Here is a 57,671-nt window from a genome sequence, read left to right as displayed (position 1 = left end):
GTGACTGAAATGAACCGCTCGTAAAACCGGGTCGCTCGATACCGGGGATCGGTGTCCAAAGCCGAGATCACCGGACGGAAACCGATTTAATCCGGATTAAACGTTCCAAAATCGGCTCGACGGTCGTCCATTTATATCCCCCTCCCCGTCCATTCCTCGAGTGCAATGAATCGAACCGCGACACTGCTGATCGCGATCACGCTCGTCGTCTCGACCGTGGGGGCCGCACCCGCGGCCGCCGCCGGCGTCGGCGGACAGGCGAGCACCGGCGCGAACGCGATGGAACCGCTCGATGGGGATCGACCGCAGGTCTCCACCGATACCAACGAGACGACGGAGACCGAAACGGAAACTGAAACCGACGACGCCGAGAACGACACCGCGGACGACGCCGAGAACGACACCGCGGAGGCCAACGAGTCGGACGACGACGTCAGCCCCGGCGAGCGTCTCTCGGGCGTCGTGGGCGTGCAGGAGGCCGAGATCGACGGCGAGATAGAAACCCGAGCGTTCGGCCTGCGCATCGCCAGCGCGGTCTCGAACGGCTCGAAGGCCGACATCGTGTCGGAGTCCGCCGAGAACACCTCCGAACGGATCGCCGAGCTCGAGGACCGACGGGTCGAACTCGAGGCACAGTACGAGAACGGCACGATCTCCCACGGCGAGTACCGGTCACGAACGGCCCGGATCGCGGCCGAACTCCGCACGCTCGAGCGGATCTCGAACCAGACCGCGAACACGGCTCAGGAGCTCCCGCCCGGACTCCTCGAGGAACGCGGCATCAACGCGTCCGCGATCGAGGAGCTGCGACGCAACGCTAGCCAGCTCCACGGGAACGCCTCGGCCGTCGCTGGTGACATCGCCGGGCCGCCCGAGAACATCGGCCGACCCGCCCACGCAGGTCCGCCGGAGGCTGCCGGTCCTGATGGCGATGCGGGTCCGGATGACGATGCCGGCCGACCGGACGATGCCGGCCAGTCCGATGGCGAAGCCGACTCGGACGAGGCCGCCGAGCAGCCTGACGACGCCGGACGACCGGACGATGCGGGCCGACCGGATGCTGCCGACGGAAATGACACCGACGAAACGGACGACGATTCGATGAGCGGTGATGCGGGGACCGAAACCACGGACGACGGCTCGTCGGCCGATGACGAGTCGGCCGAGGACGGATCAACCGATGACGGGTCGGCAACCGACGACGCCTCCGAGGACGGTTCGGACGACGCCGCTGACGACGGGGCCGGCGCCGGCTCCTCGCAAAGCGGTTCCGCAGGTGGCAGTTCCGCCGGCGGATCCTCCCAGGGCGGCTCCGCACAGGGCGGTCCCGGTGGAAACTGATGACGCAGGCTGATCGACTGACGGGCCGAGACACGCGGACTGACGGACACGATCCCGACCCGGAGGAATACGCTCCCGACCCACGAATGGTCGGGATGAACGGACGCGGGGGGCCGGTCAATGAGTAGCCCGGCCGGCTCTCGATCACGACGTCGACTTCTTGCGGGAGGGCTCACGGTTCTCGTCGTCTGCAGTCTTTTCGTGGGCGCGACGGGGTCCGTCGCGGCGACCAGCCACTCCGACGACGAGCCCGCGTTCACCGTCGCCCTCGAGGACGACGGCGACGCGACGGTGACCGTGCGTCTCACCTACGACCTCGAGGCCGACGATGAACGCGCCGCCTTCGAGGACCTCCGGAACGACTCGACCGCACGAACCGACCTCCGTGACCGGTTCGCCTCACGGATGCGGTCGGTCGCCAACGAGACGGCGACCAACGTCGATCGAGAGATGGCGATCGACGACGGGTCGGTTGATCTCACCACGGTGGACGACACCGGCGTCGTGGAGCTGTCGGTTCACTGGACCGACTTGGCGACGACGACGGACGGATCGATCGTCCTCGCCGAGCCGTTTGCGAGCGGATTCACCCCCGATCGGCAGTTCGTCGTGGTGCCCCCCGAGGGCTACTCGACGACCGCGGCGACTCCCGCCCCGACCGCCGTCGAAGACGGGACCCACGTCTGGGAGCCCGGAACGAGCCTCGACGGATTCGAGATGGTTCTCTCCCCGGATGACGGCCCAGGTGCGACCGGTAGCGCAACCGCCGACGCGGGAGCGACGAGCGATTCCGCGCCCGGGTTCGGCGTCGGGACCGCCATCGCGGCCCTGCTGTCGGCGGCCATCGTGTTCGGCCGCCGAAGCTAACCGGCGACGGGAACCGACTGCCGACTCCGTTCCCGGGGTATTTTGCGTTCAGGGCGTGTAGCCGGACTCCGACGATGTCCAAGAGCGCAGCCCCGAGCGACACGATGGCGGAACGGAGCGCGGGTTCGACCTGGAAGCAGCGGGTACTGCTCGAGGCGGACCGCCGCGCGGTCGCGGCGGGGTTGATGGCGGCCGTGTTCCTCGGGGTCGTGGCCGCCAGCGCCGCGACGCCGACCCCGTTTCGGTCCGTGATGCGGTCCACCGACGTCATCCACACTCTGTTTCAGGGACTGACCACGGCGCTCATCACCGGCGTCACCCTGGTCGTGTCGATCAACTCGCTGGTGCTTTCCCAGGAGCTCGGGGCCGTCGACGACCAGCGCGAACGCCTCGACGGCGCGCTGGAGTTCCGGGAGTCGGTCGCGGACACGATCGACGAGCCGGTGAGTCCCGCGGATCCCGGGTCGTTCATCGCCGCGCTCGTCGGCGCGTGTGCCGACCGCGCGACCGCGTTCCGGGACGCGCTCGACCAGTCCACGACTGACGTCGACGACGCCGACGACGCCGACGAGTCAGATGCCGGCGACGAGTCAGATGCCGGCGACGAGTCAGATGCCGGCGACGCTGACGCTGACGACCTCTTCGAGGACGTCGACGACTTCGTCACGGAACTCACCACCCACGCGGATCGCGTGCGCGCCGACCTCACGGACGCCCAGTTCGGAACCTACGCCGTGATCGGTGCCGCGTTGAACTTCAACTACTCCTGGAAGGTGTTTCAGGCGCGCCGGATCGGAACCGTCCACGCGGACGCGATCCCCGACGCGGCCCGCGACGCGCACGCGGACCTCCTCGATGCCCTCGAGCAGTTCGGGCTCGCCCGCGAGCACTTCAAGACGCTCTACTTCCAGTGGGAGCTGATCGCGCTCTCCAGGGCGATGCTGTACGCCGCCGTTCCCGCCCTGATCGTGACGATCTCGATGTTGCTCTTCTTCAACACTGCAGTCGTCGAGGGGTCGATCCTCGGCGTCGACGTGCTGGTGCTGGCGGTGGCCGCGGCGACGACGGTCGCCGTCACGCCGTTTCTGTTGCTCGTCTCCTTCCTGCTCCGGATCGCGACGATGGCGCGGCGCACGCTCGCGATCGGGCCGTTCGTGCTCCGCCGGGCGAATCGAACGACCGTCCCCGACGGGGACGAGTGAGACGCGAAGCGGTTCGCCGTCGAATCGGCCGGAAACGATTCGTCGTCGAATCGGCCGGGAAATTCGCCGGCGGAGGAGAGAAACAACAGTTTTCGAACGGACCGGAAAAAAACGGTCGGCGGCTCGGTCGGATCGACTGCTGCGGCGGCTCCCGAATCAGGCCGACTCGACGGCCTCGAGTACCGCCTCGTAGTCCGGCTCGTTCGTCGGATCGTCGGCTACCCAGTCGTAGACGACCGTGCCGTCGGCGTCGAGGACGTAGACGGCGCGGTTCGCGATCCCGTGCAGGCCCAGCTCCGCGATGTCGATCTCGAGATCGTACGCGCGGATCGCGTCGCCGGCCATGTCGCTCACGAGGTCGAACTCGATGCCGTGTTCCTCGCGGAACGCCCCCAGCGAGAACGGCGAGTCGGCGCTGAGGCCGAGCACGGTCGCGCCGGCGTCCGCGAAGTCGTCGAGCCGCTCCTGGAAGGCGATCATCTCGTTCGTGCACGGGGGCGTGAACGCGCCCGGGAAGAACGCCAGCACGACCGGGCCGTCCCCGAGCACGTCGTCGAGGTCGAACGGTTCGTGGTCGCTCGTGCCGATCGTCGCCGTGAAACTCGGTGCGGTGTCTCCTGTAGAAACCATCACCCGAGAATACGGCCTCCGGGCTTATAAAGGTCGACGCGACTATATTCCCGCTGGGTTTCCGACCAACGGGCCACGGATCGCTCTACGGGGCCGGCGTCGGCTGCGTGAACGCCGGCCGGTCGCCGCCCTCGAACTCCTTGACGATCCGCTCCTCGGCGCGGTGGAGGATCTCACAGCACGTCGACTTCGCGAGATCGAGCTCGTCGGCGAGCTCGCCCTGGGTACAGCCCCGCGGGGAGTCGTAGTAGCCGAGGTCGATCGCCGTCTCGACGACCTCGCTCTGGCGGTCGGTGAGCACGCGGTCGAACCGGGGACTGTCCCAGACGTGTTCGACGATGAACCGCACCTCCGACTGGTCCAGCTCGTCGGCGAGCGAGGAGAGCCGGTTTCGGGTCGTCGTCAGCTCCCAGTCGACCTCGCCGTCCCTGATCTCGAAGGGCATTTCCACCGGGACGCCGGTCCGGTCGAGGACGCGCAACAGCAGTGGCTCGTCGGTCTCGAACTGGATGAGCGCGCGGTCGGCCCCGCGCTGGAAGACCTCCACCTCGTGAACCGCCTCGTACTCGTGCATCCGATCGAGCACCCGATCGGGGTCGCTCGCGAGCACCTCGACGAACCCGACGCCCACGCCGTCACACGACTGCGCCGACCGAACGCGGAAGGTCGCCTCGGGGAAATCCCGGGAAAGCTCGCCGATCCAGACGCGCTTCGGCACCGACAGGGTGAGTGAAACGGACACCATTTAGGTACTCCTAAAAGACGAACCACAATGAACGCGAGTGCGAACATATTCGGACTGAGCGCCCGTCGCCGGTTCGATCGAGCGTCCGTCGCCGGTTTGCTTGAGCGCCCGTCGCCGGTTCGATCCTCCCCTCGGCGTGGGGATCCGGTCCCGCGGTTACTCCCGCCAGATCGCGGTGACGACGACGCCGTCGTCCGCCTCGATCGTCTCGTAGACGTAGCCCCGGTCCTCGATCTTCGGGTAGAGATGCTGGGGCGCGCGGTCGTTCAACTGGACCAGGACGGTCCGGTCCTCGAGCGCCGCGAGCCGCTCGAGCGTGTCCTTGAGCGGTCGCGGCGGGGGGAGATCCCGGGCGTCCAGCGTCTCCGTCGGTCGGTCGGTCGGCGCGTCCGTCTCCGAGACCGCCGTTGTCGCCTCCATACTCGACGTTCGAGTCCGATGACCCTCCCGATTGCGCCGAAAATGTTCGCCCCGATACCGGGCTCGCCCGGATCGAGCGCGCCCCGGAACCACGTTCGCCCGGGAGCCGCGTTCGCCCGGGAACCGAGTTCGCCCGGAAACCAAGGACGATCGACCCCCGAAATCCTTCCGTCAGGGCCCCGTTTCCCCGCCTATGCAATCCGTCACCCTCACGCGCTGGATCGACGCCGACCCGACGTCCGTCGCCGACGCGATGGCCGACCTGGAGCCGTTTATGGCCGCCGCCGGTTTCGACGAGGTGACGGTCGACGGCGACCGGATCGCGGTCGCGAACCGGGTCGGAATCGCCACGATCGAGCTCACGCTCCAGGTGACCGATGGCCTCGAGGGGGACGACTCCCTCGCGGACGCCGAGCCGCCGTTACCCTCGAATACGTGCAGCAGGAGGGGATCTTCGAGGCGATGACCACCTCCTACACCGTCACGGCCGCCGACGGCGGCAGCGAGGTCACCGCCACGACGGAGTTCGCGCTCGACGTGGCGATCGTCGGGGACGTCCTGGACGCGACGGTCATCAAACGCCAGCGACGCCGCGAACTCGAGGCGCAGTTCGACTGGCTCGAGGCGCAAACCGCCGAGCCGCGAACCGACTGACGGCTCCGGCCGTAGTCGGTGAGGGAACATATTCGGCTCGGGGTTCTTCCGTACGTGGGACCACTCTCGAGGTGAATGACGAACACCACTCACGACCACGACGATCACGATCACGCCGACCACGATCACGCCGAACACGACGACCCCGACGACCACGACCACGCCGACCACGACCACGATCACGACGCGCAGCCGGTGACGGACCACGTCCACCACAACTCCTGGTCGGCCAACCTCGAGCGGATGGAACACGCCGACTCCCGGGACCTCGTCGTCGAGCAGGCGATCGACGCGATCGAACACACCGCGGCCGACAACCACGTCAACCTGGTCACCCACGGCGCGCACGGCCACCCCTCGGAGTACCTCTTCGATCACCTCGAGACGGCGTTCGACGACGGGGATCTCGAGTGGGAGTACATCGAACAGTGCGGCTGCGGCGGCCACGTCGTTCGCGTGTACGTGTAGGATGACGGCGCTTGAATCACGATGACTGACACGCCGCCCGAACCGGACCCCGTCGCCCCGTCCGACAGCGATGCGACCGCCGACCTCGTCTCGCACCCGGTCCCGGACGCGGTCAGCGAGGCGCTCGGCGGGGCGGGCCAGTCGGCCGCCGATCCGACCGCGGAGTGGACGCTCCGGATCACGACACCCGCGACCGACGTCGATTCCGGCCGGGACTCCGACCCTTCCGACCGAACCACCGACGCCGAGTCCGTGACCGTCACGTACGACGACCTGGCGGCACTTCCCCACGAGACCTTCTCGGGCGACTTCTCGTGTCTCGAGGGATGGACCGCGACCGACCTGACCTGGCGCGGCGTCCGGATCGGCCGGCTCCTGGCGGCGACCGTCGGCGGGACTCACGAGGCCGGCCACGCGCTCGTCCGCGCGATGGACGGCGAGTACGCCTGCGCGTTCCCGCTCGACCGGCTGTCCGAGTCGGTGCTCGCGCTCGAACTCGAGGGCGAACCCCTGCCCGTCGAACACGGCGGCCCCGCACGCCTGGTTCCGCCCGGCGAGGACGCCGACTGCTGGCGCAGCGTCAAGTGGGTCGCCGCGATCGAGGTGACCGCGGAGCCGCCGACCGAGGCCGACACCGCCAGGGAGATCGCGCTCTCGCGTGTCGACGATTAACGCGGGCGGGCCGAACACCGGCTGTAGCGACGTCCGGCGGATCGATCGTTCGATCGGGCAGACCCATCGTTTGACCGGGCAGACCCATCGTTCGACCGATCGTTCGACCCACCAGCGAGCCGGGCGAACATATCCGGGAGCAGCCATAGGGCCGACGCGTGCCGATCGACGCGTATGGCCGGTTTCCCCTCACCCTTCGGCGGCGATGACGACGATCTCTTCGACGACGAGGACGCGTTCGTGCCCGACCACATCCCGAGACCGGGACGATTCCTTCAGGGACACGACGTGTTGACCGGCGAGGACCACGTCGCGTTCCATCGGATCACCCACGACTGCTTCGAGGAGCGCAAGGTGTACGACATGACCTTCAACTACAACCTCGCGCGGCTGAACCTCGACACCCGCCACCCGGGCGCGGGCTACCGCTACGCGGAAGAGGCCGACGACCCCGACGTACTGCGGGCGGAGTTCACCCCGACGACGCCGTTCTGCCCGCAGACCCACACCCTGACGATGGGCTCGTTCCGCGCCTGGAACGGGCTGAGCGACCGCCACGAGTACGACCTCGTGCGCGTGCGCGCCGACCGGATGCACCACCAGAGCGAGGCGATCAACGAACAGCTCGAGGAGCTCGAGGAGCGCTACCTCGAGACGGGCGACGAGACCGTGGTTCCCGAGGACGCCGATGACATCGGCTCGAACCCGATGGAGCGGTCGATGCAGCAGGAGGGCCCGAGCCGCGGGTCGGCCGGTAATTCCGAGGCACCCTTTTAAGCGGAACTGACGACGCTCCGAAGAATGGAACCGTGTCAGCGCGAGCGAGTCGGGCGAGGTCGTCGACTGACGTCCCCGGAAGCTGCTGCTCCCCGTGACGGCAATCCGACCACATCGGGTCACCGCCGTCACTATTGAGGGACATTCATAAATCGAGCCGGGTCGAACGTCGACTCGACGACGATGTCGGTCCGTGGCCGACGACGATACCCACACATCCCCGGACACGTATCCACCACACCCGATGCACACCTATCCGTCCGTTCCCCACGTCGAGAACGCTCCCGACGGCCTCCTCGAGGAGGGTCACCTCTGGCTTCTCGAGCACGTCGACGGCGCACACCTCCGGTTCCAGCTGCGCGACTCCGGCGCCATCCGGTTCGGCGACCGGAACCGGGTGTATCAGGATCCGGCCGACATCCCCGCGCCCTACCGCCACGCCGTCCGGCACGTTCGGGAGCGGCTCGACCGGGACGCGCTTCGCGAGGCGGTCGGGAACGTCGAGGACGTGACCGTCTTCGGCGAGGCGACCCACCGACACGCGATCGACTACGACTGGGAGCGGACCCCCTCGTTTCTCGGGTTCGACGTCCGGTCGGCGTCCGCCGGGTTCCTCCCGCCGGACGCGGTCGAGCGCGTCCTCGAGGCGCTCGACCTGGTCCCCGTCCACGCCGTCGACCGGGAGGTCCGGGCACGCGATTTCGACCCCGACTCCTATCCGATCCCCGAGTCGGCATACTACGACGGTCCCGCCGCGGGGGTCGTGATACGCGACAAGGCGGGTCGCCGGGCCGTTCTCCCCCATCCCGAGTTCAGCGGCGACGCCGAACCGCCGTTCGCGGCCGCATCCGAGTCCGGGTCCACTCCCACCGAGTCCGGAGCTGCGTCCACATCCGTCCCCGTCGATGCCCACGCGGCGGCGGACCGCTACGCGACTCGGGCCCGGTTCGAGCGCGTCGCGACACGTCTCGAGGAGGCCGGACGACCGGTCACCTTCGACGCGCTGTACGACCGCGTTCTCGAGGCCATCGCCCGCGAGCACCACGACCGACTCCACGACGGCAGGCAGGCGATCGATATGGACGACTTCCGCGCCGCCGTCGCCGCACGGACGCGCCGGTTCCTCGACGACCGCTGATCGTGCGGGCGCCGGACGCGAATCGGTTCGCCGCCTCCACGACCGCCTGCCGTCACTCCACGACCGCCTCGACCGCGTCCATCACGCGGTCCACCTTCTCGACGTCGGCGTTGTATCCCATATGACCGATCCGGAGGATCTCGCTCGACAGATCGCCGAGCCCCGTGGCGAGAACGACGTCGTGGTCAGCCTCCACCCGATCGCGGATCGATTCCGCCTCGCCCGGCAGGTGGAAGGCGGTCACGGTCGGCGAGGCGCGTTCGGGGTCGGGATAGATCTCGATGCCGATCTCGCGGCCGCGCTCGCGACAGCGCCGGGCGGCGCGCTCGTGGCGGTCGAAGACCGACTCGAGCCCCTCCTCGAGCAGGAGGTCGAGCGCGGCATCGAGCGCGGCGACGTTCGCGCTCAGGTGGGTGTACGGGAACCCCTCCGAGACGTCCCGCCAGGGCAGGAAGTTCGTGTACAGGGAGGCGGGATCGCGCTCCGTCATCCGGTCCCAGGCACGGTCGCTGATCGCGGCGGTCGTGAGCCCCGGCGGAGCGCTGAAGCACTTCTGGGACGCCCCGAGACAGACGTCGATCCGATCGGTCGGGACCGGCGTCCCGCCGAGCGCGGAGACCGCGTCGACGACGCTCACCACGTCGTGATCCTCGAGCCGGTCGAGCACCGGACCGATGTCGTTGAGCGTTCCCGTCGGCGTCTCGCAGTGGACCAGCGTGGCCACCTCGATCGGGGACCCCTCCGCCGCGGCCGTCTCGAGCGCGTCGTCGACCGCCGCCAGGTCGTAGCCCTCGTCGTAGGGAGCCGAGACGACGGTCGCCTCGCCGCCGTACGATTCGACGAAGTCGGCGAACCCGTCGCCATAGAGCCCGTTCGAGACGCAGAGCACGCGGTCGCCCGGCGCCACGAGCGACGCGATCGCGGCCTCGAGTCCGAGGATCCCCTCGCCGCCCGGCACCACGACGTCGTGGTCGGTCCCGTAGACCGTCGCGAGTTTCCCACACACCGCCTCGTACCGTTCGGCGAACGCCGCCTCGACGTCCGGGTTCGGCTGTTCGGCCGCCATCGCCTCCCGCACGGCTTCCGGGACCTCCGTGGGCCCCGGAGTGAATCTCGTTCGCATACCACACTCTGCGGTCGGCATCCACATCCCGATTACGATCGGGAGCGCGTCGCACCACCTCGACTGCTGATCGGACCGGTCTCACGACCGATCCGGGGCGACGTCGGTCCCCGAATCGGCGTGGTTCGGTTCGGCCCCCGAACCGGCGTGGTCGCGATCCGTCCCCGCATCGACACGATCACCGTCGGTCCCCGAACCGGCGTGATCACGATTCGTCCCGTCTCCGGGCCGTGCGCCGAACAGGATCTCCCGAACCGAGTACGGGCTGTGGGTCCGGAGCACGAACACGACGTTCCCGCAGAACACGGCGATCCCGACGAGCACCGCCACGCCGCCCGCGATGGCACCGATCGTGACCATCCCATCGAATGAGAGGATCGTTCCGGCCGGAGCCGCCGGCTCGACCGCCGCGAGGAGGACGGGCGACTTCAGCAGGTCGACCGCGACGAGCAGCACCGTCCCGACGAGAAAGCAGCCGAAATCGACCCGCGCCAGCCGGTCGCTGTAGAGGTCGTCGATCATCGGGACGTCCTCGAACCCGAGCAGGTCGCTGTACCGGTGGACCCAGACGATGAACGGGACGATGTGGTAGACGGTCCCCAACACCACGAACCCGATCACGCCGAGCGTCAGGAGGTGGACCGTCCCGGGGGCGCCGAAGGTCGTCCCGTCCGCGAGTGGGTCACGCAGCCAGCTCGGCAGGGTCACGAGCCCCCACAGCGCCAGCGCCGGCGCGAGCACGGCGTACCGCGAGAGCATCGGCGTCCAGGGGACCCGCGTCTCCAGGAGTCGACGGGCGAGAACGACGCTCATCGCGAGCAAGCCCGCGATCACGAGCACGCCCCCGCCGACGCCGAGCACGCGGCTTCCGGGCTCCCCTGCCCCCAGAAGCCGTCCGGTCGCGAGCGCCAGTACGCCGACCGGATAGCCGACCTCCTCGATCCGTTTCAGGGGGGCGTCGATCCCGTGGAGTTCGGTCTGGGTGAACATCGTCGCGAGCTGGTAGAGCGCCCCGAGAACCGTCGTGAGGATCGCCCCGAAGACCGCGAGGGTCGCGTGCGCGCGGACGAGATCTGGCCGGTCGATCGGAGTCCCGCCGAGGACCGGCCGAACGAGATCGACCGCCAGTACGACCCCGAGAAGCGTGAGGAGCACGAAGAATCCCAACGCGAGCAGGAAGTGTCGCTCGGTAACGTCGAGGTCCCGCAGGGGACCGACCGCCCGCAGCGTCCGGGCGATGTTGTACGCGAAGACCCAGAACCCGGCCACCATCACCGCGCCGAAGACCGGAACCAGCGCCAGCCGGCCGGTTAGCAGCCCGGTCGCGAACCCGAGCAGTCCCACGGTGACGAGCTGCAGCTGCCGGGTCGCCAGCGCTCTGGAGTACAACTGGACGCCCGACCAGACGGGAACGAACTGCGTCATCGCGCCCATGATCGTCACGCAGACCCATCCCGCCAACAGCAGGTGCACGTGCGCGAGCGACGACCAGCCGGGCGGCGGACCGACGACCGTTCCGCCCGCCGCGGTGGCGAGCCCGAGGAGTCCCCCGGCGACCAGAAATCCCAGCGCGAGGAGAAAATGTCGCAGCGGGACCGTCATCGGCGGCTGCTGGTCCGTCTCGACGTTCCCGGGAACGACGCTCATATCGATCGATGGTACGATGTCGTCCGTCCTCCGGCTGTTCGCGAATATGTTCGCGTCCGTTGTCCGGACACAGCACTCAAGACGGTATGGAACGTATCGGGACGCATGAACCGAAACGTCGGCGAGATCGATCGGGCAGTCCGCATCGGAGCCGGTGCGGTGGCTGGACTCGTCTCGCTGGCCATCCTCGCGGACCGAATCGCCGCGCCGGACGTGCTGGCGCTCCTGGCGGGGATCGCGGCGGTCGTTCTGCTGGCGACCGGCTACCTCTCGACCTGCGGACTCTACGCCGTCCTCGGGGTCGACACGCGGTAGCGGACCGATCCGCTCGCGAACCCGACCGATTTTTTACGCCGTGCGATAAACGAAACGGGTATGTCCGAACGGATCCGGGTCCTCCACGTCGACGATCAGCCCGAGTTCGGGGAGCTGGTCGCCACGTTCCTCCAGCGAGTGGACGACCGGATCACGGTCGTCACCGAATCGAGCGTCGCGGACGGCCGCGACCGGTTGGACGCCGAGACGAACCGGATCGACTGCGTCGTGAGCGACTACGATATGCCCGGGATGAACGGCATCTCGTTTCTCGAGGACGTCCGCGAGGAGCACCCGACCCTTCCGTTCATCCTCTTCACCGGGAAGGGCTCCGAGGAGGTCGCGAGCGAGGCGATCGCCGCCGGCGCGACCGATTACCTCCAGAAGCGGGGCGGCACCGAACAGTACGAACTCCTCGCGAACCGGATCGGCAACGCCGTCGAACAGTACCGATACGAGACCGAGCGAAACAGGGTCTACCGGGCCCTCGAAACCGCCACGCAGGCGATCGGTCTCATCGACGAGGACGGTCACTACGTCTACCTGAACGAGGCGTACGCGAACCTCTACGGATACGAACCGGACGATCTCGTCGGCGAGCACTGGGAGGTGCTGTATCCCGAGGACGAAACGGAACGATTCAACGAGGAGATCCTCCCCCAGCTCGAGCGGGAGGGCCGCTGGACCGGACAGAGCCGGGGGATACACGCCGATGGGACGCCGATCCCCGAGCGGCTCTCGCTCGCACAGCTCGACACCGGCGGCCACGTCTGCGTGGTTCAGGACGTCTCCGAGGAACGACGACGCCGGCGCCGTCAAAAGCGGCAACGGGACGCGCTCCTGGAGCTGTTGACCCACGAGGCGGTGATCTCGGGGTCGTTCGACCGCGCGGTCCGGGAGATAACCGAGACCGCGACCGAGGTGCTCGACGTGCCGTCGGCGAACGTGTGGCTGTTCGACGGGGACGGAACGACGCTGTCCTGCGTCGACCGCTACGACCGCGAGGCCGACGCCCACGAGAGCGGACCGGATCTCGACGTCGAGGAGCAGCCGGCATACGTGGACGCCATCGAGGAGAACCGAGCGATCGCGGTCACGGACGTCCAAGCCGACCCGCGAACCGCCGGGCTGACCGACGACTACCTCGAGCCGAACGACGTCGCCGCGCTGCTGGATGCCACCCTGCACTCGGAGGGCGAGGTGATCGGCGTCGTCTGCCACGAGGAGCACGCTGGCCCCCGGGAGTGGACCGACGACGAGATCCAGTTCGCAACGGACGTCGCCGACATCGTTCATCGGGCGCTCCGCAACCGCGACCGTCGCGAGCAGCAAGCGACGCTCGAGTTCCAGCGCTCGCTGCTTCGCGCCCAGCAGGACGCCATCCTCGACGGGATGATCGTCGTCGACGACGACCGCCGGATCGTCTCGTACAACGAGCGGTTCGCCGACCTCTGGGACGTTCCGGTCGACGTCCTGGAGGCGGGCGACGACGCCGTCGTGCTCGACCACGTCGCGCGACGGGTCGCCGACCCGGAGGCGTTTCGATCCCTCGTCGACCGGTTGTACGACGACCCGGAGACGACGAGCCGCGACGAGGTCGAACTCGCCGACGGCCGGGTCTACGATCGCTACACGACCCCCGTCACCGGCGCCGACGGGGCCCATTACGGCCGGCTCTGGATGTTCCGGGACGTCACCGAGCGGAAGCACCGCGAGCGCCGGCTCGAGCGCCAGGCGGAACAGTTCGACGAACTCGCCAGCGTGGTCTCCCACGACCTGCAAACGCCGCTCGCAACGGTTCGTGGACGGTTGGAGCTCGCGCTCGAGGCCGACGACGCGGACCACATCGAGGCCGCGATGCGTGCGCTCGACCGTGCCGACGAGCTTCGCGAGGACCTCGTGTCGGTGCTCCGGAGCCGTGACGTCGTCTCCGAAACCGGGACGGTCGACCTCGCGACGCTGGTCGAGACCGTCATCGAGTCGATCGAGCGGATCGAGGACGACCGCGTCACGGTCGTCGACGCGCCGTTGCCCGTCGAGGGCGACGAGAACGCGATCCGCCGGCTCCTTCAGAACCTGATCGGCAACTCGGTCGAACACGGCGGCCCGGACGTTCGCGTCCGGATCGGCGCGCTGGACGGTGCCCCTCCGGCAGGCACTCCCGACGACGTGCTCTCGGAGTCCGACCCCGCCGTCGGCGGATTCTTCCTCGAGGATTCCGGTCCCGGGATCCCGCCCGAACGGCGCGACGACGTCTTCGAGCCCGGATTCACGACCAAGGAAACCGCGACCGGGACCGGGATGGGGATGGCAAGCGTCGACCAGATCGTCGACGCCCACGGATGGACGATCACGATCGACGACGCCACGACCCTCGACGGCGTCCGGTTCGAGATCCGGACCGACGGGTGAGTCGAAAGCGCACCGGCCTCAGTCCGCGCCGATGCGGTGCCGAAGCAGGGAGACGTACTCGCCGAACTCCGGGTCGCCCCGGTCGCGCGGCCGATCGAGGTCGATCCGCACGACGTCCTGGAGGTGTCCCGGCTCCGAGCCCAACACGAGCACGCGGTCGGCGAGGATGACCGCCTCCGCGACGTCGTGGGTGATGAACAGGGCCGTCTTGCCGGTCTCGCTCCAGACCTCGAGCAGCTCGCGCTGGAGCATCTCCTTCGTCTGCGCGTCGACCGCGCCGAAGGGCTCGTCCAGCAACAGGAGGTCCGGATCGACGGCGAGCGCGCGGGCGAGCGCAACACGCTGTTTCATCCCGCCGCTCAGCTCCTTCGGATAGCTCTCCTCGAACCCGGAGAGCCCGACGAGGTCGATCATCCGCTGGACGCGGTCCCGTCGCTCGGACGCACTCGTGTCCGCGTGTTCGAGCCCAAATCGGACGTTTCCGGCGACGGTCCGCCACGGGAACAGGTGGTACTCCTGAAAGACGACCCCCATATCTGGGCCCGGGCCGGTGACCCGGTCGCCGCCGAGGTACACCGCCCCGTCGCTCGGCGCCTCGAGTCCGGCGATCAGCCGGAACAGCGTCGTTTTGCCGCTCCCCGAGGGACCGATGACGCAGACGAACTCGCCGTCGGCGACCTCGAAGGAGACGTCCTCGAGCGCGCGCACCACTCCGTTCGGCGTGTCATAGCGTTTGCTCAGCCCGCGGGCCTCGACGCGGGGCTCGCCCGGTACGGACGCGGCGTCCGCGGTCAGCGATCCCTCGTCGAGCGGGGTGCCCGATTTCTCGCCGGTCGGTACCACGGACTCCTCGTCGAGCGGCGTTCCCGAATCCTCGTCGGAAGGCGAACCGGTCATCGCGCCTCACCCCGCCAGACCAGAAGGCGACGTTGTACCGCCCGGAAAGTGGCATCGACGAGCAGGAACAGCAGACTCAACACGAGGATGTAGGCGATGACCACGTCGACCTGGAGGTTGTTCGACGCGCGGAGGATCCGGCGACCGATTCCCGGAACGCCGAAGATCTCGGCCGCGACGACGAGCATCCAGCAGCGGCCGATCCCGGTGCGGATCCCGGTGAGGATCTCGGGGGAGGCAGCGGGAATGACGATATGCCGAAGGAGCTCGCGGTCGCCGGAGATGCCGAGCGACCGACCGACGTCGAGCAAGTCCTCGGAGACGCCCTCGACCCCGCCGTAGGCCGCGTAGAAGTTGATCCAGAACGCGCCGATCGCGATGATGAACGCCGCCCCGGCGTGGTTGATCCCGAACCAGGCGATCGCGAAGCCGATGAGCGCCAGCGGCGGCACCGGGCGCAGCAGCCGAACCACCGGGGAGGTGAGGTCGTCGGCGGTCCGACTCCAGCCGGCGATCACCCCGGCAGCCACGCCGAGGGTCGTCCCGGCGATGGTGCCCGGTATCCAGTGGAGCACGCTCTGTCCGATCGCGACCGTGAGCCCGCCGGACGCCGCCTCCTCGATGAACGTCGCACCCACCGCGGCCGGCGTGGGGAGGACGTACGACGGCTGCGTCAGCGAAACGAGGTGCCAGATCGCGACGAACGCCGCGAGCCCGACCGCACCGTAGCCCGCGCGTCGCGACGCGACTGATTCCGCGATCGACTCCCGGATCGAGCCCGGAATCGTTTCCGGATCCGACTCCGGATTCGACGCGTCCGGGTCGCTCGTGATCTCCGATCCGGCGACCGCCGGCGTGTCGTCGGTACCCATCCCCGTCAGCCCTCCTTACAGTCCCTCGTAGACGCCGTAGTCGAATATCTCGTCGGTCGTACGCCGCTCGTCGGTCTGTCCGTTCGCGTCGGCGAACCGCGCGAACACCTCGGTTCCGCTCTCGATCTCGCGCGGGTCGGTGATGAAGTTCGACAGCGGCGAGTCCAGCGCCGTTCGCGCGCGGTCCTCCGGCATTCCGATCCCCGCCTCGACGTGGACGGCGGTCTCGTCGGGGTTCTCCCGGATGAACTCGGTCGCCCGCACGTGCGCGGAGAGGAACTGTCCCGCCAGGTCGCTGTTCCGGACCGCGTCGGTCATCGTCACGACCGCGCCCGGCTGGCCGGGCATGATCTCGGCGGCGGTCTTGAAAAGCGAGACGTCGGAGCCCTCCTCGCTCGCGATCGTCGGCACCGGCTCCATGATCGAGGTGCCGTCGACCTCGCCGTTGGCGATCGCCTGCCAGACCGCGTTCGCGCCGTTGATCTCGGTGATCGTCACGTCCGACTCCGGATCGAGCCCGAGCCCGTCCGAGAGCCAGTAGCGCAGGAAGACGTCCGGCGTCGACCCCTGCGGGAACGTGCCGAACTCGAAGGGGCTGCCAGTCCGCTCCTCCCAGACGGCGAAGGCGTCCGCGCCGTGCTCGTCCCACAGCGACTGGAACTCCTCGTCGGCCATGATCCCCAGCATCTCCTGGATGTTCGCGGCCGTCACCTTCACCGGGAGTCCCCGGTCGATCGCGATGATCGACGGGACGATGCCGAACATCGCGACGTCGATGTCGCCCCCGCCGAGCGCCTGAATGATGGCCGGCCCGTCGGTGAACTCCTGGCCCACGATCTCGGCGTCCACGTCCGCGAGGTATCCCTCGCCCTCCATCACGTACCACTGGAGGTCCGGGTAGATCGGCATATGCGCGACCGTCAACTCGTCGAGACCGCTCCCCGACCCGCCGAGACAGCCGGCGAGCCCGACCGTCGCTGCTCCGCCGGCGGCGGCGAGGAACCCCCGCCGCGTCGACGTCGTCGTTCCGTGCATACCCCCGGTTCGGGGGCCGCACGGATTCGGTCGTCGTCGCCGGCGATTCTCGCGGCTATACTGACGAAACCAACCGCGGTTTAAAAGCCATTTTGGCGACGATCAGGCCGTGGGGACGCCGATGTGCTGTATTTAAATCGTCAGAGATGGCGGTAACATATTCCTTCTGTGGGCAGCGATCGTCACCGATCGACGACGCGCACATCGTCCCCGACCCGGATCGATCCGCCGCGGTCGGCCTCGGGGATCCGACTGATGATCATCAGCGTGTAGTGGTGGTCGAACGCGTCCGGGTCCGCCCACTCGGGAAACGTCTCGCGACGCTTCTCGATGAACCGCGTGCGGAACTCGGGAAGGGGCTCGCCGGTGTCCGGATCGCGGCTCGGAACGACGCAGCGTGCACACGGGGTGACGCCCTCGAACCGGACGTCGCCGACCGTGAACGCGGGCGCCTCGTCCCCGACGAACCGGTCCTCCCAGAAGGGCTCGACCCCGGATATCTCCACGTTCGCCCGCAGGCGGCGACGGGCTCCCTCGACGGTCAGGTCGTCGAACCACGAGGCGACCGCTTCGAGCGTCCCCGTGCTGATGACCGACGGTCCCATGTCGGGCCGGTCGACGAACCCGACCGACGAGTTCCGTTCCAGGGTCAAGTCCGCGTCGAAGACATCGCTGAACCAGTCCCCGGCACGCGACCGCTCGCCGGCCTCGTCGAGCGCGAACCGCCGCGAGTCCCCGTCGGGCGTCTCGACGCGGAGCTCGCCCGTGTCGGGGTCGAAGTCGGTCCGCAGCTCGTGTATCCGCTCGAAGTCCTTTCCGTTCACGACCTCGCCGTCGTCGCCGACGAGCCCGAACTCGCGGTCGTACGCCAGCGTTCCGCCCTCCCGGATCGCCGAGGTCTCCACGTCGATCCCGTCCAACCCTTTCACCGGAAACACCCGGATCCGTTCGAGCCGTGCCATTACCCTCGAGATGCGCGCCGCGGGCAATAGCGTTTCGCCGAACGCGACTCGTCCCCAGCCGCCGGTTCTCCATCGTTCCGTCGATTCACCCGTCGGTCGGCTCTCGCAACCGTTTTGGCCCGTCCCCGCCGAGCATCCGAAACCGCACGCGGCCGGTCGGGACCGCCCGATCGAGCCGATCCACAACGATGTCACGAACCTCTCCATCCCGTTCGTTCGGTCCGCCGGCGATCGCCGTCGCTGCCGGATCGACGGTCGAACAGTCCGTCATCGGCCAGTCCAGTACGGGTCGGCCGGTCACGCTCCGCTCCGGCACCCTCGCTCGGGCCCTCGCTCGGGCGGTGATCCCCGAATGACCGACCGGCGAACGCCCGACGTCGACGTCGGGACCGACCGCACCGACGCGGTCGCCGAATCCGTGATCCGGGAGATGACCCGCGAGGCGCTGGCCCACGACTCGATCAACCTCTCGCAGGGCATCCCCGACGAGGACGAGACGCCGCCCGCGATCAAGGCCGCCGCGAGGGAGGCGGTCGACTCCGACAGCCAGTACACGATCACGTGGGGGCTTCCCGAACTCCGCGAGACCGTCTCCGAGCGGTACGCCGACTGGAAGGGCGTCCGGTACGACCCCGAAACCGAGGTGACGATCACCACCGGAACCAGCGAGGCGCTGATGTCGACGCTCCTCTCGCTCGTGGACGGCGACGACGCCGTGATCTACTTCGAGCCGGTCTACGAGAGTTACATCCCGGCGAGCCAGTTCGCCGGCGCCGAGGCGATCCCGCTCGACATCACCGACGATCTCACGGTCGATTTCGACGCGCTCGCGGCCGCCGCCGAGCGCGCGACCGTCCTCGTTTTAAATACTCCGATGAACCCGACGGGGAAGGTCTTCTCCCGGACCGAGCTCGAGCGGATCGAGGAGATCGTCTTCGAGCACGACCTGATCGTTCTCACCGACGAGATCTACGAACACATCGTCTACACCGACGACTACGTCAGTCCGGTCGAGGTCGGCGACCTGGCGGACCGCACCGTCGTCTGCACCGGAATGTCGAAGACGTTCAGCGTCACGGGCTGGCGCGTCGGCTTCTGTCTTGCGCCCGAGTATCTCTCCGCGGAGCTGCGGAAGGTCCACGACTACACGACCATCTGCGCGCCGACTCCCTTCCAGCGCGCCGGCGTCGAGGCGCTGTCGCTCCCGGACGACTACTACACCGATCTCTCCGACTCCTACGAACGCCGCCGGGACCTGTTGTGTGACGGCCTCGAGCGCGCCGGGCTCGATCCCGTCCGTCCCGACGGCGCCTACTACGTGATGGCCAGGTATCCGACCGGGGAATCCGACGTCGAGTTCTGTCACCGCCTGATCCGCGAGGCCGGCGTCGCGGCGGTCCCCGGCGGCAGCTTCTACACCGACCCCGACGCCGAGGCCGACTGGATCCGGTTCACCTTCTCCCGGAACGAGCCGACGCTCCGGGAGGCGATCGACCGACTCGTCGAAAACCGATGGTGGTGAGGGCGGACGCCTCGGCGCTTCGGCGACGACCCGCGCTGCGGATGCCGCCGATGGACATCGCAGTCGGCCGTTGCCGACCGCACGATGACCGTCACGCTCGCCGTGATGACGCCCGATCGCCGTGATGACGCTCGATCGTCGTGATGACCCCCGATCGCCGTGATGACGCCCGATCGGTTACGATCGCTCGCATCAACGCGTGATCGGTTTCCGTTCGATATGCAGACCGTATACTCGATGACGGTTTTCCGTTCCTCGTGATCGGCGAGTGCTTTTAAGTCACCCTCGAGCCATCGTTCAAATATGGTATCACGAGAGGTCACGCTCGAAAGCACGATCGGCGGATTCACCGCCGAAGGGCAGTTACACACGCTGAGCGTCTGGTTCATCCTGGCGCTCCGACTGATGATGGGGCTCGCGTTCCTTCAGAGCGGCGTCGACAAGGTGCTCTCCGGCAGCTTCAGCGCTGCCGGCTACCTGCAGAACGCGCCGCCGTCGAACGGGAGCCCGGTCGCGGACCTGTTCGTCGCCATGGGGAACACGCCGTGGTTCGTTGACTTCGTGAACGTCGCCGTCCCGTGGGGTGAGGTCCTGATCGGGCTCGGCCTGATCGTGGGCTTCCTGACCCGGCTGGCCGCCTTCTGGGGGGCGTTTATGATGCTCCTGTTCTACCTCGGGAACTGGGAGATCTCCCACGGCTACATCAACGGCGACTTCGCGTACATGCTCGTGTTCCTCTCGGTCGCCGCCTTCGGCGCCGGCCGGATCCTCGGGCTCGACGCATACGTCGAAAACTACGACCTCGGCGGCGAGACGCTGGTCGAGCGCTACCCGTGGATGCGATACCTCCTCGGCTGAGCGACCCCCGCCGGCAGACGTTTCTTCGTGCGAACCGTACTCATTGATATGGCATACCGATTCGTGCGCGCACGGCCGAACCGCGACCGGCTTCCCGAGCTCCGCGAGCGGCTCGAGAACGGCGACGTCGAATCGATGGAGCCGTTCGGCCGCGCGCTGACCGCCGCCCTCGAGCGGGCGAAGTTCGACCCCGAAACCGGCGAGGCCGTCTGGATCGAGGAGGACTACTGTACGCCGCCGCTCGCGATGGAACGGGAGGCGGTCCTCGACGAGTACTTCGAGGCCATCACCGTCGTCGCGGACGACGTCGACGAGACGGCCGGGTGGAAGCGCCTCGAGGACCTGCCGGGGCTCTGGGAGCAGATCTCGAACGTCCAGTGACCGATCGGCGACGAAACTCGGCCGTCGGCGACGAGAACACGACTGGTCAGGATACGGAAAACAGGAGACGAAAACCGAAAATGCTCCGACTGGGATTCGAACCCAGGTCATCGCCTCGAGAGGCCGACAGGCTCCACACAGACGGCCTCGCTGAGATCCGCGATTGGATCCTTCTATATCGGATTTTGGCCTGCTATAGCGATAGAATTGATCTGGGAGTATATAAAATACCCAGCTGGTTGCCCGGTCGGCAAGTCCGATTCGCAGTATTAGGTAATGAGCCAATCTTAGAAGCTAGCCTCAGTGAGGATATCATAGAACTCTTCTCACACTGTGATCACGGTACTTCCCGGATTGTCTTCGCGTTCGTAGTTGGCAATTACGGTGACGAGGCGAAGGCACAGCGCAAGGAACACCTGCGCTCGTGCACAGACGCGGCCTCGGACGCACACACGCCCGAGGCAGTAGTCCTTGAGTAACCGACCCCACCCTACTTCGCTCACCCTGACGGGTTCGCTCGTTGAGGGCGTCGTCAGAAGCGGAGCTTCTGACTGCTACCCAGAAATCGGAGATTTCTGGTGATGGGGCTTTGATGTGGGACTCGCCGTCAGTTATCGCCCGTATGGAACGACCTTCGGGGTCGGCGTCCCCACCATTCGAGAGCCGGGCTACTGCAGCCCGTGATACCGGCGACTTGTGCGACGTATCACTGAATAATGGTACGGTGGATCCCTGAAAATATATCGGGTGACGAGTCAGTCAGCATCAGCCACGTTACTTGTTTCCCACTATGTCGGCTTTCTCTCCGGCCTACTCGCGTCGTGCTTCCGACTGCGTGTCAGAAGCCCTCGCTCCTTGAGGCCAGAGGCTCCGTCTCGAAACTGCTGAACTGCGTCTCAACACCCCGTCAGAACGTACCGCGTTCTGACTGCTGTCTCGGAGGCGAGCGCGCGGTGTTAACTTAATAAGCATAGTTCCACCAGACGGCGTGGGCTTGTAACCACGTTTCCGCGGTCGGTGGGTCGACGTGGCTGAAACAATTTGAAAACGAAGAGGTTCTGCGTTGTATTTCTCGGAAGACACGTTCAACTGCGTTTCTGAAGCCGTGGATTTCGACGTGGAAGCGAAGATTTTCTCGTCGAAGCGCGCCTTTGAGATCGTTAGCGTCATCGACGAGAAACAGCGCATCCTCGACATCGTGTTTCTCGGCTAACTCGGCTAGGAACTCTCGACCGATCGGGATCGTATACGTCGGAAACAGCTGTGAGTGGAGGATTCTGTTGGTTTCTGGATCGACCGCAGCATACAGCCAGTACTGCTCGTTGTTGATCCGGATCGCCTTCTGATCGACAGCAACGCGATCCGGGCTTTTCCCGCCAGCTGGCTGTAGGTCAGCCTTCTGAACCCAGTTATGAATCGCAGTTCGACTCCGTTCGACACCCAACTCCTCAAGTAACACAACTGTATTCGAAAGTGATAGTCCCGCAAGGTGGTGGCGAATACCCTTTTCAATGATCTCACGGGGTGTCCGCTCTCGCTCCACAAACTCCAAGTCGATCCACTCGGTAGATCCGGTGAGGCGGTCGGTTTCGGCCATAGGACTCTGAAACTTCGACCGCCTCGTCCTTAACTTAACACCGCGGAGGCGAGTCACCCACCGTTCATAAAGGTGGAGACGTCACCTTGAGTAGCGGCGGGCGAGTAGTGCACTGCTGAGCAGTGCGAGAACCGCAATTACACTGGTGAAGCCAGGGATCCCTTCCTCAGTTTGCTCCGGACTCACCTCAGTCTCGGTCGGCGACGGCTCCGTTTGCTCCGGTGTCTCAATGGCGTTGACCGTAATCGATGTCGTGGTAGTATCCGTTTCGCCAGCATCGTTCGTCACAGTCAGTTCGACATCGTACTCACCTGGTTCATCGAACGTCGTTGAGACCGTTTCTCCGGTCAGTGTTTCTCCAGCAACGGACCACTCGTAGGAGACCACTTCTCCGTATCGGTCGTCGGATCCGCTGGCGTCAAGGTCGATGGATTCTCCGACGTCGATCGTCGTTGCGGATGGCTCGATGGATGCAGTTGGTTCAGAGACGGCACTTACGGAGAAGTACGAGAATCCAGGTGTTTCTGCCCGAAGGATGATACTATCTTCAGTCTGATCGACGACTTCAGTAGTGAGACCTTGCCATTCCCCGTCCGCGAATCGATTCATACGGAGATCTTCAGGTTCAGCGTTGACGGCTTCGACTCTCGACTGCGGTACGCTGGCGCGGATCGTTCCAGGTGTATTTGCGGCCTCATCCGGAACCGTAATCTGAGTGACTAAGACGGAGGCACCGGGTGACGGACCGGTTTCGTCTGGTTCACTCTCGAGGTCCGTAACGGTGATGTCACCCTCAACTTGATCGCTTTGAATCCGAATTTCTTGGACAGACGTTTCTTGGGTGGTTGCGACGGTTTCACCAGTCTCTTCATCAACTTCGACTTGCGCTCTCTCTGAGGCAACGACTCCAACATCATCAGGTACGGTTTCCGGTACTTCTTCCTCATCGCCGAATGAGGGAGCACCGCCGCCACCGCCGCCCCCACCGCCGCCACCGCCGCCACCACCGCCTGCAGCAGTGATCTCGATTTGTTGGGTCACGGTGGTATTATCGCTTTGAACGCTAATATTATCGGTAGCAGCGTCGCCGTCTTCGGTATTCCATTCGAGTGTTACTTCTGAACTCTCCCCAGCTCCAAGTGTCAATTCTGGGTCAGTAATTGAGTCAACGGTTTCCCCATCGAAGTTGTTTAATTGGATCTGCTGGGTATCTTCGCTCCCACCCGTATTGGTGATCGTGGCATTGACGGAGAGGGTTTCGCCTTCCTCGATTGGTGCGTTCGTATCCGTGATCGCAACGTCAAAGTATGGAGCAGGTTCTTGGATACTGAACGTTCCACTGTCCGTACTGATCGCGTTTTTGTCGTTTTCGAGCGTACTAAGGTAGACGTACTGGTAGGTGCCTTGCTCCCAACTATCGTTCGTCTCGATTGTTAGCGTGTGATCGCCCGATTCGGCAACATCCGCATCAATCGATGCATTGAGCGTTGAATTCGGCGAGACACTTCTCGTATTCGGCGGATCTTGCTGTAATTCTTCCGAGATGAAATCAATTACTGCTCCAGATCCAACTGCACGCGAGACACGCCCGTCAGCGAGCTCAACACCATTAATAGTCGCTCCCTCTTCGACATCGCCTACCCCACTGACAGTGGCTATCGAATGCTCAAATGTACTGTCCTTCTGAATGTCAAAGTCCCTATCTAGTTCATTCGGATCAACGATAACTGTATGTCTTGATTCGGTTAACTGGTCCTGCTTATAGACTGCTAAGACGTGTGTGACACCAGTACTCCCGAGTTGATTAGTAACATCTACATCGAATGTAATATCGTCTCCTGGTGCCGGACTATCTGTGGTTCGGGTTACCTCGGATGGTTCTCCGCGCTGTACGGGAACTGCATCAGTACCAACCACAGTAATCTCATCGGTAACTTCGATCTCCCCGGAGTCAATATTCACCGCATCATTCCCGTTACTAGTAATAGCGAAAAACAGGTAGTGGCCGGGCTGAGATGGCGTGTAACTAAAGGTTTGATATCCATTTGAATTGAGAGACCCGTTTTCGACGAATTCATATGTTGCATTCTGGTTTGCGTTCTCGGTAGTCAACATATCAATAGCATCCGAGAACGTATTCGGGACTTCAGCGTTTCCATCGCCGGTTACTCGTGCCGCGACGATCTGGACATCCTCTCCATCCATTGACCCACTTTGTGCCCGTAGTGAGTCGTATGTGAGTGTTATCTCCGTATTGGGGTTATATACGACTGTATTATCTTTTGCAAGCGATGTTTCGTCGGATCCAGTGTTCGCAAATAAATATGGATTCGAAACGGTTTCTGCAGCATTTCCACCATCTACACGAAGTGGAAATACAGCTCGTTCCCATACATTAACTTGATCTGATGCTTCGAAAACTTGATCGTTCGGTAAGGGATCCGAACTCGCAGCTGACGCGGGTGCGGCGGTTACCACACTTAAAACCACGCACACCACTATGAATATGGTACCCAGTTGACGCATATTACATTGCTATGATATACGCTACTTGTTAAATTTTACTCAAATGATACTCTAGCGCGATCGGGAAGATTTCAAGAAGATCGTCGTCAGGACAAGTAGAACGCCCACGGTGATGAACGAGAATCCAGGGATGGATGTATTCGTATCTGGGGTTGATGTTGAGACTTCATTTGGAGTTACTGCTTCCGTCGTCTCATCGTGAGGTGTGTCGACTGATGATGTGGTCGTGTCCGATTCATCATTTGCGTCGGTAGCTGTGTTGGACGGCGAGTTAGTATCCGTGCTAGGGGCCGAGTCTGTTTCAGTATGAGACGGGGACGAAACGTCAGTTGGCGTTGTCTCTGTCGATTCCGGTGTTTCTACCGCCTCTGTTGCTGTCGGTGTAGCAGAGGCTTCACTCCCACCGCCGCCCCCGCCACCGCCGCTACTACCGTCTCCAGATGACGGTGTAGACGTTTCAGCAGCCTCAAGTTCAACTGAGTGGCCGTTACTGATACCTAGAATCTCTTTCTGGTCAAAGACCACATTTTGTCCGCGAACATTCGCATAGACTTCGTATGAGCCTGTATTCAGATTCTCTGTATTGATCGATATGTCCTGCGTTCCGCTAGTGCCGGTTGAAGTAGATCGGATTTGTTGATTATCGTTTGCAATTACGACTTCAATACTATCTTTAGCGACATCTGATTGCAGTTGTTGGGTAGTAACTTCAACTGTCAGGTTCTCACCGATGGAAGCTGATTCTGGAGCTTGAATTGAAGTGTCGTAGCCCTCAATAACAAGCGGATGTAGTACTTGAGTTGCGCCTCGTTCTTGCACTGCAAATACGTATGTCCCGGCGCTCAGTCCGCTGAGATCGAATGTTGCCGTGCCACTTCCATTCCCACGATTCTGATCAATGATCTGCCGGTCAGCATTATAGAGATAAACGTGATATTCCTGATCCGGCGCTGGTGCTTGAACGTTTACATTGACGGACGATCCTATTGCTGCTTTCCCAATCGCTGAGACTTCATATGTTGCTCCTTCCAGAGCAATTTCACGAGTCGGAGTATCTACGCTACCATCAATTGTAATATCGTACTCTGAATCCGCGCTAGCGGTGTGTGTCACTCCACCGAGAAGGAGGGAAGTGGCAACCAAGCACGTGATCACCAATGCAGGGACTGCCCTATATTCCATACACGGAAACAGATATCTAATTGATAAAAATCCTCTTGTTGCGCTTTGAGTAGTCTGTCCGGCTTCTTCCCAATCACACAATACGATACGATATTCTTGGAATCCCTATGCTTTAGGGGAGGGAGAGTGTCCGGGCAAGTAGATGGCATCGGTGCGTCGAACCGAGCGGTACTGGTGGGTCCTCGGACTGGTGGTCTTTTTTAGCTTGTTGACTCTTGTATTCACAGACGTTCTATTCTTAGTCACGACTGCCGGAATTCTCGGGTGGTTACTGGTTCTCGAGGGGAGTTTTCGCCGCCACGTTCAAACTGTTGAAACTGCAGTCTCCGTTTCATACCAGACACCCCAGACGAAGATTCATCCAGACGAACCCCTTACGGTTTCAGTCGCGGCAGTAACGACACAGCCACTTCCAATCACGGTCGCAATCGATCCGAATTATCCAGACGTGGCTGACGGACAACCTGCTAACGAACAACTATCGCTTCCGCCTACGGTACTGAATGCAGCTACGGAGTGTCAGCTTCGGTTCCCATTTGCAGGTAATTATGATATTGGCCCGGCGACAGCAACAGTCACCAGTCCGTATGGTTTTTTCGAAATGACAATCCCGTTTCAAGCAGGTACAACGGTCACGGTGACGCCGCGTGATACAGATTCGATCCACGTAGGTCAAGCCGGAGAACAATTCACGGTCACATACGGTGAGTATGGATCTGGAGATACTGGGTCAGGGATCGTGCCTGCAGGGATGCGTGCGTATACCCCGGGCGATCCGGTGTCACGGATTAACTGGAAAGTAACGGCACGGCTTGCTGAGGTATACGTTCGAGAATTTGAGCTTGAAACAACACGCCCATTGATGATTTTCTTTGATGGCAGGGTTGCTACTAGCAGTGCCGAGGGTGTCGAATCACAGCTGGGGTACTTGCGTCACGTTGCTGCTCTTCTCGTTGCGGATGCTGAGACCCACGGTGATCCAGTCGGGTTGTACCATATCACTGCGGATGGTGTTGATGCATCTTCACGGGTAAGTGCTGATCCAGAACAGTATCTCAGGATCCGCGATCGACTCAACCGTATTGAATCAGGAATGACCTCGAACGGTACGACTGAAAGCACATCCTATCGTTCGCGTTCAGTAGCGACGTCGACAGTATCTGCTGAACGACTGCAGTCTGATACGTCGGTGTTCAGTAAGCAATTATACCCATTTATCACTGCACGGTCGGAACGTTTCCAGCGAATTGAGCACGATCCACTTATGCAGACGGTACAAACGTATCTGAATCAGCACAGCCGTGATGTTCGCGTCGCTATTCTCACGGATGACAGCCGTCGTGAGGAGTTATATGACACGATCAAGTTTGCTGGGCAACAAAGCCCGACAGTACTGTCATTTCTCACACCAAGTGTCCTATTCGAACCCAGTGATCTCACCGATATTGAGACCATTTATAGTCGGTACGCTGAATTTGAACGGTTTCGACAGCAAGTCGAGCAGATTGAACACAGTACCGCCTTTGAAATAGCTCCGGGAGAGAAACTGCAAGCGGTTCTTGCAAGCGAGCGGACACAGGCAGAATGACAGACACACAGCAAGGGGTGGCGGACACTCGTGAACGCGTGGTGGATCGTCTTCGTGCGGGACCGAATAGCGCAATCACTGTCGAACCTGAATGGCAATGGTATGAGCTTGGATGGTGTGTAGTCGTATGTCTCTGGTTTAGTACGACTGGACGGGTTATCGAGTTAATCATTGCTGCGAGCTTGATTTGCTGCTGGGTGTTTGCTCCCGCAATCACTGTCCTGATTGGTGGAAACCTAGCGTTGATCGGTTTCCAGATCACGCCTGAAACGCTGTGGGCACTCGGTGTGACGGAGCTTCTCTTCGCTCTCCCGATCGTGTTTGAAGGCTGGGCGACTATGCAAACGCGTACAGTCTCTGGAATTTCGACTGTGTTTCTTACACTGCTTCTTGCGCTCGCTGTGATTGGCGGTTGGCTCACGTGGCCACCAATTCATATCGTGGCGGGGATCTGTCTCCTGTACCTTGCTGGGGTATTCTGGCAACAGGTATCCGTATCCACACAGGTACGTACAAATACCCACGAACGATGAGCATATGATGAGAAACTATCAATTGACTGGATCCAGGTTACCGTTCAACGGGTTCTATCCCGATACGCTATGAGTACAAACGACACCGGCGCTGTAGGTACCGATGACGAACTAGGGAGTACTGCGACGGATCAGGAAACGACTGACGAGGAAAGTATTGCAGAATTGTATGGAAAACTCGAAATATTGCAAGCGGAGAATCAACGACTCCGAGAAGAGTATACACGGTCACAGCAGACGAACTATCGACGGACTGCTTTTGGCTTGCTAACGGTCGGGGTAATTGCAGTTGCCGGGAGTTTCGCTGTAGCAACGGCACAACAAGTACTCATTGCTCTCGGGGGGACTGCAATTACTGCTGGTGTCCTCACGTATTATCTCACACCTGCTGATTTCGTGACGACGACAACTGGTGATGCGTTATATCGCACGCAACAAACAAACTACACTGAACTCATCTCAGCGCTTGATTTAGCCGGAACCGAGATTTATGTTCCGCGGGAGGAACGAACTCCGTCGGATACTCGACTGTTTCTCCCACAGCATCAAGACTATACGCTACCGGAAGATGCTGATCTCGATGAAATGTTTGTCGTCACCGATGATCCGAGTCAGCGTGGTGTTGCGCTCTATCCAACGGGAGCTGCATTATTTGAGGAATTACAAACAGCAGTCGATCTTACTCCCTCCGAAACGAACTCACCAGAACAACTATTCACCCAGCTAGCCGATGCGCTTGTTGAGCAATTTGAGATTGCGGACCGGATCGTGACATCCGTCGAAGACGATCACCACAGTGTGATTGCAGTAACTGACAGTTCCTACCAATATGTTGATGGAATAGACCACCCGATAGCATCATTCTTTGGAGTTGGAATCGCAACCACACTCGGGACACCGGCACGCATCACAGTGTACGATGCCGATGGCACAGACGTCATTCTCGAATGTCGGTGGGACAACCCCGACAACTCAAAACAGTAGCCTCACGTCGCTGTTCCCAACTTCCTGCTGATCTCACAACAGAGATTTCTTATGCAAAGTGGGGAGTGGTCGAGCGATGGGATGGATGGCGGGGGAACGTAACACCACTCGACTACATCCCCATTTCCGAGTGAACAAAATTGACATCCTCCTCCGCGTGAACGCGGAGGAATCCCACGGCACCGCGCCGCTGGATTGGGATATTACGGTTTGCAGTCTACCACTTGATCCTGCGGTTGGAATCCGCTGGACAAGTCATACAGGTAGACTCCGGGCTGTGCCAACCAGCCGGTACTCCTATCTTCACCCACATTGGTCGAAGACTCAGAGTTACTTTGGGTTATGTCGAGACGGATATTCTCCGCCCCATTCACATCTGCGTTGAACGCAGCGTCGCACCTCTCACACACATACAAACCGCGGTGGACGCGCTGACTCTCGTCGTTCCTCCCGCACACACAACACGTCGTACTCGTGTTGCGCTCTGAAACTTCTAAGACGTCAATACCCTCGACTTTCGCCTTGTATTCGAGGATGGTCGAGAACCTATCGAACGCCCAGCCGTGCAGGTCAAGGTTGCCGTGCGTGCCCCAGTTCTTCGCCTCGCCGGTTTCGTCCTCGCGGACGCCTTCTAAGTCCCCAATGTTGATCTGTCCAACATTTTTCTCGACACACCGCTGGACGATGTGTTTGGCGAGACTGTGGAAAAAGTGGGCACGGCGCTCCGACCACTTGTTGTGTAGACGAGTGGGCCTGTCGCCACTCGAATCGTCGCACTTGGCGATCTCTTTCGGGAAGTAGTAGCCGTCTTGTTTCAGGCGATTTCCGGGGTACAGGTCGGCGTCCTCGGTACTGTACGCAACTGTCGCGAAGTTACAGATGCCGAGGTCAACACCAGCTGACTCGGTTCCGGGAGCGTCGGGAGTCTCAACTTCGTCTTTGCAGACGAGATGCAGTTCCCAGCGTCCCTTCGCGTTGTCGTAGACGGCGCGAACCTGTTGCAGGTTCTCAACCGTGACGCCGGGACGAGTCTCGTATTCGACAAGGATGTATTCCCACGCTTTCGGGTGTTCCTTGTGATTCGCACCCTTCGAGAGCCTGACGCGGTTATTTTTGGTGTCGTGTTTGATGCCGTTCTGCTTCCACGTCACGGTAGAACGAGGGTGTTCTTCGTGGACGCGGCGGCCTTGGGTGTCGTAGTAGTTTTTCTTGCGGTAGCCCGGTGGATTCGCCCGACTGTCAGACTTCCTCTTTTCGTACCACGAGTTGAAGGCTTCAGCGAGTTCCTCCAGAACGCGCTGACTGGACTGCGAATGCAGTCCCTTGTATGTTGGATGCGACTTCAACTCGTCTTTGAGATCGCCGTGATCGGGGATTTTGCCCGTCTCCTCCCAGACTTGCCGGGAGTGGAAGTTGGCGACGTTCCAGAGTTTGCTGGCACCCCACCCGTGCCGGTCAAGCATCTCCTCCACTTGTCCGTGGTTGAGGATTTTGGCTTGGTGAGTGCGGTGGACTTCCAGCATTCTGAACGCCTGTATAATCACTTATACTCGTATTTATTGTAAAGGTTCGTATTGAGAACGTGGAATATCCATCCCCGCCATCGACGGTGGTTTGTGGAGGAGTTGTCAGATTCATCCTGACCCTAAAGGGTCAGGTATTCTCCTTGATTCTGTATAATAGTTTCTGCTATTACGGTGCGAGGCGATTCACCTCTCGGTTTCGATCAGCTCTTCGCTAGGCGCATCAACCGTATCAAGAACGTTCTCAATGACGGTGGACTGAGTGAGATCGCTGAGTTCTGCCTCGGTACTCAAGACGATCCGATGCGCTAAGACCTCAACAGCGAGCTGCTTGACGTCATCAGGCAGAACATAACCACGGCCGGACACTGCAGCAGATGCCTTCGCAGCGCGTTGAAGATCGATTGCTGCTCGTGGTGATGCCCCAACTTCCGTATCTGGGCTCTCACGTGTAGCTTCGGCAAGATTCAAAATATAGTCTTTTATCGGTTCAGCGACGAAAACTGCTTGACAGTCATTGCGTGCGGCAATGATATCGTCTGTATCGATCACTTGCTCGATCGATTCTGGTCCAAGACCCGGGGCGTTATCGAACCGATCGAGAATCGCTTGTTCGTTCTCACGCGATGGGTATCCTAACCGGAGTTTGAACTGGAAGCGATCCCGTTGAGCCTCTGGGAGTTCATACACTCCCTCCATTTCGAGGGGGTTCTGAGTGGCAATCACTATGAATGGGTCTGGAAGTTCCAAAGTGTCAGCTTCAATTGTCACCTGTTGCTCCGCCATCGCTTCTAGCAATGCACTCTGCGTTTTCGGGGTTGCTCTGTTGATCTCGTCAGCAACGACAATGTTCGCAAACACCGGTCCTCGCTGCGTTTCAAATTCACCTGTTGCCTCACGGTAAATCGTTGTACCAGTTATGTCCGCAGGTAAGATGTCCGGTGTCATTTGAATCCGGTTAAACGACAGCCCGCTCGCACGAGCAAATGATTCAGCTGTAACTGTTTTCGAGATTCCAGGCACCCCCTCGAAAAGCACATGCCCACCAGTCAGTAGTGCAAGCGTTAACCGTTCGACGACTTCCTCGTTCCCGACGATCACACGGCCAACTTCCTCTTGGAGGGACTCGTACAACGTTTCGGGCGTCAGTTGAGAGGTCGCGTTATTCATCGTCATCAGATATTGTGTCTGTGTCGAGTTGCTCCATACTCTTTGTGATTCGTTCAACACGAGACGCATCCCAGTCTGGATGCTGATGACGGAGATATTCTGTACGCTCTTCGGCATCAAATGTGACTGCGTCGAGCGAGGTATTTCTTTCAAAGAACTCCTCCCGCACTATAGTAATCACTGACCGAACACGAGGGTGGACTGCCAGTCCAAGCAGAAGCGGTCCGAGACCTGCTAGTACTGCTTGTGCCCAAGGAGTTTGCTTGAGCCATACCCAGAACTGTATCGTGAGAGGAATTTCACCGCCGTGGGACGAATCAAGGACGACTCGATCGTAGGATGATGTTAGTCCGTTAGCCAGGTTACGGTTCCCGGGACGGTCCAGCATTTGATTAATGAAGATACTCGGATCACTCAGCACGAACACACGTCCATTACCTACCTGTTCTGTCGTGAGCACTGGGTACGACTGGAGTGGTTCGGTTTGGTCACGCTGCTCGTTTTCATTTTCATCTAGATAAGAGAAGTCCGAGGAGTACGCTAGTACTGTTGCGTTTCCTGTGGTGAGCGTACTCCCTCGGTTAAACGTGAATTGATCGACGCCCTGCGTGATTGATGTGTTCGATGTGTTTGTTATAATTGGTAGTGCCGGATTTCGATGAAATTGGTTTGGGTCACGGAGCTGCCGGCCATCAATCCGTGTCGAGACACCGAGTTCCGCAAGGAGTTGATTCGTCTCTCCACGCCGATCATCTGCAATAAGGAGGGTCCCACCACGGTCAAGGAAAGCGTGTACCCGGGCTTGTTCCGCAGGCGAGTATGCAGTCTGCGGCGCTAGAAGAATGACAAGTGTTCCACTCCCCTCAAGTTGATCGTATCCCGTTGAATCAATGAGAACCGGCGTGGCACTTGCTGAATCAGCTGCTGAGTTGCGAAGTTCACTTGTCCCATCCCATTCCGCATTATACGCCCCGAAGGCAGTCGTTGATGTCAGTGCTGCAAGAGACAGTGTGACTGCAATAACTATAATAAAACACCATAATATCACACGAGGGATATCCCACTCAGTACCCAATATATTCATAGTCCACCCGTGAGTTACGGTGAGATCATCCCTGTCTACTCATCTCCTCGGCACCTATCTACTCATATCTTTTGAGTGCTCGCTCATAGAACATTCGTCTGTCGAAGCGGTTTTGCCAGTTGACCTGTATCTCAGAGTTAACGAATGGCTGCGACTCGACCTGGACCACTCATTATCTGTCTACTGCTGCTGGTGACTTGCGGGACACCTCTTGTCTCTGCAACACCTGATCAGATGCCGCCAGTCGCAGCCACGACAAGTAGTGAGAACCCGGTATATGCGGCGGCCGAGTCATCAAACGAGACGAACAATTCTACCCGACATATCGGTCCGGAACTCCCCGAATCTGACGAACCACGAACTGTAGTGCTTTCACAATTTGAAGTCGAGATCGGTGCCCGGCTTGAAGCGAGTCTGGAAGCAACCTCAGCTCGACAGTTCGATCTTGCGGAAGCTGAACTCCGTGGAAATATGACACAGCTGGTTAAGCAGTATGAATACCTGGCTGCTAACTCCTCATCTGCGTCTGTTGAAACTGCAGAGAACCTCAATCTCACGGTTCAGCAACAACGAGAACTCGTTGAAGCAGCTCGTAATTCACGTGCTCTCTACAGTCAGTATCAAGCTGCTCGTGCGACTGGAAATGATACTGAAGCTCGCCGACTTGCGAGAGAATTACTCAATCAGACGGCAACCGGGAATCAGACGGCGTCGGAACTCATTGAACAGTACGAGCAGCTTGATAATACAACGGCAATTAACGCGACAGAGGAACTTGAGCAGCTCACCACCGCGCAAACCCGTCTGGCGCAATTAGAAGAAACAGTTCAAAACGATACATTCGTCGAGACAAATCTCACGATCACCTCTGTGTCAACGCACGCCTCACCAGCAGATCCGCTCCAAGTACACGGACAACTTCAGGCGAACGAAACTGGGATTTCAAATCAGTCCATCATTGTGACGCTTGATGGGCAGTCGATCCGGACAGAAACAACAGCAGATGGGAATTTCACAGCGACGTATCGACCGATAACAACCGAGCCAGGAGTTAACACTCTCACTGTAGAGTATCGCCCTGATCCGGTCTCTGCATATGAAGGAGCACAGAACCAAACAGCAGTCTCTATTAACACGTCTACACCTACGGTGACAACGACGGTTAACCGGACACGCGGTCAGTTCAACGATATCGTAACGATTCACGGACAAGTCACCGCAAACGAAACTGGTCTCCACACCGTCCCGGTTGAAACCACGATCGGCACCCAGTCGTTCACGCAAACCCGTACGAACCGTAACGGCGAGTTTAAACACCGTATACGACTCCCTGACACACTCCCACCAGGGACCCGAACGATTGAGATTACCGTTGCAGACGCTACAATGGCTGTTGAGCAAACCACAGTCGAACGACCGATCACAATCACACCGACCGCAACACAACTCACTCTCACTGCGACACAACAGAATCAGTCGACGATCTCCATTACAGGACAATTGCTGACCGAAACCGGAACGGAACTACCCAACCGACTAATCGACGTGTCTGCCGCCGATACACAGTCACAGACAGTTCGAACAAATGATACTGGCGAGTTTACCACGGTCATTCAGGTCCCGCGCGATGAGACGCTGCTTAATCTGCCAAACACAGATCAGCAGCTCTCAATAACCGCCTCTTTCACACCGACCGGGTCCAATCTTCAAAACACCTCGACAACCACGACTCTCGAGTATTCACCGCCGGCCTCTCCCTCGTTGCGGCGCACTGCATACGGTGTCGGCGTAGTACTTCTGATCGGTGGGACAGTTGTCGTCTGGCGACGTCGAGAGACGTTTGCTGGGATCACTCGTACATCTGGCGAGACCACCCAGTCAGACGAAACATCTGCCCCACAGCAGTTGGAAACTACTGCGATTTCGCCTACGGCACTGCTCGACCGGGCACAGGACCACCTCGATCGGAATGACACCGAGGCTGCGATCCGACTCGGGTATGCCGCCCTTCGCTGGAACTACCTTGACTCATACGATCTCTCTTCTGCGCTCACATACTGGGAGCTGTATAACTCGATACACGATGATCTCGACACTAGTGAAGCAGAAATCCTGTTTACGATGACAACAGCCTTTGAGCAAGCAGTCTATACAGACCAAGATGATCTTCCCGCAGATACGGAGCTCGCTGCACTGCTTGAATCAATCGAAACGCTTCTCGAGTAAATCCTCTCTACCTCTCAACCCGGTAGCACCGTCCGTGATGTTTATTTCCTCAATAGTCAGTTCGTCGGCGTTCGACTCCTCTGGCATCCGATTTTGGAATCGTTCGACAGTGGCGCGGGCCTCAGTCAGTTCCACATCGCCTAGCGCCTTCACTAGCGTCAATGCACGTTTGGCCCTCGTGCGCCGCCACGACTCCTCGCGGGACTCGTAGGTCCGGATCGCCCGGAGGAAGTCCACCCGCGAGAACTCTGGCCAGTAGGGCGTGCAGAAGAAGACCGCCGCCTCGTTACCGTTGGCGTACCACGGTAGGAAGTTCGAGGTGCGTTCATCGCCGCCAGACCGGATAATGAGGTCAACGTCCCGCAGCGGGCGATCGTAGAGGCGACTCTCAATCTCCGAGACGTCGATGTTCGTGGGATCCAACTCGTCGCGTTCGACCGCGCGAACCACCTCGCGGGCCGCGCCAAGAAGTTCGTTCCGGCCGCCGTAAGCCAGCGCGATATTGAGCGTGAACTCGTCGTAGTGAGCGGTCCGGTGCTCGGCGTATTCGACCGCTTCGCGGACCCGTTCGGGGAGTCGCTCGATCTCGCCGATGGCACGGATGCAGACCCTGCCGTTGTGGACACGGTCATCGTCGCCGAACTCGTAGAGCTTCTCCTCCAGCAGGTCGAATACTGTCTCCCGTTCGTGGTCGGGCCGATCGAAGTTTTCGGTTGAAAAGGTGTACAGCGTCAGCTCCTCGACGCCCATCTCCTTGCACCAATTTAGAATTTTTTCGGTCGTCTGCGCACCTGCCTGGTAACCGTCGGAAGGCCCCGTGCCCTGTTTGCTCGCGTACCGGCGATTGCCGTCCTGAATGACGGCGACGTGCGCTGGCACGCCGGATATCTCGCGTTTGAGAAGTCGTTCGTAGGCGGCGTGCGCTCGCCGCTGTGCCCACTTGAACATTCGTTACAACTACCGACAGCACTGGGTGTAATCAGTTTTTTGACATCGAAATCCGCGACTATGTACTGTCAATGGCGAATTTCTTGGCTTTGTTGAAATCCTCAGCTACCCCCGGTGAACACGTCCTGCGAACGAGTCACTATCCACAACTCTTTATATAGCATCTTGTCGAATGGTCGAGTGTCCAACTAATGGTTCCTCGGTCGACTATATACCACTCTTCATCATCCACAAACACATCTACTGAGGTAGACCCAGTCGTTACGTGTACCGACGTCTCCCGTCACTTCACACGTGGGAGCAGTCACAGCGGATGGTTCTCTCGATCCTCACAGAGTGCCGAGATAGTCACAGCTCTCTCTAACATCTCGCTGTCAGTAACCCGTGGTGAATTCGTTGGGCTCGCCGGGCCAAGCGGTAGCGGCAAATCAACATTACTGCACCTACTCGCCGCACTCGATACACCTTCAACCGGCAGCGTCACTCTTGCAGGCCGCCAGACGAATACTCTCTCAACGCGCCAACGCACTAAACTCCGACTGGATCACGTCGGGATCGTGTTTCAGCACTTCCATCTGCTCCCATCCCTTTCAGCACGTGCAAACGTGGCTACGCCTCTTATTGAACTCGGCTACTCTCGACGCCAACGGCGACAACGTGCTACGGAGCTCCTCGCAAACGTCGGGCTGGACGATCGTGTTCACCACACACCCGGTGAACTCAGCGGTGGCGAACAACAACGCGTTGCCGTCGCCCGGGCACTCGCCACCGATCCGGACCTCGTCATCGCAGATGAACCAACTGGTGAACTCGATACCACGACAGGGAAGCGCGTACTTGACGTCCTCGCGGCCGTCGCAACTGATCGCGCCGTTATCGTTGCCTCACACGACCCGCAAGTGCTTGACCGCGTTGACCGTGTGATCAGACTGCGCGACGGTCATCGTCAGAAGGTCGATGAAACTACATAATCTTCGTGCCCTCGGTCGACGCACCGTGTCGATTGCGGGACTCGGATTCCGACGGACACTTGGGAAAGCAACCGGCGGTGGCTCCAACAGACTTCTGTTAAGTATTACCGGCGTTGCGGTCGCTATTATGCTGTTAATCACTGTATCAGGCGTTGCACTCGGGATGGCATCACAAAACGCCGTGCAAAGCGACGACGTTGATTACTGGGTCGTTCCAGAAGGCGGGAATTTAAACACGATCGCGGTGTCAACAGGTGGCCCGCAACTCGGAGACACGCACAGGTTGACAGACCGGTTACAGTCTGATACACGGGTTGAGTATGCCACGCCCGTCCTCTTGCAGGTTGTTCCAGTCCAGTCATCCACACGTAACGACCCGGAGTACGTCCTCTTTATCGGCGTTATCGTTCCAGAAACAAGCCAGCCAGTCATTGCCGGGCAACCAACAGATGCCTTGCAAGCCGGTGATCCGTACTTCGCAAACGGCACCTATAACGGGACCTGGACTGGTGAAGCAGTGATCAATCCTGCGGCTGCAGACGTGTTGAACGTATCAGCCGCTGATCCGATCGAACCAGTTGAATCGACACCAGAGTCACTTCACGTCCAGTCTGTCTCCGACGAAGAATTTCAAACTGGTGTCGGCGTCGCCCCGATTGCACTTGTACATCTCAGTGAACTCCAAGCAATGAGCGGTTCCACAACCGATGACGCCGCCGACCAACTTCTTGTGAGCACGAATGATCCCAGCGTCCGCAACGAGTTAGCATCATTGTACCCGAACACGACTGTTGTCACACGAACTGGGATTGCAACCCAACAGGTCTCAACCTCAAGCTTACCCGTCGCAATGGCCGTCGCAGCGCTGGTCATCGCTGTTCTCATTGGCGTACTGTTCACAGCGACGATGATGGGACTCGAAGTCACACACGATCGATCAGCGTTAGCCACGTTGACCGCACTCGGCTACTCTGAACGATCGCTTGCTGTGCTCGTCGTCACGGAAACGATGAGTCTTGCTGTCCTCGGTGGGCTTCTCGGCGTTGGGCTTGGAGTCGCTGGAATCCTCATTACGAACGCTGCCGTCGCCGCCACGCTTGACGTCCCATCACTTGCTGTCCTGCATCCCGCTCTCTTCGGGTATGGATTCGGCGTCGCACTGTGCATCGGGATCGTCGCCGCCCCATACCCGATCTGGCTCTCGCGGCGAGCAGAACCACTTGAGGTGATGCGGCAATGATCCTCGTGAGTCGCCTCACGGCTATTGCTTCGGTTGCCGTCGCCCAGTTACGACACGATCGGACACGTACTCTCCTCGCGGTGATCGGCGTCACACTGGCGATCTTGTCCACGATGCTGCTTGCCGGGACTGGGCTTGGCGTCGTCGAAACCGGGCAAGAGAAGTTTGAGAATGCCGGCCGGGATCTGTGGATTACTGGCGGGTCCGTTCAATTCACGCCGTCACAGGTTGGCGGAGTACAAAACTCGATTTACGATGCCCACACGTTCGCCGATGAGTTACGGCAACGTGATTCAATCCGGACTGTCGGTCCACTCCTATTTCAAACAGTATATGTGAGCTCGGATGGTGAGGAGTTCCAAACGATCGCCTCAATGGGTGTCCCTAGCAGTGCCGGTGTCTCGATTTCCGAAGGACGTGGGTTTCAGGGAGATTCGCATTACGCGAACGGGAGCTATAACGGCCCGATGACTCACGAAATCCTAATCGACGAGCGCACGGCAACACTCCTTGACGTCGACGTTGGTGATCGTATCCACGTCGGGGGCACGATCACATCAGCACGCAATAATGAATTTACGATTGTCGGTGTCTCTAGCACCGGCAATCAGTTCCTCGGTACGCCGACAGTGACGATGCCGCTCAGTGAACTGCAAGAAATAACAGGGAAAACCGGAACCGATCCGGCGACAATTGTTGCAGTCACCACGACAAACGACAGTAATCCACAGGCCGTTGCCCAAGACTTGCAAACTGCATATCCTGAACTGACGATTCGAACAAACCAGGAGCAGTTTCAAGCAACGTTAGAACGACAAGCTGTCGTCCTGGCCGGCGGTGCAAGTCTCATCGTCCTCGCAGTAGTCGCCGGACTCACATTGACACTCAACATACTACTGTCAATGGTCTACCAACAACTTCCCCAATATGCCGCATTAAAAGCACTTGGAAACTCTAGTATCACCGTTACTGGCGTCGTTATTACTCAAGCGATCATCGTCGGAATACTTGGCTGTGTTGTAAGCCTTGGTTTGGTCATACCGATGGCAAACGGCATTGACCACCTCGCTACTACCATCACTGGGTTCGAGAATGTCGTTCGTATTTCCCCTCAAATTTTGCTACTTGGTACCGGCGTCGCTACGACGATGAGTCTCTTAAGCGGACTGATTGCTGGAACACGATTAGTCGGGCTGGATTCCATTCGAATCCTTCGAAATCAGTGAACTTCTCCAGTCTGCTCGGCTGACCCCTCGCTGAGGTGAAAAAACATCATATATGAGAAGACTTCGTGAGAGAAACAATTTTATGTGATAGCTGTATTGTCTATTGTATTGATATGACTTGAGTGGGGCTGATTACACAGATCACTCACCTCCGAAATGATGTGATCATCCGAGAGTGGGGTTGATACGGGACATTCCCGCAGTTGAAAGAAAGGATCGCCTTCGAATAATACCTAACCGCCGCCCGTGGGTGGGGTGGCACATATGGGATCAACGAAAGTTCAAGAACACAGCAAGCCGCGGAGTATAGCGCTATCAACGGATAAACCGATAGAGGATACTGATAGTAGGCCCCACCTCGATGCTGACAGTGACATCTCACCGACAGTCAGCATCGTTATGCCGACGATGAACGAAGAAGCCGGGATTCGAGAATGCATTGAAAGCGTCCGAACCGCGGTGCAAGCATCCGGCTACCACACCGAAGTTATCATCAGCGACGACTCAACTGACCGGACACCCGAGATAGCGCGTGAACTCGGCGCGATCGTCGTCGAACCCGACCAGCCCGGCTACGGCTACGCATACCGGTATGCATTCGAACGCTGCCGCGGCGACTACATCGTCATTGGCGACGCAGACACGACCATAAACTGTATCGTAAGACCAGTGGTAAATGGGGCATTCCACTCACCCCTTGTATCGGTATCTGGAACAGATGGGGAACGTACATTGGGGCTGGTGAATGGACGACCTGCGAGTTAGTACCGACACTGCGGCGCAGCAACACGCCCGCCCAGCGATCGGGCTCAACGTCGTGACAAGCGACGCCGCACCGGACGCCATCATCGACACAGTGGAACGTGTCACCCGCCACGACGCCCCGATTCTTGTCGCCGTCCCGACCGACGCCCCGGCTCTACACCGCCGCCTTGACGACACGCCTGCAACGCTCGTTAAGGTCCCGCCAGGTGATGACCCGACCGGGGCACTAGCGACGGCCGCAAAGGAACGCGGACTCCCCGGTCTCATCCAGCACCCCGACCCCGGAACCGAGGTTGCATTCGACTACGAAGAAAGCCAACGCACGTACACGGCGTCAGCGGATTACATCGTCACAGGTCACACGCACGCTACGCAGGCGAGCAAACGCGTCGCCGCCGTCATCGCCAGCGACTATGATGCGGAGACGCTTGACGCACTCGGTGCGGTTGCAGGGCAAGCCGTCGACGAACTCATACTCATCGACGACCGTGACGACAAGACGATATCTGACACGGCAGCGTTCACCGATACCGTCTCGGTACAGCCCGACGCCAAGAGTCCTGTCGCGACCGCGTTACAGCACCTCACCCAGGACTACGCCGCTGGTGATGCCGTGGTCCTCCTTGGTTCAACCCCGCTTGCCACGCTTGACGCCCTACCGGGCTTACTGGCACCGCTCACAGACGGGGACGCTGACGTCGTGATCGGCCGCGCAATCGAGAGTGATGATGAGACCGACTCAGCGCCGCGTAATCAGCGCCTCGGTGACGTGCTGCGCACCGCATTCGGCGACAGTGAAGACCCCACACGTGCCGGCGCTGAACTCGACGCTGGCCCGCAACTCTTTACCCCAGACGCAGCACGCGAGGTCACGAGATGTCTCGGGAGTTTCCAGGCGCGCGTCGACGTCATCGACACCGCGATCCGTACTGATCTGACCGTTCGGCTGCACGAATTCCCAGCTCAGATTAAAACTGCAACCACAACCAAGCGAAATGGGAATTTAAATTACGACTCTAACGAAGCACCATCCACAAAAGACGCTCTGAGGCAAGAAAGTTCGACCGTCGTCGGAATTCCAGCATATAATGAAGCGGTCGGAATAGGGAGTACGATTCTTGCGGCTCAAGAGTACGCTGATGAAGTTGTTGTCGTTGATGACGGGAGCACGGATCAGACAGCAGCAATTGCTGAAACTGCCGGAGCAACGGTCATTACTCACGACGACAACCAAGGCAAAGGCAAAGCTGTTCAGAGGCTGTTCGCGCACGCACGACAAATGAACTATGATGTGTTAGTCCTCTTGGACGGCGACGGCCAGCACCTACCGGAGGATATCCCCTCTGTTGTTAAGCCAATCGTTGAGGACGAGTGTGATATCGCCATCGGAAGCCGGTATCTCGAACAGGAAGAAACCGAAACACCGTTGCACCGACGGTTCGGCCAGCGCGTGCTTGATCTCCTGACGTTCGGCTCCTCAGGGACAAACGTCACCGACTCCCAGAGTGGCTTCCGGGCCCTGTCACCGGAGGCTGTATCAAACTTACAGATTCGTGCCGAAGGGATGGGCGTCGAGAGTGAGATGATCAGCTCCGGAGTAGAAAACGATCTTGAAATCTCCGAAGTGCCCATCGACGTGCGGTACGAGGAGGTTGACGGCCAGACACACAACCCCTTTCGACACGGACTGCAAGTGGCTATATTCCTGACGCAGCTGATACGAGACCGGCACCCGCTGTTGTTCTTCGGAGTTCCCGCGTTGTTCCTATTGACTGTTGGGGCCGGGGTGATGACGCATAGTGCGTACCTGTACCAGACGACTGGTGCGTTCCACCAGTGGCGCATATTGCTGAGTGGGACAGCGATTATGACCGGTATCTTGAGCCTGTTCTGCGGGCTCGTACTGAGTCAAATCGATAATATGATCAATAGTACAAATGAGTAATCGAGAATCTTCAATGAATCAGATATATTGCGTTCGTACTCGGAACCCGACCTGAGATAATCAAACTCTCGCCGCTGGTAAAAGGGTCTCAAGTATAACTAATACCTTACTAGACGTCATCTTTAGGAGGCTTACGGAAGTACTGAGGCACTTTTTCGAGGGGATGAAGAAATGGAGCGACAAACCGTCCCATCTTACCGTGATATTGCCAGGCTTCATACATATCTGAGACTGCCTCCACCATACTCGCCACGGATTCGTTACTCTGACCGCCTATCTCCATTCGGACCAACACATCGTTTATATAGCTGACAGATATGTCGTGTAAGGCTAACGCTCTCAGCATAAACTCGTAGTCTGCCGCGATTGATAGCTGCTGATTGAAATAGCCGATTTCTTCATAGACCGACCGGTGGACAAAAAATGTCGGATGAGGGGGCATCCAACCAAGATAGAATTTCCACGGCTCGTACTCACCACCCTCCCAGTACCGGACCACAGAATCATCCTCCCCGACATACACGAGATCGCCATAACAGGCACGTGACTCCGTCTCCTTCATCGTTCGATGAACGGATTCTAGCACCGTTTGATTCTGATACCGATCGTCCGAGTTGAGGATACCAATGATATCACCTGTGGCCGCTCTGACGCCCTTATTCATTGCGTCGTATACACCATCGTCGTCTTCACGAATCAGAATATCAATGTCATCTCGGTGAGCGTCGAGAATTTCGACAGTCTGGTCAGTCGAGTTGCTATCGACGATTACGTGCTCGAGTTCAAACTTCCCCTCCTGCTCGTGAATCGATTTGAGACACCTCTCGATACGAGGGTCGTTGTACACCGGCGTGATAAGACTGACTTTCATAAATCGCCGTGAATTCTACCGCTCGTGGAGAAGCGTTTCGAGGTTCTCTTTCACATACTCTCGATCGCGATTTTCGACATACCAGTCGAGAGTATTCCTGATGCCTTCCTCAACCGTATACTCCGGTTCCCAACTGAGCAATTTCTCTGCGCGCGTCGTGTCAGCAGCACGGTGACGGACACCCTGCGGCTTGTCGGTCATATAGTTGATCTCCTCAGGCACCCAATCCATATAGTCGAAGATTATGTCGACGGCCTCGTTCATCGTCACATAGCGGCTAATCCCGGCGTTGACTGGCGTCCCGTCGGTGATGTTCTCGGCGGCGAGTCGCAGTGCACGCGTGATGTCTTTGACGTAAGTGAAGTTCCGGGTCTGTTCGCCGTCACCCCATATCTGGAAGGGATCCTGCCGCGCGTAGGCTTTCGCCATAAACGCGACGATGGCGTGGGTTTCGTTCTCGCGGGGGCCGTAGGCCGTGAAGATTCGGACGACGCTGGTGTCGATGTCGTACTGTTCGTGATACGCCTGCAGCGACCGTTCGCCCATCAGCTTCGCCCAGCCGTAGACCTCGTCGGCGTAGGCCCCACCGCGCTCCTCGAAGCTCACCATATCCTCGTGGAGCCGCTGGCGCTCCTGCTGGATGTCGGTCGGATAGGTGCAGGCGCTTGAGGCGAAACAGATCCGATCAACCCCGTTCTTCGCGGCGGTCTCGTAGACGATGTTGTCCAGCGCCATATTCGTCGCGCAGTTCGCGGGGTACTTCGAGATATAGCCGCGGCCGCCGTGGTCCGCCGCGAGGTGGAAGACCGTATCGATGTCTTCGGTTGCTTCGTCGGCGAAGTCCCAGTGTTTGAGGTTACCACTAACCGTCTCGATCTCGTCTTCGACCGCGGCAAGATTACCCGGTTCGCCGCTAGAGAAGTCGTCTGCAACGCGGACGTTTGCCCCTGCAGTGACGAGGTCCTCAACGAGGTGCGAGCCGATGAACGATGCGCCACCAGTGACGAGGACGTGCTCGCCGTTCCAAGTGCTCATTTGTCGCCTCCGTCTGCGATGGCCGTCTGTTTCGCGTCAGTGAGTTCGGCCTCGGCCCACTCGTAGACGCGTTCGAGGCCCTCATCGAGGCTGACGGAGGGTTCCCAGGCGAGTTCGGCTTCCATTTTAGTTGTGTCGGCGGCGTACTTATCGGTCCCCGTTGGCATCGAGAGGTCGTGTTCGATCGAGAGATCCTTGTCGCTGATAGCGATGATCTTCTCGGCGAGTTCGTTCATACTGACTACCTCCTTTGCATTTCCAAGGTTGATCGGTTCCCCGTCTGATTTCTGTTCCATCGTCTCGATCATCCCTTCGACGAGGTCCGTGACGTAAATGAACCCGCGTTCTTGGGTTCCGTCACCGAAGAGTTCGATCGAGCCGCCATCCTCGGCCTCGATGGCTTTCCGACACAGAGAGGGAATGACGTGGCTGCTGTCTGGATCGAGGTTCTCTCGGGGCCCGTAGGCGTTGAAGATCCGGACGGCGCTGGTGTCGACGTCGCTGTCGGTGTGGTACGCGTCGCAGGCGACCTCGCCTAGGATCTTCGCCCACCCGTACGTGCTGTGGGGGTTTGCGGGGATCGCCTGATCTTCGCTAAATTCGTTGAGGTCGTCGTGTTCCTGGCGATAGATGCAGGCGCTGGAGGCGAAACAGAATCGGTCAATGTCGTTGATGCGGGCGGCCTCCAGCATATGCTGATTCATCAGGACGCTTGGGGTGAGGCCGTTGATGTTCTCCCGTTGGATGTAGTGGATGCCGCCGACGCTCGCGGCAAGGTGGAAGACGTGATCGACACCTTCTGTGGCCTCGATGCAGCCCTTGTGGGTAGTGAGATCGACGGGTAGAATCTCGATCTCGTCGGCAATATGACCGAGTTTGTCGTGCCCCTTCGAGAAGTTGTCCGCGACGACGACGTCGGCGCCGCGGGAATGGAGTTCCTCGGCGAGGAACGAGCCGATGAAACCGGCGCCGCCGGTTATGAGTACGGTCTGTGGATTCCAAGAAACCATCAATAATATTCTAATATCGTTAGGGTATGAATAATTTTTCCATTCGATCTTGTGAAGGAGATTGTTGATCTCGTTCTCTCCTATAGAGTCGAAACAGAGACTGGCCGATTGAGGCCATAATAGCGGGGTTCTCGTCCTGTACAACTCATCGTAAAATCGCCGGACAGCTCTACACCAACAATGTACTACGCATAAGCGAACAATCTTTGTGTTCACCACAAGTTGATGCGGTGGCAAAAGAACGTGAATTACAGCTGGGGAGTGTGCTTACCTGCAAAGATATCGGTAAACTACCGTGAGAAGCGATATTACTCACTTCATTCAGTACTTGCAACTTCCATATAAATGTCTTCGATAGACTTGGAGACCGCATACCAGTTGAACTTCTCCACAACGAGTTCCCGGCCCGTTTTTGCCATATTCGCCCTCACTTGGTCGTCATTCAAAATTTCAGTAATCCCGTCAGCAATCCCGCTCGTGTTTGGTTCAGCAGTTCGGCCGGCTTCAGGTGGAATCCACTCTGCAGCACCACACTTCTCGGTCAGTACAACCGCGGTTTCACATGCCATAGCTTCAATGACTACATTTCCAAACGACTCGTACCGATACTTCGATGGTAAAACGAAAACATCTGCATCGACATAGGCCTCAAGCTTTGCGTCATCGTATAGTGGCCCAACAAAATGTACAATATTATCAAGTCCGAGCGTCGTAGCTTGATTTTCTAGGTCGTCCAAGAGTCCATCGTCAGGACCTACAATAAAGAGTTCAGCGTCGGGGATTTCCTCGTGGACCTCTGTGAAACTATCAATCAATAGGTCAACACCTTTCATATCATCAAGCCGACCGACGAACAACACGACAGGAACGTCGGGCCCGATATCTCTCTTGGCTCGGAACTTGCCGGGCGAAGGAGGGTGCTCGTAGATGTCGAGATCGACCCCGTTTGGCACGTGACGAACTTTATCAGAATTCGTCGATGGGAAGACTTCGTAGTACCGATCCGACTCACTCTCGGACGTGGCTATAATGCGTGCCGCATCTTGGAAGAGGTGTTTGCCGGCCAATTGATCAAATACCCACTTCTGCTTCGGTTTCAGCGTTCGTGGAACTCCACCCCTCGTTTGTAACACGTAGGGAACACCGGCTTTTGAAGCGTAATGGCGCGCGATAGCAGCTTGCGGCGTTCTAAACTCTTGGATGTGAACGATATCGAAATGAGTTATACTTTGGCTTAATTTTCTGGCCATTCCCGGCGCGAGGCAGAGATTATACTCATACGCCATCTTGTTTGAGAGGTTCCGGAAGCGTTCGATGGTCAGATTCCCCTCCGGTATCCCGTGCTTTTCAGGATCATACCGATTCTCCGAATCAAAAGCATCGGTTGTGTAGATATGTACCTCGGTACCTAGATCCGAGAGATTTTTCGAGATTTTATATGAAGAACGGGCTGGGCCTCCGTATGCGTAGGCAGGTGCAAAACTAGAAACTATTTGGAGTACTTTCATTTTGTCTGGTTAATCGGTTGGCCCCGTTCCTCGGAACCGTTCCCAGAAGAGCGTTAGAGTAGTTTTGAGGAAGGCAATACTGCGAACCAGGAGAAATGCCGGGAACAGCAACCACACCGGCTCCCTCTCCTTGACGATCCCTTTTATCATACCCTTCGTCCCAAGAATGATTTGTTCATAGATTAATCGAGATACCGGAAGGCCGGTCACCTCACCACCTGCTCGTGCGAACTTCTCTGTTGCCATAAACTGCTTTCTGGCAAATTCGGTGAAAGAGAGCATAGTATAGTGATGAATTGGCTCTATGATGTAAACCACCTTGTATCCCGCTTCCTGCAGCCGTACCGCCCAATCAAGATCTTCGACATAATGGAGTGAAGCGTCGATACCTCCCACTGCTTCAAGAGCGTCCCTGCGGAAGAGGGCATTACCTCCACCAAATGGCCCTCGATCTGCCTCCATTCGGTCCCGTTCAACCACGTGCCACAGTTCAAAATACAGCCGGGTAGTCGGTGAACTTCCGGGAGGAGCAACGTTTTCCGGCCAAACGGTACTTACAGTCTCGTCATAGTTGAAATACCGAACGGCATTACTCAACCAATCCTCAGTAGGAAAAACGATATCCGAATCAAAAAGACCGAGAATGTTTCCATCGGCTTCTTTGACTGTCCGTTGTCGGACTTTGCCTATTGGACCTTTCTCCACGAATACCTTTTCCGTATACTGCTCGGCAATTTTTCGAGTTTGGTCTGTAGAACCGTTATCCACGACGATTATTTCGATGTTCGGATAATTCTGCGACGAGAAGCTCTCAAGCGTTCGGCCGATGGTATCTTCGTTGTTGTAGGCGGGAATACAAAGAGAAACGAGCGGGGGGTCAGATTGATTAACGATGTCTGAGGTCAGTTCAGAGTCAGGTGGATCCAGTATGATGGTTTTCGACGTCATCGAAGGGAATATCTTAAGCGAACATTCCATTAGTAGAATAAAAAGATTGGCATTTGGTTACTCTGAAATGCGAAACGGTAGGTATTGGTATCACAAATTAATATACCGGATGGAATGATTTATACACAGTGCAAATAATAAGGAGATGTCAATATGTGGGAAAAGGCGCTTTATAAGTTAAAACCACTGTATGATATGTATAGCGGAGCTGCGTTATCTATCACGTCAAGATACCCGCTCGGTACCCACGTTTTTGATCGTGAGTGGGATGTATTAATACTATTAGATACATGTCGGGTTGACGCTCTGAAACAAGTTGCGCCCGAATACGATTTCATAAATGAAGTGACTAGGATGACTTCTATAGGAAGTACTTCTAGTGAGTGGATTGCCCAGACCTTCTCACGAGAGTTCAGAGACGAGATTGGTGGTACAGCATACGTTTCCGGGAATGGCTGGGCAGAAAAGATTCTAGAAGACCGCGTTACACCAGAAAATCATGCTGATGCTTTATTCTCATTTGCTAAATGGGACATCGTAGATCACGAAGATCTCCTCGTCCTCGATCAAGCATGGCGGTATGAACCGGACCCCAGATTTGACCATGGGCTCGGCCACCCAAAGCCAAAGTACGTCACTGACCGAGCGATATCCATAGCACGCGAATACAGGCCGAATAGACTAATTGTCCACTATTCTCAGCCACACTCCCCGTTTACTGCTCGAGCAATCCGGGAAGAACGAGAGTTAAAGGAACACGAAAAAACCCCATTCGAATACTTACGCAATGGAGGAGATCGAAAAATAGTGTGGAACGCATATCTTGATAACCTTCGATACGTCTTGGATGATGTTGAGGTACTTCTTACAAATATTGATGCTGAAACTGTTGCAATTTCTGCAGATCACGGGGAGGCCTTTGGTGAATACGGAATTTACGGCCACGGACCCGCATTACCCCATCCACAGGTGAAATTTGTTCCCTGGGCAGTAACTAGCGCAACGGATGAAGGAAACTACGATGAATTCATTGAATCCGGTGAGAAGAACACATCTTCGGTTGATAATCAGTTAGAGGCACTTGGTTATAAGATATAGAATCATTTCCATTACGTGTGTCAACGTTAAGTGATGGCATTGTGGACTGAGGCGATGGCTTTGGCCCACTGATCGACGAATTTCCAGGAACTATACCACGGGAACCGATTGTTGAAGGGTCTGGTTCGGTATTTGAACAGGCCGAACCAAATTCCAACCAGTGATCGTTCTCCAACGCTTCACGGAGAGATACACAGAGATTGAGGTCATCGACCATTCAATTATACCAAGGACTTGGATCCACGATGATCACTGGTTGATCACGACACCGCTTTGGTATGCTCTATTGAAAATGAAAAACTGCGGCGGGATTACTTCGTAATAGGTTTGAGAAGACGATGCCGAGAAGGCGATTACGGGTGTCGCCTTGCACAATCTCGTTGAAACAGTAGTGTATGTAGCCAAACGAGCTTGAGAAAGCGAGCAGACAGGCCCGACTCGCGCGGGCTTCCCGCGAAGCCAAATCGTCGCACACTGTATGCGCAAGGGAAAAGGGCACAACTATACCGCACTTGTTAATTATAGTAGGATTCAGAAATAATTACTCACTTTTAGGATCGAGAGTTGATCAAGAGCGGTGTCGATCGCTGTTGTAAGCTCGTTGAGTGAGTCGAAGAAACGATTGCTGAGTGCTGCTTGAAGCTGTCTCCAGCATTCCTCGACCGGATTCAACTCCGGCGAATATGATGGAAGAGTCTCAAATGCGAGGTCGTCACGGGCCGCCAGGTCCGTGACGGCCGACGCCTAGAAATACGGTGCTCCATCGAGAACGACGATCAGATCATCTTCAAATTCTGCACATAGTGCTAAAATGAAATGTCTCGCGTGGTCGGCGGTGATGTATTCTGTAAATCGAGAGAAGAAGCGATCACCGTCCTCGGTGATCGCGCCGAGCAAGCACGTCCAGTCCCGCTGCCCGGACAATTCGACCGAAGGCCGCGTGCCGCGCGGAAACCACGCGGCACGCAGCTCGATTTGAACGGATTTCTTGGTCTGATCGATACACACTACTGTGGCGTCCATTTCCCGTCGCTTTTTTTTGATCTCGTCGCGAAACGCTTCTTGGTCGTCTTCGTCGGATTCAGCGGCTGATCGGCGTGGTTTTTGATAACTCAATCCCGCCTCTTTCAGCAACCGCCGACAGCTCGGGATTGAGTATTCGACGCCGTAGGTCTCTTCAAGATATTCTTGTGCGAGCGCCGGCGTCCACGCCGGCGCGTCAAAGTCGATCTCTTGGGGTGAGTCGTGAACGGTTTGTTCGAATTCGTGTTGCTGTTTTTCTGAGAGTTTTCGTTTTCGACCAGATCGATGAGCATCAGTAACAGCTTGTTCAAGTGAGTCGTCAGTATCGAGTCGTTGGAGCCAGCTGTAGATCGTCCGTCGGCCGGTGTCGTGCTACTCGGCAAGTTCAGTCTGCGTGACACCGTTTTTGTACGCGATCGCGGCTAACAACCGTTGTGTCGGCTTGTTTCCGTCGACGTTGAAATGCATCTTGGAGTTCTTCGACAGAGATCTCGTCGAGATGGTCCATTAGACACTATATTCATCTCTGAGCAGAAAATTCTAACGGTTACTATAGATGAATTTTACATCTTACGCCAACGATCTGCGACCGCCTCGACACCCCCCGGACATACCACCTGATCCCAACACGCTCAAACTCTTTCGACCGGTACGCGATGTACACCTGGCGATCGTTGCTGCCTCCGCGCAGCAACACCTACGATCTGGCCACGTTACACTTGACAACACGTTCTTCGAAAGTAAGCAAGCCTCACAGTACTACTTTCAACAATGTGGTAGAAGCATCAAAACGAGCAAATTGATGACTTTGACCGATACAGAGTCATTAGCAGTGCTGGACGTTCACTACTGTATTGAGCGTGAACACGACACGAAGATTGGCCCGCGGATCGTCTGCCTGAACGCGGACGACTTTTGGGCCGTGGTCGCCGACAACGGATTTGGGGACTGGAAAAGAGGGTACGAGATTGCTGTATGGACATTGAGTATCTCGTACATTCCGCGGTTCAATAGCGAAGGCAACCGTGGATAATTTGCTCATCTGGCGAAGCGCTACACACAGCAGTGAATGGAAGAAACGTCCTCTCAACCGTCAAGCGACCCCAGGATTCTTCCCTGCGTATGCAGTCCTTGTATCGTCAGTTCCGTGAGATCGCGGTCAACACCACAAAGAAGCTCGCCAAGATACTTTGATCCCACTCCCATAGCATATTTCATTAGATTCTAACTGACCGGCTTTATGAGTACTAATCCGTACTCGGCAGCATCATTCACCCTACGCTCTTGGGAAAGAGATTGTTGACGGCGAGTGCTGTGACTGAAAGTCGAAGAGGGCAAGGGCACCGCGCCAGCGATGCCCGATATGTTTCCAGTAAGCCGGGTTGTGTCGGAATCGGCTGCAGCGGACCTGCTCCAACAGGTTCGCTGGCGTGACGGCCTTGAGTGCCCTCGCTGCCTTTCTGACCTGACGGTCAGAAACGGCAGCTACTAGGTGTATCAACGGTATTTGTGTAAGAATTGCGGTCGGACATTCAACGACAAGACCGGCACGATCTTCGCCCACTCGAAATCTCGCTGAAAGAGTGGTACTTCACGATTTACGTGTTCTTACGGTTCAACACAAGCATTCGGCAGATTGAGGCCGAACTCGATCTTTCTTACAGAACGGTGCGGCGGCGGGTCGAGCGCTTCGCCAGAGCGCTCGACGCGCCTTCGATTACGTTGTCTGGACCGGTCGAAATCGACGAAGTGTACGTCTCTGCTGGCCTGTCTACGCGTGGGCGCGGAACGTATGGATGGTGACAAACCACCGGTGTTCACGCTGGTTGATCGTGGTTCGAACGAGCGGTACGTCGTGCCCGCGAAATCCGCGGACGAATCGACCGTTCGACTCCTGCTGGCCGACCGCCAGTAGGAGTCGTTAACCGTCTATACCGACGGATTTCGAGCGTACGATTCACTCGATGAGGACGACGAATTCACCCGCAAATATGTCGTCCACAGTGACGGCGAATACGCTGACGGCGATACTCAAATCAACACTTGTGAGAGCCACGCGTCGCTGACGCGACGGTGGCTCTCGCCCCACCGAGGAGTGTCAAAAGACAAGCTAACACCGTATCTCAGAGCCTTTCAGATACGGCAAGCACTCTACAGAAAACTAGGCGAGGAAGCACTCAAACACGCTCTCGATGCTGCGCTCTGAAAATCAACAACGTGCTTCAAAAGATCGTTCACCCTAAGGTTAACACCATCGATAACACATTAAATTGTAAAAACATACAAATACGAATATCTTGGCGATCTTAATATTAAGTTGTTCTAGTCCCAATTGAATTGTATTCTTACATAAAGGGAATTAAATCATCTACGTTACTCAGTACTTGTTCCCGCATTGTAGAAGACGATAACAAGAATGTGAAGTATATGACCGCACCTAAGAATATTGCAAATATCAATTTAATCTGAGAATTAATATATATTATGGTGTTCAGGATTAATAGTAATACACCCATACACGCAGAAGATACCAGAGTAATAATTAGTTGGGTGATATTTATCCGCAAGTCTATGAATGAATTTAGATAGTACGCGGTGAGAGCGGTATTAGCTGAGTAGGAAGTAACTGTAGCAATAGCGGCTCCCGTGATTCCTATGACATTTATTAAAATGATATTCAATGGGATATTTAAGATAATAAATAATCCTGCTGCATACGAAGCCAATTTTGATTCATCAATTGCAAGTAAAAATCGTCCAAGGATTCTATCAATACCTTCAGGTATTTTTCCCAATAATAATATCACTAGAGCCGTGTTAGCAATAGCAAATTCACTTCCGAAAATGAAATGTAGTATCTCTCTTCCATAGATAACACCGCCCACAATAGCCGGAAACACAATTACTAGCGAAGTAATGAGTGTATTTGGTAAAATATTTTGTATGCTTTCTCTGTTTCCCTGAGCATCCCAGTGACTAATTTGGGGAAATATTGTATCGGCGATCGCGCTAGATAACAGCATTATCATACTTGCGACTTTCCAGGCAACTTCATAAGCTGCAACGTGTGACTGCGTAAGAAACAATCCTATTAGTAGAGTATCTAACCAATCATAAACAGATGTATGTACTATGGATGCAATGAAATTGTGGCTACCGAATTTCACTAATGACTTGAGCATAGCTTTAGATGGCATACCTAACTCTGTATCAATCCCAAATACTCCGAAAGTAACTGAGATCAGATTGCTCATAATTATACTATAAACCAACCCTCTGACACCGAAATTAAAGTAAACAAAAGAGGCGCCAATTAGAACAAAAAGTACATTTTGTATTAGAGATACATTAGCTGCCCTCTGAACTTTAAGTTCTCCCTCCAGGGTACGCATTATAATGATCCTCAATTGATTGGGTATTAACGCGATGAGAAGAAAGTGCGAAAGAGGCTGACCTATATAATCGTTAATATTATTACTAAATAATATTATTAATATTGAAATGAAGATGAGAAATGAGGACTTTAGTAACAATGCACTCCCAAGAGTTGCACTATGATTCTGTTCGCTTATCCTCTTTTCAATTGCGTCATCTACTCCAAAGTCAGCCGCCAACGAAAGTAGAGTTAGGCAAGTTTGGAATAGTATAAATACACCTAATTTTTCCGCACCTAGTTCTTGAGCAAAATATACAAGACCAAGAGATTGAAATAACATTGAAATCAATCTCGTGGAAAAGACACCAAAAATAGTTTTTTTAATGTCCATCTTGCATACGACTATTCATAACGGATATATTCACTATTGGTTTATTCTGCTCTGTTGAATAGCGGTGGTTGTGCAGACCGGGTTCATCTGAGTCCCCTTATGAGCGATTGAGAATCGTGGTTTCAAATCAGGTATGGGCTTACTATAGCTTAGAGTCTGCTATTCAACAGAGCCGTTTATTCTTATTGGAAAAGCGTAGTTAGAGAGTGGATGAACCGTGAGTTTTACAGCACCCGAGGTGGAAATTTAAGATACCACCCACCATACCGAAATTCCGCTGTGCTATAGCTATCTTGACGCAGGTTATGATCGCTTGCGTTCAGCTCAGACCTGTGAGTGACCTGTGGATTTGTGACTTGACTGTTTTAACGGAGGTGTCTTGAGAGTGAGAACGCCTCGCGGGTGATTTCGTCAGTGGATCATCTCATCATACCGATCTTGCGTCATAGAGTCTGCAATACAGATTGGTAAGATTGATTGATATAGGAAACATTATGCTATAGTAGAATCTGGAACTCTTTGTGTAGCCAGCTAAAGGAGAGAAGTTCTATCAACGGATTTCCGGGGGTTCTCTGAAAATGTGTGCAGATATTTCTGGAGATTACTATAGCTGTCGCCTATGACCGCCGATTCACCCAGGGCGCGTTGGCAGACATCGCTGATTTGGTGCTTTCGGATTCCGGATAGGGAGTCCCGGATCAATTTACAAAAGACTGAGAACTGACCGTACCAATCGTTAACCAACAGTCCGGTGATTATCATCTCCTCCGTAGGTTAATAAAATTCTGGAAGCCACGCTATTCTGATAAAAACGAACAGTCGTGCATTGACCATACCGGATATCGCATCCGCACCACCGAATGTAGTCGGGGGAGCTACGGTCCAGCTGTTCGTTCGACTCCGTCATCTGAACGGTTGTATTCCTGGAGGATTGGGAGTCGGCGTTGTCAGGAGTGGCGATGCATAGACCAGTAACGCGTGATGAGTGCGAGGAAGGCTGCGAGTACTGCTGGCCAGCGATCATAGCTGAGATAGAGGCCAGGAGTTGGGAGTCGTGTTGCAGTAATCGGCCACCAGACGGCACTTGCGTATCCGGACGGCTTGATGAGGAGCGAGTCCAGGCAGAGATGCGATACAGACCCAACCAGTAATAACAGGAGGACACGCCGACGGTAGCGACGCGGCGTAAAGAGACCGCCAAATCCGGCCATAACAGTCACGCCCCCGAACGTATGAAGTGCCTGCCACGAGAACGGGATACCGATGAACAGTTCAATCTGAACATCGGAGACGACGAGCTGAATTTTTGTGAGATCGGGGAGTATTGCGCCGAGCATAACCACGGTCGTGAACGGTAACTGCCAATCAAACCAAGTGGTGAGGAGTGTTCCGAGAATATACCCGACCAGGACGTGTGTGAGGAGGTCAGGCATCGTCGCCTCCGCGCCACGTAACCCGCGGTGTTTCTCGGGGCTCGACAGTCCAGGTTCGGCGGTTGAATTGCCAGCGATTCAGTAAGCGGCCGAGTACCCAGAGCCCACCGATGACCGACACCGCATACATATACCATTGTTCCCACGGCTCTCTGGTAATTACCCCCCCAGCGTCGATAACGGAGTTCGGACGAACGCGACCGAAGACGACAAGCGACTCATCGGCTGTGACGTCGCGATGCACGCCGCGAACCGTTATGTGGCGTGTGTCGATCTCATTGGAAAGTTCGATGATAACGGGATCCGTCGATACGACGGTGCCGCCGATTTGGGTGCACTGTCCGACATACCTGTCGTAGTCAGTAAGGAGGTCGTCTGTTTCTGGATACCTGTTTTCGGTAGGATCTGGTTTGACTGTGCCAGCCCAGACCAGAAGTCCGCAAAGAAGGGCGAGCAGGACCAAAATACCGATATCACGCCTCATCTGATGTCTCATATATGCCATCTATCTCGGGTTGACGGTAAACGTGTGGGGCTCTCTATTACGGACTCGTCGCTATTGATTGTCGCAAAATGACGCGGATACAAGGGTGTCTCAGATCACTTCCCGCAAGAGTTTGAGTGTTTCATCTGGTGACGAAAAAACCGGCCGATACTTGGGGAAATTACCTTTCCGTTGAGATGCTCCTCTGAGTGAGCAACAGGTCTTATGAAAACGGAGATAGGCGAACGGCCTAATGAGCGTTCCTCAGGTCTGCACGCTCCACACAAAATTAATTCAACGACCTGTTTACTTCTCAATCTGGCTAATCTAGAAAGTGCCTGGAGATGAACAGCAGTTTAAATTTCAGCACCGTGAGATTTGCTCCTGAACCAAGAAAATCTTTCCCTCAGGCTGCTTGGTATATTTTAGATAACTTTTCGGCAAGTCGATTGAAGGAATGATCTCGGGCAAACCGCTCAAGGCCGTCCGAATTATACATCTTTTCCCCACTTTTGACAAACTCTGTGATTGTTTGATTCAGATGAGCGGTTGATTCCGGTTTAAATGTCAGTCCCAGATTGTATTCTTTAGTTTGTCGACCCATCACGCCGAAGTCTGGTGCAATGACTGGTCGATTATGTCCACAGGCCTTTTGAAATACACCGCTAGTCCGGCGGGACCCGAACTCTCGTTTATATGGTAGTATTATTCCATCGGAAGCCTGGAAATAGTACGGCATTTGTGATTCTTCTATATATTCCAGTCTTGAGACGACAGGAATCTGAATGGAATCGATTAGCCTTTCTACTTCAGCCCGTCCAATATCATTGGGGCTTCCAGCGATCACAAGGCGGAACTCAGGCCCACTGTACGTGTTTAAGGAATTGAGTAAGAATTTTATACCTTTATTTCTCCTCAATTCTCCAAAGTACAACAACTGACTACCACCCTTATCTACATCTATTAGATCTCTTGCCTCACTTTTGCTCACATTATGGTCTGCAGATTTCACCGGGTCTGGGATGACAGAAGTTGAGTTACTGTTTATTATATTCAATAAATATTCTTCAGCCTCGTCAGAGTGGACTAGCACTTTATCTACCTTCCCTTCCTTCACTACTCGTTGAATATAATACTCCTTTAGAGCAGTGCCAAAACCCATTCCACGTGGTATAATTGAGGAAATCGGGAGCCCATATCTAAGGATAGATGCATTTATTTCATTTAAGATGAAGTGATTGAAGAAACTACCATTGAGTGTCGCTATCACTGAACCAGGATACAGGTCGTCTATCTCGATCAGATCCATTTCCCCTACTATGTCATCAAGGTATAGAATGTGGACTGCATCGTATTCTCTATCCAACGCTATGTCGAATAGCTTCCTTAGATTCCGCTCTGTATCTCCATTTATGAAAAATATATTCGATTCATCCGTAAATTCAGAAATCCTACTATCTTCTGAGGCCACAATATCGGAATTTATCCCGTATTCTGATAGAGCATTCACCAATCTGCCAGCATATGCTGCGTGATGACCCCCTGTATTTTGATCAAATAGCAGAATTTCCATAGGGAATTTACTCTACCCACGCTTATATGAATTTGGCTAAAGCCAAGGGTGGTGTTTAGTTAATACTCACAGACTCTGTTGAAATCCACAGAGAATTACATTTTCACCCTGTAATTCTACAAAATGAAGGCCCTCCCGAAGTCGCAGATTCTCCGTTTTACTGAGAAGGCGATCCATCTGGCGCGTCGAGCGGTCTCTCGATACTCCTCTAAATTCTCTAAACACCGCTATACACTTCCCTAACACGTTGTTCTGCTGTGTCTCAAAGTTCGGAAGAACACGACCTATCGTGGCCTGCTTGACGAATTAATTGAGATGCCACGCATCCGTCGAACCCTTGGCTTATCCGAACTTCTACGCCATCAACGCTTTGTAAGGCGTTCAACCGGCTTGATATGGCTGTGTGGCGTGTTATATTGACTCTCTCAGCGACGCTACTTCCGACAAGCGGGGTTGTTGGTGTTGATGCGTCAGG

47 protein-coding genes and 6 pseudogenes (1 of these 53 cut by a window edge) are annotated in these 57,671 nt (G+C 57.5%); 25 read left to right on the top strand and 28 right to left on the bottom strand.

The window, feature by feature from the left end; genetic code table 11:
• Window positions 1–165: 165 nt before the first annotated feature.
• The 3 genes from BLV25_RS13690 (at window position 166) to BLV25_RS13680 (ending at window position 3,410) form a co-directional block, all read left to right on the top strand.
• Window positions 166–1,341, top strand: a complete 1,176-nt coding sequence (locus BLV25_RS13690; RefSeq protein WP_092734300.1) for a DUF7096 domain-containing protein — start codon at window positions 166–168, stop codon at window positions 1,339–1,341.
• Between the two features lie 201 nt (window positions 1,342–1,542).
• Entirely contained in the window at window positions 1,543–2,208 is a 666-nt protein-coding gene (locus tag BLV25_RS13685; RefSeq protein WP_176819502.1) for a DUF7345 domain-containing protein, read from the top strand.
• 74 nt (window positions 2,209–2,282) lie between these two features.
• Window positions 2,283–3,410 carry a hypothetical protein gene (locus tag BLV25_RS13680; RefSeq protein WP_092734295.1) on the top strand — a complete coding sequence of 376 codons (1,128 nt, stop codon included), beginning with the start codon at window positions 2,283–2,285 and terminating at the stop codon, window positions 3,408–3,410.
• Between the two features lie 156 nt (window positions 3,411–3,566).
• Here the strand turns inward: BLV25_RS13680 and BLV25_RS13675 are convergent, their stop codons facing one another.
• The 3 genes from BLV25_RS13675 to BLV25_RS13665 form a co-directional block, all read right to left on the bottom strand.
• A complete protein-coding gene (locus BLV25_RS13675; RefSeq protein WP_021072466.1) occupies window positions 3,567–4,040 on the bottom strand; it encodes a redoxin domain-containing protein in 474 nt (157 codons plus the stop codon).
• Window positions 4,041–4,125: 85 nt separating this feature from the next.
• Window positions 4,126–4,785, bottom strand: coding sequence for a helix-turn-helix domain-containing protein (locus tag BLV25_RS13670; RefSeq protein WP_021072467.1), 660 nt, complete (start codon window positions 4,783–4,785; stop codon window positions 4,126–4,128).
• A gap of 156 nt (window positions 4,786–4,941) precedes the next feature.
• Window positions 4,942–5,205: a DUF2249 domain-containing protein gene (locus tag BLV25_RS13665; RefSeq protein WP_092734292.1), complete on the bottom strand. Its 264-nt coding sequence runs from the start codon at window positions 5,203–5,205 to the stop codon at window positions 4,942–4,944.
• A 193-nt stretch (window positions 5,206–5,398) separates the two neighbouring features.
• On the opposite strand from BLV25_RS13665, the pseudogene BLV25_RS18180 reads away from it, so the two are divergent.
• From BLV25_RS18180 to BLV25_RS13640, 5 genes and pseudogenes are all read left to right on the top strand, one after another.
• Window positions 5,399–5,859, top strand: a pseudogene (locus tag BLV25_RS18180) (SRPBCC family protein).
• Between the two features lie 75 nt (window positions 5,860–5,934).
• Window positions 5,935–6,327 (top strand): CGCGG family putative rSAM-modified RiPP protein, encoded by a 393-nt coding sequence (locus BLV25_RS13655; RefSeq protein ID WP_092734289.1) that lies wholly within the window; start codon window positions 5,935–5,937, stop codon window positions 6,325–6,327.
• A 21-nt stretch (window positions 6,328–6,348) separates the two neighbouring features.
• Complete coding sequence (locus tag BLV25_RS13650) at window positions 6,349–6,999, top strand: molybdopterin-dependent oxidoreductase (RefSeq protein WP_092734286.1); 651 nt, start codon at window positions 6,349–6,351, stop codon at window positions 6,997–6,999.
• A 174-nt stretch (window positions 7,000–7,173) separates the two neighbouring features.
• Entirely contained in the window at window positions 7,174–7,776 is a 603-nt protein-coding gene (locus BLV25_RS13645) for a hypothetical protein (RefSeq protein ID WP_021073647.1), read from the top strand.
• Between the two features lie 244 nt (window positions 7,777–8,020).
• Entirely contained in the window at window positions 8,021–8,914 is an 894-nt protein-coding gene (locus BLV25_RS13640) for an RNA ligase family protein (protein WP_092734283.1), read from the top strand.
• Window positions 8,915–8,966: 52 nt separating this feature from the next.
• Here BLV25_RS13640 and BLV25_RS13635 read toward each other — a convergent pair whose 3' ends face one another.
• On the bottom strand, window positions 8,967–10,037 hold the full coding sequence (locus BLV25_RS13635; RefSeq protein WP_218128642.1) for a pyridoxal-phosphate-dependent aminotransferase family protein: 1,071 nt from the start codon (window positions 10,035–10,037) through the stop codon (window positions 8,967–8,969).
• A gap of 81 nt (window positions 10,038–10,118) precedes the next feature.
• Window positions 10,119–11,684 carry a hypothetical protein gene (locus tag BLV25_RS13630; protein WP_021073650.1) on the bottom strand — a complete coding sequence of 522 codons (1,566 nt, stop codon included), beginning with the start codon at window positions 11,682–11,684 and terminating at the stop codon, window positions 10,119–10,121.
• A 105-nt stretch (window positions 11,685–11,789) separates the two neighbouring features.
• Between BLV25_RS13630 and BLV25_RS13625 the strand changes: the two genes are divergently transcribed.
• Window positions 11,790–11,999, top strand: coding sequence for a YgaP family membrane protein (locus BLV25_RS13625; protein ID WP_021073651.1), 210 nt, complete (start codon window positions 11,790–11,792; stop codon window positions 11,997–11,999).
• A 60-nt stretch (window positions 12,000–12,059) separates the two neighbouring features.
• Complete coding sequence (locus BLV25_RS13620) at window positions 12,060–14,411, top strand: PAS domain S-box protein (RefSeq protein WP_092734280.1); 2,352 nt, start codon at window positions 12,060–12,062, stop codon at window positions 14,409–14,411.
• Window positions 14,412–14,429: 18 nt separating this feature from the next.
• Here the strand turns inward: BLV25_RS13620 and BLV25_RS13615 are convergent, their stop codons facing one another.
• The 5 genes from BLV25_RS13615 to BLV25_RS13595 form a co-directional block, all read right to left on the bottom strand.
• Window positions 14,430–15,308: an ABC transporter ATP-binding protein gene (locus BLV25_RS13615; RefSeq protein WP_092734276.1), complete on the bottom strand. Its 879-nt coding sequence runs from the start codon at window positions 15,306–15,308 to the stop codon at window positions 14,430–14,432.
• Window positions 15,305–16,180, bottom strand: a complete 876-nt coding sequence (locus BLV25_RS13610) for an ABC transporter permease (RefSeq protein WP_092734272.1) — start codon at window positions 16,178–16,180, stop codon at window positions 15,305–15,307. Before BLV25_RS13610 ends, BLV25_RS13615 begins: the two co-directional genes overlap by 4 nt.
• Window positions 16,181–16,195: 15 nt before the next feature.
• Entirely contained in the window at window positions 16,196–17,215 is a 1,020-nt protein-coding gene (locus tag BLV25_RS13605; RefSeq protein ID WP_021073655.1) for an ABC transporter substrate-binding protein, read from the bottom strand.
• Between the two features lie 182 nt (window positions 17,216–17,397).
• Window positions 17,398–18,177, bottom strand: coding sequence for an MOSC domain-containing protein (locus BLV25_RS13600; protein WP_021073656.1), 780 nt, complete (start codon window positions 18,175–18,177; stop codon window positions 17,398–17,400).
• 85 nt (window positions 18,178–18,262) lie between these two features.
• Window positions 18,263–18,448 carry a hypothetical protein gene (locus BLV25_RS13595; protein WP_021073657.1) on the bottom strand — a complete coding sequence of 62 codons (186 nt, stop codon included), beginning with the start codon at window positions 18,446–18,448 and terminating at the stop codon, window positions 18,263–18,265.
• 81 nt (window positions 18,449–18,529) lie between these two features.
• On the opposite strand from BLV25_RS13595, the gene BLV25_RS13590 reads away from it, so the two are divergent.
• From BLV25_RS13590 to BLV25_RS13580, 3 genes are all read left to right on the top strand, one after another.
• Window positions 18,530–19,699 carry a pyridoxal phosphate-dependent aminotransferase gene (locus tag BLV25_RS13590; protein WP_092734269.1) on the top strand — a complete coding sequence of 390 codons (1,170 nt, stop codon included), beginning with the start codon at window positions 18,530–18,532 and terminating at the stop codon, window positions 19,697–19,699.
• Window positions 19,700–20,002: 303 nt separating this feature from the next.
• Window positions 20,003–20,557, top strand: a complete 555-nt coding sequence (locus tag BLV25_RS13585; RefSeq protein ID WP_021073659.1) for a DoxX family protein — start codon at window positions 20,003–20,005, stop codon at window positions 20,555–20,557.
• 48 nt (window positions 20,558–20,605) lie between these two features.
• Window positions 20,606–20,938: a hypothetical protein gene (locus BLV25_RS13580; protein ID WP_092734266.1), complete on the top strand. Its 333-nt coding sequence runs from the start codon at window positions 20,606–20,608 to the stop codon at window positions 20,936–20,938.
• 326 nt (window positions 20,939–21,264) lie between these two features.
• On the opposite strand, the pseudogene BLV25_RS16935 reads toward BLV25_RS13580, so the two are convergent.
• The 4 genes and pseudogenes from BLV25_RS16935 to BLV25_RS16925 all read right to left on the bottom strand — a co-directional run.
• Window positions 21,265–21,414: pseudogene (locus tag BLV25_RS16935) on the bottom strand (IS5/IS1182 family transposase); the annotation flags it as partial.
• Window positions 21,415–21,899: 485 nt separating this feature from the next.
• On the bottom strand, window positions 21,900–22,535 hold the full coding sequence (locus BLV25_RS13570; protein WP_092734263.1) for an IS6 family transposase: 636 nt from the start codon (window positions 22,533–22,535) through the stop codon (window positions 21,900–21,902).
• An 81-nt stretch (window positions 22,536–22,616) separates the two neighbouring features.
• On the bottom strand, window positions 22,617–25,061 hold the full coding sequence (locus BLV25_RS16930; protein WP_143114461.1) for a PGF-pre-PGF domain-containing protein: 2,445 nt from the start codon (window positions 25,059–25,061) through the stop codon (window positions 22,617–22,619).
• A gap of 51 nt (window positions 25,062–25,112) precedes the next feature.
• A complete protein-coding gene (locus BLV25_RS16925; protein ID WP_143114460.1) occupies window positions 25,113–26,243 on the bottom strand; it encodes a hypothetical protein in 1,131 nt (376 codons plus the stop codon).
• Window positions 26,244–26,385: 142 nt separating this feature from the next.
• Between BLV25_RS16925 and BLV25_RS13560 the strand changes: the two genes are divergently transcribed.
• From BLV25_RS13560 to BLV25_RS16915, 3 genes are all read left to right on the top strand, one after another.
• On the top strand, window positions 26,386–27,831 hold the full coding sequence (locus tag BLV25_RS13560; protein ID WP_092734257.1) for a DUF58 domain-containing protein: 1,446 nt from the start codon (window positions 26,386–26,388) through the stop codon (window positions 27,829–27,831).
• Entirely contained in the window at window positions 27,828–28,364 is a 537-nt protein-coding gene (locus BLV25_RS16920; RefSeq protein ID WP_143040811.1) for a hypothetical protein, read from the top strand. The genes BLV25_RS13560 and BLV25_RS16920 overlap by 4 nt, the downstream gene beginning before the upstream one ends.
• Before the next feature lie 69 nt (window positions 28,365–28,433).
• Window positions 28,434–29,348 carry a hypothetical protein gene (locus BLV25_RS16915; RefSeq protein WP_143040810.1) on the top strand — a complete coding sequence of 305 codons (915 nt, stop codon included), beginning with the start codon at window positions 28,434–28,436 and terminating at the stop codon, window positions 29,346–29,348.
• Window positions 29,349–29,551: 203 nt separating this feature from the next.
• Here the strand turns inward: BLV25_RS16915 and BLV25_RS13550 are convergent, their stop codons facing one another.
• From BLV25_RS13550 to BLV25_RS16910, 3 genes are all read right to left on the bottom strand, one after another.
• A complete protein-coding gene (locus tag BLV25_RS13550) occupies window positions 29,552–30,871 on the bottom strand; it encodes an RNA-guided endonuclease InsQ/TnpB family protein (protein WP_092734324.1) in 1,320 nt (439 codons plus the stop codon).
• A 186-nt stretch (window positions 30,872–31,057) separates the two neighbouring features.
• Window positions 31,058–32,047 carry an AAA family ATPase gene (locus BLV25_RS13545; protein WP_092734321.1) on the bottom strand — a complete coding sequence of 330 codons (990 nt, stop codon included), beginning with the start codon at window positions 32,045–32,047 and terminating at the stop codon, window positions 31,058–31,060.
• The gene (locus tag BLV25_RS16910) at window positions 32,034–33,125 is read right to left on the bottom strand and encodes a DUF4350 domain-containing protein (protein ID WP_143114459.1); all 1,092 of its coding nucleotides are present in this window, start codon (window positions 33,123–33,125) and stop codon (window positions 32,034–32,036) included. Before BLV25_RS16910 ends, BLV25_RS13545 begins: the two co-directional genes overlap by 14 nt.
• Before the next feature lie 144 nt (window positions 33,126–33,269).
• On the opposite strand from BLV25_RS16910, the gene BLV25_RS16905 reads away from it, so the two are divergent.
• The gene (locus tag BLV25_RS16905) at window positions 33,270–35,351 is read left to right on the top strand and encodes a hypothetical protein (RefSeq protein ID WP_143114458.1); all 2,082 of its coding nucleotides are present in this window, start codon (window positions 33,270–33,272) and stop codon (window positions 35,349–35,351) included.
• Here the strand turns inward: BLV25_RS16905 and uppS are convergent.
• Window positions 35,328–36,299, bottom strand: a complete 972-nt coding sequence (gene uppS / locus BLV25_RS13535) for a polyprenyl diphosphate synthase (protein WP_092734248.1) — start codon at window positions 36,297–36,299, stop codon at window positions 35,328–35,330. The genes BLV25_RS16905 and uppS overlap by 24 nt on opposite strands.
• 191 nt (window positions 36,300–36,490) lie before the next feature.
• On the opposite strand from uppS, the gene BLV25_RS13530 reads away from it, so the two are divergent.
• From BLV25_RS13530 to BLV25_RS13510, 5 genes and pseudogenes are all read left to right on the top strand, one after another.
• A complete protein-coding gene (locus BLV25_RS13530; protein ID WP_092734245.1) occupies window positions 36,491–37,270 on the top strand; it encodes an ABC transporter ATP-binding protein in 780 nt (259 codons plus the stop codon).
• A gap of 127 nt (window positions 37,271–37,397) precedes the next feature.
• Complete coding sequence (locus BLV25_RS13525; RefSeq protein ID WP_256335736.1) at window positions 37,398–38,510, top strand: FtsX-like permease family protein; 1,113 nt, start codon at window positions 37,398–37,400, stop codon at window positions 38,508–38,510.
• Window positions 38,507–39,736, top strand: a complete 1,230-nt coding sequence (locus BLV25_RS13520) for an ABC transporter permease (protein ID WP_092734239.1) — start codon at window positions 38,507–38,509, stop codon at window positions 39,734–39,736. The genes BLV25_RS13525 and BLV25_RS13520 overlap by 4 nt, the downstream gene beginning before the upstream one ends.
• 399 nt (window positions 39,737–40,135) lie before the next feature.
• A pseudogene (locus BLV25_RS17985) lies at window positions 40,136–40,384 on the top strand (glycosyltransferase); the annotation flags it as partial.
• Between the two features lie 97 nt (window positions 40,385–40,481).
• Entirely contained in the window at window positions 40,482–42,446 is a 1,965-nt protein-coding gene (locus BLV25_RS13510; protein ID WP_092734233.1) for a glycosyltransferase family 2 protein, read from the top strand.
• 109 nt (window positions 42,447–42,555) lie between these two features.
• Here the strand turns inward: BLV25_RS13510 and BLV25_RS13505 are convergent, their stop codons facing one another.
• The 5 genes from BLV25_RS13505 to BLV25_RS13485 all read right to left on the bottom strand — a co-directional run bounded on the left by BLV25_RS13505 (window position 42,556) and on the right by BLV25_RS13485 (window position 47,848).
• Window positions 42,556–43,317 carry a glycosyltransferase family 2 protein gene (locus BLV25_RS13505; protein WP_092734230.1) on the bottom strand — a complete coding sequence of 254 codons (762 nt, stop codon included), beginning with the start codon at window positions 43,315–43,317 and terminating at the stop codon, window positions 42,556–42,558.
• A 15-nt stretch (window positions 43,318–43,332) separates the two neighbouring features.
• A complete protein-coding gene (locus BLV25_RS13500; RefSeq protein ID WP_092734227.1) occupies window positions 43,333–44,352 on the bottom strand; it encodes an NAD-dependent epimerase/dehydratase family protein in 1,020 nt (339 codons plus the stop codon).
• Window positions 44,349–45,362: an NAD-dependent epimerase/dehydratase family protein gene (locus BLV25_RS13495; RefSeq protein ID WP_092734224.1), complete on the bottom strand. Its 1,014-nt coding sequence runs from the start codon at window positions 45,360–45,362 to the stop codon at window positions 44,349–44,351. Before BLV25_RS13495 ends, BLV25_RS13500 begins: the two co-directional genes overlap by 4 nt.
• Window positions 45,363–45,679: 317 nt before the next feature.
• Window positions 45,680–46,870: a glycosyltransferase gene (locus tag BLV25_RS13490; protein ID WP_092734221.1), complete on the bottom strand. Its 1,191-nt coding sequence runs from the start codon at window positions 46,868–46,870 to the stop codon at window positions 45,680–45,682.
• Between the two features lie 9 nt (window positions 46,871–46,879).
• Window positions 46,880–47,848 (bottom strand): glycosyltransferase, encoded by a 969-nt coding sequence (locus BLV25_RS13485; RefSeq protein ID WP_092734218.1) that lies wholly within the window; start codon window positions 47,846–47,848, stop codon window positions 46,880–46,882.
• Between the two features lie 123 nt (window positions 47,849–47,971).
• Here BLV25_RS13485 and BLV25_RS17980 point away from each other — a divergent pair, with 123 nt between their 5' ends.
• The gene (locus tag BLV25_RS17980; RefSeq protein ID WP_143114457.1) at window positions 47,972–48,916 is read left to right on the top strand and encodes an alkaline phosphatase family protein; all 945 of its coding nucleotides are present in this window, start codon (window positions 47,972–47,974) and stop codon (window positions 48,914–48,916) included.
• A gap of 531 nt (window positions 48,917–49,447) precedes the next feature.
• Here the strand turns inward: BLV25_RS17980 and BLV25_RS13480 are convergent.
• A pseudogene (locus BLV25_RS13480) lies at window positions 49,448–50,447 on the bottom strand (IS630 family transposase).
• An 855-nt stretch (window positions 50,448–51,302) separates the two neighbouring features.
• On the opposite strand from BLV25_RS13480, the pseudogene BLV25_RS13470 reads away from it, so the two are divergent.
• Window positions 51,303–52,145, top strand: a pseudogene (locus tag BLV25_RS13470) (IS1595 family transposase).
• A gap of 139 nt (window positions 52,146–52,284) precedes the next feature.
• On the opposite strand, the gene BLV25_RS13465 reads toward BLV25_RS13470, so the two are convergent.
• The 4 genes from BLV25_RS13465 to BLV25_RS13450 all read right to left on the bottom strand — a co-directional run bounded on the left by BLV25_RS13465 (window position 52,285) and on the right by BLV25_RS13450 (window position 57,196).
• Complete coding sequence (locus BLV25_RS13465) at window positions 52,285–53,706, bottom strand: oligosaccharide flippase family protein (RefSeq protein ID WP_092734212.1); 1,422 nt, start codon at window positions 53,704–53,706, stop codon at window positions 52,285–52,287.
• 947 nt (window positions 53,707–54,653) lie between these two features.
• On the bottom strand, window positions 54,654–55,139 hold the full coding sequence (locus BLV25_RS13460; RefSeq protein WP_092734209.1) for a metal-dependent hydrolase: 486 nt from the start codon (window positions 55,137–55,139) through the stop codon (window positions 54,654–54,656).
• Window positions 55,132–55,635 (bottom strand): hypothetical protein, encoded by a 504-nt coding sequence (locus tag BLV25_RS13455; protein ID WP_092734206.1) that lies wholly within the window; start codon window positions 55,633–55,635, stop codon window positions 55,132–55,134. Before BLV25_RS13455 ends, BLV25_RS13460 begins: the two co-directional genes overlap by 8 nt.
• Window positions 55,636–56,029: 394 nt before the next feature.
• Window positions 56,030–57,196 carry a glycosyltransferase gene (locus tag BLV25_RS13450; RefSeq protein WP_092734203.1) on the bottom strand — a complete coding sequence of 389 codons (1,167 nt, stop codon included), beginning with the start codon at window positions 57,194–57,196 and terminating at the stop codon, window positions 56,030–56,032.
• Window positions 57,197–57,319: 123 nt separating this feature from the next.
• On the opposite strand from BLV25_RS13450, the pseudogene BLV25_RS13445 reads away from it, so the two are divergent.
• A pseudogene (locus tag BLV25_RS13445) lies at window positions 57,320–57,671 on the top strand (IS5 family transposase) (it continues 469 nt past the right edge of the window).

This window comes from Halopenitus persicus (genome assembly GCF_900107205.1).
GTDB classification, from domain to species: Archaea; Halobacteriota; Halobacteria; order Halobacteriales; family Haloferacaceae; genus Halopenitus; species Halopenitus persicus.
The sequence above is the reverse complement of the archived record's forward strand: the minus strand, read 5'-3'. Positions and strand labels throughout refer to the sequence as shown.

Bases quoted from the DNA above. Each gene is read 5' to 3' on its own strand.
- BLV25_RS13690 (WP_092734300.1), top strand. From the start codon at position 166: ATGAATCGAACCGCGACACTGCTGATCGCGATCACGCTCGTCGTCTCG.
- BLV25_RS13680 (WP_092734295.1), top strand. From the start codon at position 2,283: ATGTCCAAGAGCGCAGCCCCGAGCGACACGATGGCGGAACGGAGCGCG.
- BLV25_RS13675 (WP_021072466.1), bottom strand. From the start codon at position 4,040: ATGGTTTCTACAGGAGACACCGCACCGAGTTTCACGGCGACGATCGGC.
- BLV25_RS13670 (WP_021072467.1), bottom strand. From the start codon at position 4,785: ATGGTGTCCGTTTCACTCACCCTGTCGGTGCCGAAGCGCGTCTGGATC.
- BLV25_RS13665 (WP_092734292.1), bottom strand. From the start codon at position 5,205: ATGGAGGCGACAACGGCGGTCTCGGAGACGGACGCGCCGACCGACCGA.
- BLV25_RS13655 (WP_092734289.1), top strand. From the start codon at position 5,935: ATGACGAACACCACTCACGACCACGACGATCACGATCACGCCGACCAC.
- BLV25_RS13650 (WP_092734286.1), top strand. From the start codon at position 6,349: ATGACTGACACGCCGCCCGAACCGGACCCCGTCGCCCCGTCCGACAGC.
- BLV25_RS13645 (WP_021073647.1), top strand. From the start codon at position 7,174: ATGGCCGGTTTCCCCTCACCCTTCGGCGGCGATGACGACGATCTCTTC.
- BLV25_RS13640 (WP_092734283.1), top strand. From the start codon at position 8,021: ATGCACACCTATCCGTCCGTTCCCCACGTCGAGAACGCTCCCGACGGC.
- BLV25_RS13635 (WP_218128642.1), bottom strand. From the start codon at position 10,037: ATGCGAACGAGATTCACTCCGGGGCCCACGGAGGTCCCGGAAGCCGTG.
- BLV25_RS13630 (WP_021073650.1), bottom strand. From the start codon at position 11,684: ATGAGCGTCGTTCCCGGGAACGTCGAGACGGACCAGCAGCCGCCGATG.
- BLV25_RS13625 (WP_021073651.1), top strand. From the start codon at position 11,790: ATGAACCGAAACGTCGGCGAGATCGATCGGGCAGTCCGCATCGGAGCC.
- BLV25_RS13620 (WP_092734280.1), top strand. From the start codon at position 12,060: ATGTCCGAACGGATCCGGGTCCTCCACGTCGACGATCAGCCCGAGTTC.
- BLV25_RS13615 (WP_092734276.1), bottom strand. From the start codon at position 15,308: ATGACCGGTTCGCCTTCCGACGAGGATTCGGGAACGCCGCTCGACGAG.
- BLV25_RS13610 (WP_092734272.1), bottom strand. From the start codon at position 16,180: ATGGGTACCGACGACACGCCGGCGGTCGCCGGATCGGAGATCACGAGC.
- BLV25_RS13605 (WP_021073655.1), bottom strand. From the start codon at position 17,215: ATGCACGGAACGACGACGTCGACGCGGCGGGGGTTCCTCGCCGCCGCC.
- BLV25_RS13600 (WP_021073656.1), bottom strand. From the start codon at position 18,177: ATGGCACGGCTCGAACGGATCCGGGTGTTTCCGGTGAAAGGGTTGGAC.
- BLV25_RS13595 (WP_021073657.1), bottom strand. From the start codon at position 18,448: ATGACGGACTGTTCGACCGTCGATCCGGCAGCGACGGCGATCGCCGGC.
- BLV25_RS13590 (WP_092734269.1), top strand. From the start codon at position 18,530: ATGACCGACCGGCGAACGCCCGACGTCGACGTCGGGACCGACCGCACC.
- BLV25_RS13585 (WP_021073659.1), top strand. From the start codon at position 20,003: ATGGTATCACGAGAGGTCACGCTCGAAAGCACGATCGGCGGATTCACC.
- BLV25_RS13580 (WP_092734266.1), top strand. From the start codon at position 20,606: ATGGCATACCGATTCGTGCGCGCACGGCCGAACCGCGACCGGCTTCCC.
- BLV25_RS13570 (WP_092734263.1), bottom strand. From the start codon at position 22,535: ATGGCCGAAACCGACCGCCTCACCGGATCTACCGAGTGGATCGACTTG.
- BLV25_RS16930 (WP_143114461.1), bottom strand. From the start codon at position 25,061: ATGCGTCAACTGGGTACCATATTCATAGTGGTGTGCGTGGTTTTAAGT.
- BLV25_RS16925 (WP_143114460.1), bottom strand. From the start codon at position 26,243: ATGGAATATAGGGCAGTCCCTGCATTGGTGATCACGTGCTTGGTTGCC.
- BLV25_RS13560 (WP_092734257.1), top strand. From the start codon at position 26,386: ATGGCATCGGTGCGTCGAACCGAGCGGTACTGGTGGGTCCTCGGACTG.
- BLV25_RS16920 (WP_143040811.1), top strand. From the start codon at position 27,828: ATGACAGACACACAGCAAGGGGTGGCGGACACTCGTGAACGCGTGGTG.
- BLV25_RS16915 (WP_143040810.1), top strand. From the start codon at position 28,434: ATGAGTACAAACGACACCGGCGCTGTAGGTACCGATGACGAACTAGGG.
- BLV25_RS13550 (WP_092734324.1), bottom strand. From the start codon at position 30,871: ATGCTGGAAGTCCACCGCACTCACCAAGCCAAAATCCTCAACCACGGA.
- BLV25_RS13545 (WP_092734321.1), bottom strand. From the start codon at position 32,047: ATGACGATGAATAACGCGACCTCTCAACTGACGCCCGAAACGTTGTAC.
- BLV25_RS16910 (WP_143114459.1), bottom strand. From the start codon at position 33,125: ATGAATATATTGGGTACTGAGTGGGATATCCCTCGTGTGATATTATGG.
- BLV25_RS16905 (WP_143114458.1), top strand. From the start codon at position 33,270: ATGGCTGCGACTCGACCTGGACCACTCATTATCTGTCTACTGCTGCTG.
- uppS (WP_092734248.1), bottom strand. From the start codon at position 36,299: ATGTTCAAGTGGGCACAGCGGCGAGCGCACGCCGCCTACGAACGACTT.
- BLV25_RS13530 (WP_092734245.1), top strand. From the start codon at position 36,491: ATGGTTCCTCGGTCGACTATATACCACTCTTCATCATCCACAAACACA.
- BLV25_RS13525 (WP_256335736.1), top strand. From the start codon at position 37,398: ATGCTGTTAATCACTGTATCAGGCGTTGCACTCGGGATGGCATCACAA.
- BLV25_RS13520 (WP_092734239.1), top strand. From the start codon at position 38,507: ATGATCCTCGTGAGTCGCCTCACGGCTATTGCTTCGGTTGCCGTCGCC.
- BLV25_RS13510 (WP_092734233.1), top strand. From the start codon at position 40,482: ATGGACGACCTGCGAGTTAGTACCGACACTGCGGCGCAGCAACACGCC.
- BLV25_RS13505 (WP_092734230.1), bottom strand. From the start codon at position 43,317: ATGAAAGTCAGTCTTATCACGCCGGTGTACAACGACCCTCGTATCGAG.
- BLV25_RS13500 (WP_092734227.1), bottom strand. From the start codon at position 44,352: ATGAGCACTTGGAACGGCGAGCACGTCCTCGTCACTGGTGGCGCATCG.
- BLV25_RS13495 (WP_092734224.1), bottom strand. From the start codon at position 45,362: ATGGTTTCTTGGAATCCACAGACCGTACTCATAACCGGCGGCGCCGGT.
- BLV25_RS13490 (WP_092734221.1), bottom strand. From the start codon at position 46,870: ATGAAAGTACTCCAAATAGTTTCTAGTTTTGCACCTGCCTACGCATAC.
- BLV25_RS13485 (WP_092734218.1), bottom strand. From the start codon at position 47,848: ATGGAATGTTCGCTTAAGATATTCCCTTCGATGACGTCGAAAACCATC.
- BLV25_RS17980 (WP_143114457.1), top strand. From the start codon at position 47,972: ATGTGGGAAAAGGCGCTTTATAAGTTAAAACCACTGTATGATATGTAT.
- BLV25_RS13465 (WP_092734212.1), bottom strand. From the start codon at position 53,706: ATGGACATTAAAAAAACTATTTTTGGTGTCTTTTCCACGAGATTGATT.
- BLV25_RS13460 (WP_092734209.1), bottom strand. From the start codon at position 55,139: ATGCCTGACCTCCTCACACACGTCCTGGTCGGGTATATTCTCGGAACA.
- BLV25_RS13455 (WP_092734206.1), bottom strand. From the start codon at position 55,635: ATGAGACATCAGATGAGGCGTGATATCGGTATTTTGGTCCTGCTCGCC.
- BLV25_RS13450 (WP_092734203.1), bottom strand. From the start codon at position 57,196: ATGGAAATTCTGCTATTTGATCAAAATACAGGGGGTCATCACGCAGCA.